Annotated in this window: 50 protein-coding genes and 3 pseudogenes (1 of these 53 running past the window's edge); 24 read left to right on the forward strand and 29 right to left on the reverse strand. The window is 72.3% G+C overall.

What is annotated here, in order from left to right; translation table 11 throughout:
- Positions 1 to 253 precede the first annotated feature (253 nt).
- Positions 254 to 604 carry a group II intron maturase-specific domain-containing protein gene (locus ACFQS1_RS23805; RefSeq protein WP_378972093.1) on the forward strand — a complete coding sequence of 117 codons (351 nt, stop codon included), beginning with the start codon at positions 254 to 256 and terminating at the stop codon, positions 602 to 604.
- A gap of 107 nt (positions 605 to 711) precedes the next feature.
- Positions 712 to 1,443: pseudogene (locus ACFQS1_RS23810) on the forward strand (AAA family ATPase); the annotation flags it as partial.
- Positions 1,444 to 1,481: 38 nt separating this feature from the next.
- On the opposite strand, the gene ACFQS1_RS23815 reads toward ACFQS1_RS23810, so the two are convergent.
- Positions 1,482 to 2,399, reverse strand: a complete 918-nt coding sequence (locus tag ACFQS1_RS23815; protein WP_378972096.1) for an SDR family NAD(P)-dependent oxidoreductase — start codon at positions 2,397 to 2,399, stop codon at positions 1,482 to 1,484.
- A 102-nt stretch (positions 2,400 to 2,501) separates the two neighbouring features.
- On the opposite strand from ACFQS1_RS23815, the gene ACFQS1_RS23820 reads away from it, so the two are divergent.
- The gene (locus ACFQS1_RS23820; protein WP_378972098.1) at positions 2,502 to 3,341 is read left to right on the forward strand and encodes a helix-turn-helix transcriptional regulator; all 840 of its coding nucleotides are present in this window, start codon (positions 2,502 to 2,504) and stop codon (positions 3,339 to 3,341) included.
- Between the two features lie 30 nt (positions 3,342 to 3,371).
- On the opposite strand, the gene ACFQS1_RS23825 is transcribed toward ACFQS1_RS23820, so the two are convergent.
- Complete coding sequence (locus tag ACFQS1_RS23825; RefSeq protein WP_378972101.1) at positions 3,372 to 4,268, reverse strand: alpha/beta hydrolase; 897 nt, start codon at positions 4,266 to 4,268, stop codon at positions 3,372 to 3,374.
- Positions 4,265 to 4,987, reverse strand: a pseudogene (locus tag ACFQS1_RS23830) (MBL fold metallo-hydrolase); the annotation flags it as partial. The gene ACFQS1_RS23825 and the pseudogene ACFQS1_RS23830, both read right to left, overlap by 4 nt.
- Positions 4,988 to 5,279: 292 nt before the next feature.
- On the opposite strand from ACFQS1_RS23830, the gene ACFQS1_RS23835 reads away from it, so the two are divergent.
- A complete protein-coding gene (locus tag ACFQS1_RS23835) occupies positions 5,280 to 5,609 on the forward strand; it encodes a winged helix-turn-helix transcriptional regulator (protein ID WP_378972103.1) in 330 nt (109 codons plus the stop codon).
- Between the two features lie 54 nt (positions 5,610 to 5,663).
- On the opposite strand, the gene ACFQS1_RS23840 is transcribed toward ACFQS1_RS23835, so the two are convergent.
- Entirely contained in the window at positions 5,664 to 6,161 is a 498-nt protein-coding gene (locus ACFQS1_RS23840) for an LURP-one-related/scramblase family protein (protein WP_378972105.1), read from the reverse strand.
- Between the two features lie 95 nt (positions 6,162 to 6,256).
- Entirely contained in the window at positions 6,257 to 6,862 is a 606-nt protein-coding gene (locus ACFQS1_RS23845) for a hypothetical protein (protein ID WP_378972107.1), read from the reverse strand.
- Between the two features lie 198 nt (positions 6,863 to 7,060).
- On the opposite strand from ACFQS1_RS23845, the gene ACFQS1_RS23850 reads away from it, so the two are divergent.
- Together ACFQS1_RS23850 and ACFQS1_RS23855 are read left to right on the forward strand one after the other, a co-directional pair.
- Positions 7,061 to 8,851: a glycoside hydrolase family 6 protein gene (locus ACFQS1_RS23850; RefSeq protein WP_378972109.1), complete on the forward strand. Its 1,791-nt coding sequence runs from the start codon at positions 7,061 to 7,063 to the stop codon at positions 8,849 to 8,851.
- A gap of 128 nt (positions 8,852 to 8,979) precedes the next feature.
- Positions 8,980 to 9,729: a PP2C family protein-serine/threonine phosphatase gene (locus ACFQS1_RS23855; RefSeq protein ID WP_378972112.1), complete on the forward strand. Its 750-nt coding sequence runs from the start codon at positions 8,980 to 8,982 to the stop codon at positions 9,727 to 9,729.
- A gap of 365 nt (positions 9,730 to 10,094) precedes the next feature.
- On the opposite strand, the pseudogene ACFQS1_RS40680 reads toward ACFQS1_RS23855, so the two are convergent.
- Together ACFQS1_RS40680 and ACFQS1_RS23860 are read right to left on the reverse strand one after the other, a co-directional pair.
- Positions 10,095 to 10,331: pseudogene (locus ACFQS1_RS40680) on the reverse strand (carboxypeptidase-like regulatory domain-containing protein); the annotation flags it as partial.
- A 159-nt stretch (positions 10,332 to 10,490) separates the two neighbouring features.
- Positions 10,491 to 11,303 carry a PaaX family transcriptional regulator gene (locus ACFQS1_RS23860; RefSeq protein WP_378972114.1) on the reverse strand — a complete coding sequence of 271 codons (813 nt, stop codon included), beginning with the start codon at positions 11,301 to 11,303 and terminating at the stop codon, positions 10,491 to 10,493.
- 57 nt (positions 11,304 to 11,360) lie between these two features.
- On the opposite strand from ACFQS1_RS23860, the gene ACFQS1_RS23865 reads away from it, so the two are divergent.
- From ACFQS1_RS23865 to ACFQS1_RS23880, 4 genes are read left to right on the forward strand one after another with little or no spacing between them, the layout of a single operon-like run.
- Positions 11,361 to 12,362 (forward strand): SDR family NAD(P)-dependent oxidoreductase, encoded by a 1,002-nt coding sequence (locus ACFQS1_RS23865; RefSeq protein WP_465263216.1) that lies wholly within the window; start codon positions 11,361 to 11,363, stop codon positions 12,360 to 12,362.
- 1 nt (position 12,363) lies between these two features.
- Positions 12,364 to 13,230, forward strand: a complete 867-nt coding sequence (locus ACFQS1_RS23870) for an amidohydrolase family protein (RefSeq protein ID WP_378972117.1) — start codon at positions 12,364 to 12,366, stop codon at positions 13,228 to 13,230.
- A gap of 11 nt (positions 13,231 to 13,241) precedes the next feature.
- Entirely contained in the window at positions 13,242 to 13,694 is a 453-nt protein-coding gene (locus ACFQS1_RS23875) for a MaoC family dehydratase (RefSeq protein WP_378972119.1), read from the forward strand.
- A 3-nt stretch (positions 13,695 to 13,697) separates the two neighbouring features.
- A complete protein-coding gene (locus ACFQS1_RS23880) occupies positions 13,698 to 15,209 on the forward strand; it encodes an acyl-CoA synthetase (RefSeq protein WP_378972122.1) in 1,512 nt (503 codons plus the stop codon).
- Positions 15,210 to 15,486: 277 nt separating this feature from the next.
- Here the strand turns inward: ACFQS1_RS23880 and ACFQS1_RS23885 are convergent, their stop codons facing one another.
- Both ACFQS1_RS23885 and ACFQS1_RS23890 read right to left on the reverse strand, forming a co-directional pair.
- Positions 15,487 to 16,407 carry an RNA polymerase sigma-70 factor gene (locus tag ACFQS1_RS23885; protein ID WP_378972124.1) on the reverse strand — a complete coding sequence of 307 codons (921 nt, stop codon included), beginning with the start codon at positions 16,405 to 16,407 and terminating at the stop codon, positions 15,487 to 15,489.
- Positions 16,404 to 17,306 (reverse strand): NAD-dependent epimerase/dehydratase family protein, encoded by a 903-nt coding sequence (locus tag ACFQS1_RS23890; protein WP_378972126.1) that lies wholly within the window; start codon positions 17,304 to 17,306, stop codon positions 16,404 to 16,406. Before ACFQS1_RS23890 ends, ACFQS1_RS23885 begins: the two co-directional genes overlap by 4 nt.
- Positions 17,307 to 17,633: 327 nt before the next feature.
- Between ACFQS1_RS23890 and ACFQS1_RS23895 the strand changes: the two genes are divergently transcribed.
- Complete coding sequence (locus tag ACFQS1_RS23895; RefSeq protein ID WP_378972128.1) at positions 17,634 to 18,257, forward strand: class I SAM-dependent methyltransferase; 624 nt, start codon at positions 17,634 to 17,636, stop codon at positions 18,255 to 18,257.
- Between the two features lie 76 nt (positions 18,258 to 18,333).
- Here the strand turns inward: ACFQS1_RS23895 and ACFQS1_RS23900 are convergent, their stop codons facing one another.
- Complete coding sequence (locus ACFQS1_RS23900; RefSeq protein ID WP_378972130.1) at positions 18,334 to 19,830, reverse strand: MFS transporter; 1,497 nt, start codon at positions 19,828 to 19,830, stop codon at positions 18,334 to 18,336.
- Between the two features lie 368 nt (positions 19,831 to 20,198).
- Between ACFQS1_RS23900 and ACFQS1_RS23905 the strand changes: the two genes are divergently transcribed.
- Complete coding sequence (locus tag ACFQS1_RS23905; protein ID WP_378972132.1) at positions 20,199 to 20,993, forward strand: class I SAM-dependent methyltransferase; 795 nt, start codon at positions 20,199 to 20,201, stop codon at positions 20,991 to 20,993.
- Here the strand turns inward: ACFQS1_RS23905 and ACFQS1_RS23910 are convergent.
- Together ACFQS1_RS23910 and ACFQS1_RS23915 are read right to left on the reverse strand one after the other, a co-directional pair.
- Positions 20,956 to 21,588 (reverse strand): zinc metalloprotease, encoded by a 633-nt coding sequence (locus ACFQS1_RS23910; RefSeq protein ID WP_378972135.1) that lies wholly within the window; start codon positions 21,586 to 21,588, stop codon positions 20,956 to 20,958. The genes ACFQS1_RS23905 and ACFQS1_RS23910 overlap by 38 nt on opposite strands.
- Positions 21,589 to 21,686: 98 nt before the next feature.
- Positions 21,687 to 22,235, reverse strand: a complete 549-nt coding sequence (locus tag ACFQS1_RS23915) for a TetR/AcrR family transcriptional regulator (protein WP_378972137.1) — start codon at positions 22,233 to 22,235, stop codon at positions 21,687 to 21,689.
- Positions 22,236 to 22,373: 138 nt separating this feature from the next.
- Here ACFQS1_RS23915 and ACFQS1_RS23920 point away from each other — a divergent pair, with 138 nt between their 5' ends.
- A complete protein-coding gene (locus ACFQS1_RS23920; RefSeq protein WP_378972139.1) occupies positions 22,374 to 23,384 on the forward strand; it encodes an aldo/keto reductase in 1,011 nt (336 codons plus the stop codon).
- Positions 23,385 to 23,485: 101 nt separating this feature from the next.
- Here ACFQS1_RS23920 and ACFQS1_RS23925 read toward each other — a convergent pair whose 3' ends face one another.
- A complete protein-coding gene (locus ACFQS1_RS23925; protein ID WP_378972142.1) occupies positions 23,486 to 24,301 on the reverse strand; it encodes an AbfB domain-containing protein in 816 nt (271 codons plus the stop codon).
- A gap of 205 nt (positions 24,302 to 24,506) precedes the next feature.
- On the opposite strand from ACFQS1_RS23925, the gene ACFQS1_RS23930 reads away from it, so the two are divergent.
- Positions 24,507 to 25,598 (forward strand): RAD23 family protein, encoded by a 1,092-nt coding sequence (locus ACFQS1_RS23930; RefSeq protein ID WP_378972144.1) that lies wholly within the window; start codon positions 24,507 to 24,509, stop codon positions 25,596 to 25,598.
- Here ACFQS1_RS23930 and erm read toward each other — a convergent pair.
- Positions 25,567 to 26,346 (reverse strand): 23S ribosomal RNA methyltransferase Erm, encoded by a 780-nt coding sequence (erm, locus tag ACFQS1_RS23935; RefSeq protein WP_378972146.1) that lies wholly within the window; start codon positions 26,344 to 26,346, stop codon positions 25,567 to 25,569. The genes ACFQS1_RS23930 and erm overlap by 32 nt on opposite strands.
- Positions 26,347 to 26,693: 347 nt before the next feature.
- Here erm and ACFQS1_RS23940 point away from each other — a divergent pair, with 347 nt between their 5' ends.
- The 5 genes from ACFQS1_RS23940 (at position 26,694) to lhgO (ending at position 31,691) form a co-directional block, all read left to right on the forward strand.
- Positions 26,694 to 27,620: a DUF5995 family protein gene (locus tag ACFQS1_RS23940; RefSeq protein ID WP_378972149.1), complete on the forward strand. Its 927-nt coding sequence runs from the start codon at positions 26,694 to 26,696 to the stop codon at positions 27,618 to 27,620.
- On the forward strand, positions 27,617 to 28,111 hold the full coding sequence (locus tag ACFQS1_RS23945) for an SRPBCC family protein (RefSeq protein ID WP_378972151.1): 495 nt from the start codon (positions 27,617 to 27,619) through the stop codon (positions 28,109 to 28,111). Before ACFQS1_RS23940 ends, ACFQS1_RS23945 begins: the two co-directional genes overlap by 4 nt.
- Positions 28,112 to 28,156: 45 nt before the next feature.
- Positions 28,157 to 28,855 carry a response regulator transcription factor gene (locus ACFQS1_RS23950; protein ID WP_378972153.1) on the forward strand — a complete coding sequence of 233 codons (699 nt, stop codon included), beginning with the start codon at positions 28,157 to 28,159 and terminating at the stop codon, positions 28,853 to 28,855.
- On the forward strand, positions 28,852 to 30,357 hold the full coding sequence (locus ACFQS1_RS23955; protein WP_378972156.1) for a sensor histidine kinase: 1,506 nt from the start codon (positions 28,852 to 28,854) through the stop codon (positions 30,355 to 30,357). Before ACFQS1_RS23950 ends, ACFQS1_RS23955 begins: the two co-directional genes overlap by 4 nt.
- A 128-nt stretch (positions 30,358 to 30,485) precedes the next feature.
- Entirely contained in the window at positions 30,486 to 31,691 is a 1,206-nt protein-coding gene (lhgO, locus tag ACFQS1_RS23960) for an L-2-hydroxyglutarate oxidase (protein WP_378972158.1), read from the forward strand.
- A gap of 12 nt (positions 31,692 to 31,703) precedes the next feature.
- Here lhgO and ACFQS1_RS23965 read toward each other — a convergent pair whose 3' ends face one another.
- The 7 genes from ACFQS1_RS23965 to ACFQS1_RS23995 form a co-directional block, all read right to left on the reverse strand.
- On the reverse strand, positions 31,704 to 32,447 hold the full coding sequence (locus tag ACFQS1_RS23965; RefSeq protein WP_378972161.1) for a sortase domain-containing protein: 744 nt from the start codon (positions 32,445 to 32,447) through the stop codon (positions 31,704 to 31,706).
- A 124-nt stretch (positions 32,448 to 32,571) separates the two neighbouring features.
- On the reverse strand, positions 32,572 to 32,772 hold the full coding sequence (locus tag ACFQS1_RS23970) for a hypothetical protein (RefSeq protein WP_378972164.1): 201 nt from the start codon (positions 32,770 to 32,772) through the stop codon (positions 32,572 to 32,574).
- Complete coding sequence (locus tag ACFQS1_RS23975; RefSeq protein WP_378972166.1) at positions 32,769 to 34,385, reverse strand: GGDEF domain-containing protein; 1,617 nt, start codon at positions 34,383 to 34,385, stop codon at positions 32,769 to 32,771. The genes ACFQS1_RS23970 and ACFQS1_RS23975 overlap by 4 nt, the downstream gene beginning before the upstream one ends.
- A 21-nt stretch (positions 34,386 to 34,406) precedes the next feature.
- Positions 34,407 to 35,942 (reverse strand): AMP-binding protein, encoded by a 1,536-nt coding sequence (locus ACFQS1_RS23980; protein WP_378972169.1) that lies wholly within the window; start codon positions 35,940 to 35,942, stop codon positions 34,407 to 34,409.
- A 29-nt stretch (positions 35,943 to 35,971) separates the two neighbouring features.
- Complete coding sequence (locus ACFQS1_RS23985; protein ID WP_378972360.1) at positions 35,972 to 37,183, reverse strand: acyl-CoA dehydrogenase family protein; 1,212 nt, start codon at positions 37,181 to 37,183, stop codon at positions 35,972 to 35,974.
- A gap of 49 nt (positions 37,184 to 37,232) precedes the next feature.
- Positions 37,233 to 38,066 carry a MaoC/PaaZ C-terminal domain-containing protein gene (locus ACFQS1_RS23990; protein ID WP_378972171.1) on the reverse strand — a complete coding sequence of 278 codons (834 nt, stop codon included), beginning with the start codon at positions 38,064 to 38,066 and terminating at the stop codon, positions 37,233 to 37,235.
- A gap of 1 nt (position 38,067) precedes the next feature.
- Positions 38,068 to 39,390 carry a 3-oxoacyl-ACP reductase gene (locus tag ACFQS1_RS23995; RefSeq protein ID WP_378972174.1) on the reverse strand — a complete coding sequence of 441 codons (1,323 nt, stop codon included), beginning with the start codon at positions 39,388 to 39,390 and terminating at the stop codon, positions 38,068 to 38,070.
- A gap of 47 nt (positions 39,391 to 39,437) precedes the next feature.
- Here ACFQS1_RS23995 and ACFQS1_RS24000 point away from each other — a divergent pair, with 47 nt between their 5' ends.
- Complete coding sequence (locus ACFQS1_RS24000; RefSeq protein WP_378972362.1) at positions 39,438 to 40,715, forward strand: acetyl-CoA C-acetyltransferase; 1,278 nt, start codon at positions 39,438 to 39,440, stop codon at positions 40,713 to 40,715.
- Here the strand turns inward: ACFQS1_RS24000 and ACFQS1_RS24005 are convergent.
- The gene (locus tag ACFQS1_RS24005) at positions 40,685 to 42,919 is read right to left on the reverse strand and encodes a putative bifunctional diguanylate cyclase/phosphodiesterase (protein ID WP_378972176.1); all 2,235 of its coding nucleotides are present in this window, start codon (positions 42,917 to 42,919) and stop codon (positions 40,685 to 40,687) included. The genes ACFQS1_RS24000 and ACFQS1_RS24005 overlap by 31 nt on opposite strands.
- Before the next feature lie 189 nt (positions 42,920 to 43,108).
- On the opposite strand from ACFQS1_RS24005, the gene ACFQS1_RS24010 reads away from it, so the two are divergent.
- Positions 43,109 to 44,695, forward strand: coding sequence for an MFS transporter (locus tag ACFQS1_RS24010; RefSeq protein ID WP_378972178.1), 1,587 nt, complete (start codon positions 43,109 to 43,111; stop codon positions 44,693 to 44,695).
- 13 nt (positions 44,696 to 44,708) lie between these two features.
- On the forward strand, positions 44,709 to 45,326 hold the full coding sequence (locus ACFQS1_RS24015; RefSeq protein ID WP_378972181.1) for a TetR/AcrR family transcriptional regulator: 618 nt from the start codon (positions 44,709 to 44,711) through the stop codon (positions 45,324 to 45,326).
- Positions 45,327 to 45,387: 61 nt separating this feature from the next.
- On the opposite strand, the gene ACFQS1_RS24020 is transcribed toward ACFQS1_RS24015, so the two are convergent.
- Positions 45,388 to 46,512, reverse strand: a complete 1,125-nt coding sequence (locus tag ACFQS1_RS24020; RefSeq protein WP_378972183.1) for an FAD-dependent monooxygenase — start codon at positions 46,510 to 46,512, stop codon at positions 45,388 to 45,390.
- A gap of 76 nt (positions 46,513 to 46,588) precedes the next feature.
- Between ACFQS1_RS24020 and ACFQS1_RS24025 the strand changes: the two genes are divergently transcribed.
- Complete coding sequence (locus ACFQS1_RS24025) at positions 46,589 to 47,215, forward strand: TetR/AcrR family transcriptional regulator (RefSeq protein WP_378972186.1); 627 nt, start codon at positions 46,589 to 46,591, stop codon at positions 47,213 to 47,215.
- A 4-nt stretch (positions 47,216 to 47,219) separates the two neighbouring features.
- Here the strand turns inward: ACFQS1_RS24025 and ACFQS1_RS24030 are convergent, their stop codons facing one another.
- Complete coding sequence (locus ACFQS1_RS24030; protein ID WP_378972188.1) at positions 47,220 to 47,870, reverse strand: GNAT family N-acetyltransferase; 651 nt, start codon at positions 47,868 to 47,870, stop codon at positions 47,220 to 47,222.
- 240 nt (positions 47,871 to 48,110) lie between these two features.
- Between ACFQS1_RS24030 and ACFQS1_RS24035 the strand changes: the two genes are divergently transcribed.
- Complete coding sequence (locus ACFQS1_RS24035) at positions 48,111 to 49,424, forward strand: cellulose binding domain-containing protein (protein ID WP_378972191.1); 1,314 nt, start codon at positions 48,111 to 48,113, stop codon at positions 49,422 to 49,424.
- Between the two features lie 48 nt (positions 49,425 to 49,472).
- On the opposite strand, the gene ACFQS1_RS24040 is transcribed toward ACFQS1_RS24035, so the two are convergent.
- From ACFQS1_RS24040 to ACFQS1_RS24060, 5 genes are all read right to left on the reverse strand, one after another.
- On the reverse strand, positions 49,473 to 51,902 hold the full coding sequence (locus ACFQS1_RS24040; protein WP_378972194.1) for a glycogen/starch/alpha-glucan phosphorylase: 2,430 nt from the start codon (positions 51,900 to 51,902) through the stop codon (positions 49,473 to 49,475).
- A gap of 41 nt (positions 51,903 to 51,943) precedes the next feature.
- Positions 51,944 to 52,780 (reverse strand): alpha/beta fold hydrolase, encoded by an 837-nt coding sequence (locus ACFQS1_RS24045; RefSeq protein WP_378972196.1) that lies wholly within the window; start codon positions 52,778 to 52,780, stop codon positions 51,944 to 51,946.
- Between the two features lie 75 nt (positions 52,781 to 52,855).
- Entirely contained in the window at positions 52,856 to 53,485 is a 630-nt protein-coding gene (locus ACFQS1_RS24050; protein WP_378972198.1) for a class I SAM-dependent methyltransferase, read from the reverse strand.
- A gap of 79 nt (positions 53,486 to 53,564) precedes the next feature.
- Positions 53,565 to 55,493 (reverse strand): helix-turn-helix domain-containing protein, encoded by a 1,929-nt coding sequence (locus ACFQS1_RS24055; protein WP_378972200.1) that lies wholly within the window; start codon positions 55,491 to 55,493, stop codon positions 53,565 to 53,567.
- 9 nt (positions 55,494 to 55,502) lie between these two features.
- A protein-coding gene (locus ACFQS1_RS24060; RefSeq protein ID WP_378972203.1) for a 3-hydroxybutyrate dehydrogenase crosses the window boundary here: on the reverse strand, positions 55,503 to 56,258 show its 3' portion. 6 nt of this gene lie beyond the right edge of the window; only the last 756 of its 762 coding nucleotides appear in the window; its start codon lies beyond the right edge, outside the window; the stop codon is at positions 55,503 to 55,505.

A 56,258-nucleotide genomic window follows, 5' to 3' on the forward strand; every position in this document is an offset into this window, starting at 1 on the left:
ACCACTGCGACCACCCCAGAAAGAACTCACGGAAGTCATCGTCCCAACCCGATACCTGCTCAGCCGTCACCACACCCGACAAACGACTCACAACCACACGAAGTGGCGACCTGCCGTAGCAGTACTAGGGCTTCGGTTGCATCCGGACAAGACCCGGATAGTTGATCTGCGAGAAGGCCGGGAAGGTTTCGACTTCCTCGGATGCCATTTCAGGGCTCGGATGTCGGGGCGATTGTGGGAGCAGAAGCGCATCGTGCGTTACTACCTGCATCGGTGGCCGGCGGTGCGGGCGATGAAGCGGCTGCGGGAGAAGGTCGGAGCCCGGACCGGTCGTAACCGCACAGGGGTGCGAGATGTCCGCACTGTGATTGAAGAGCTCAATCCGATCCTGCGTGGGTGGGGCAACTACTTCCGGACGGGTAACGCCGCCGACAAGTTCCGGCAGGCTGACGAGTACGTGGTGTGGCGGCTACGCACCTTGATGATCAGGAAGCATGGTCGCAACCTGCGAGCTGGCCAGGCCCAGCAGTGGAACGAGGACTGGTTCAACGGGATGGGTCTGTACCGGTTGCGGGGCACCATCCGATATCCGAGGACGGTGTAACCCATGCCAGGAAGATCATCGGTAAGCCGTATGCGGGAAAACCGCACGTACGGATTGAAAGGGGGAAGGGGAAACGGGCTCACCGAGCACCGCGCCCCGGACTACCAATGACCCGGCCTCGGACGGTGGTCCTCAACGGTGATCTCGGCGGCGGCAAGACCACCGTGTCGGTGATGCTGGCCGAGCGGCTCGGGGTGCGCCGGGTCAGCGTCGGCGATCTCTACCGGCAGATGGCCGCCGAGCACGGCATGACCGCGCTCGAGTTCAATCTGCACGCCGAGCTGGACGACAAGATCGACCACTACATCGACCAGCTTCAGCACGACATCGCGGCCTCCGGCGAGCGGCTCGTGGTCGACAGCCGGCTGGCCTGGTTCTTCTTCACCGACGCGCTGAAGGTCCACCTCGTCACCGACCCGGTCGTGGCGGCCCGGCGGGTGCTCGGGCGGCCGGCCGACGCGGTGGAGAGCTACGAGGACCTCGACGAGGCCTGCCGGCAACTGGCGGCCCGCAGCGAAAGCGAACGCGAGCGTTTTCTTTCCCGGTACGGCGCCGACAAGACCCAGCTGCGCAACTACGACCTGATCTGCGACACCACGCGGGCAACGCCGGCCGAGATAGTTTCGCGAATACTTTCGGCGCTCGACGCGTCCCGCGGCGGCCGGCCGGCGTGCTATCTCGACCCCGGCCGGGTGCGGGTCACCGCGGAGACGCGGGAGGACGGCGAGATCGTCGTGCGTCACCGCGCGCCGCATTTCGTGGCGGTCCAGGGAAACCGGCGGCTGGCCGCGGCGGCGTGCGGCGGCGAGACGCTGACCCCGATGCGGTTGGCTCCGGACCCCGCACCCTGACTCAGTTCCGGGCCCGGGCCGGTGACTCAGTTCCTGACCTGGGACAGCAGCTCGGCCGTGGCGTCCCAGAGGCGGCGTTCGCGGGCCCGGTCCTGGGCCATCGCGTGCACCTCGGTGACCTTTCCGCGCACCACGAAGGCGCCGTCCCGCAGCGACGCCCACTTCGGGTCGAGCGCCATCGAGGCCAGGATCGGGCCGGAGCTCGCGGGCGTGGCCACGCCGGGGATGCGGGCGATCGCCCGCATGACTGCCCGCAGGCCGGCGGGAGCGTCGCGGCCGAGGGCGGTGCCGGGCATCCAGCCGGGCTCGAAGACCGAGACGCCGACGCCGGCGGGCGCCCGGCGCTGCAGCTCGTGGGCGTAGTAGAGGATGGCCAGCTTGGCGTTGGAGTAGGCGACGCCGGAGGCGGTCATGCCGGGGTGGGCGTCGCCGGTCGCGGGCCGGGCCAGCTCGACCGGGTCGCGCCACTGCGCCTCGGGGACGTTCAGCAGGCGGCGCCAGAAGTTGGCCCGGTAGGTGTTCGAGCCGAGCAGGACGATGCGGGCGGGTGCGGTGAGCGACGTCAGGAGACCCTCGATGAGCTGGGCGTGGGCCAGGTAGTTGACCGCGAAGGTCAGCTCGTGGCCGTCGGCCGAGGCGCGGCGGGTGTCGGCGGACATGGCGCCGGCGTTGCCGATCAGGGCGGACAGCGGGCGGACGGCGCCGGTTTCCAGGAGGTTCCGGACGGTGGCGGCGGCCTCGCGCACGTCGGCGAGGCGGGACAGGTCGGCGGGGATGGTGTGGACCCGGGCGCCGCGGGCACGGGCGTCGCCGGCGACCGCGGTGAGGCCGGGGCCGCCGCGGCCCACCAGCAACAGGTCGGGCCGGGCGGGGTGGCCGGCCAGGGCCGGCGTGGCGGCGCGGCCGAGTCCGCGGGTCGGGCCGGTGATCAGCACAGATGTCATGAACCGAGCGTGGAACCGCGGCCGGGCGTCAGCCAGACGTCCGGTTTTCGTAGGACCGGCAGGGCCAGGACAACCGCGGCGGCGGCGCGGAGACTGGGAGCCGTGGAGAGCTGGGAGTTCGGGCGGACGTTGCGGCGATGGCGGGACCGGGTCGCGCCCGGGGCGGTGGGCGTGCCGGTCGGGCGCCGCCGCCGGGCCAGCGGGCTGCGGCGCGAGGAGCTGGCGGGCCTCGCGGGCATCTCGGCGGACTATCTGACCCGGCTCGAGCAGGGCCGGGCCACCGCGCCGTCGGCGCAGGTCGTGGAGGCGCTGGCCCGGGCGCTGCGGCTGCCGGACGGCGAGCGTGACCTGCTCTATCGGCTGGCCGGGCACGCGGCGCCGGGCCTGGATGTGGTGCCGTCCCGGGTCACGCCGAGCGTGCAGCGGCTGCTCGACCGGCTGGCGCACACCCCGGTCGTGGTGCACGACGCCTCGTGGACGCTGGTCACGGCGAACGCGCCCTACGACGCGCTGATGGGCGACACGACGGCCTGGCGCGGGATCGAGCGGAACGCGATCTGGCGTAACCTCGCCGGGCCGGGCGGGCGGGTCGTGCACACCGCGCGGGAGCAGGCCGAGCACGAGGCGCGGCTGGTCGCCGACCTGCGGCTGACGGCATCGCGCTATCCGGCTGACCGCGGGCTGAAGAAACTTGTCGGCGAACTTGCGGCGACTTGCCCGCGGTTCACGCGACTGTGGGAGGCCGACGCGCCGCCGCTGCCGGACCCGTCGAAGCGGAAGGTCGTTGACCACCCGGCGGCCGGCCGCATCACGCTCGACTGCGACACGCTGGTCGTGGCGGCCGACGACCTGCGCATCACGGTCTACACGGCCGAGCCGGGCACCGAGGACGCCGAGCGGCTGGCGCTCGCGATCGTCCTCGGCACCCAGACCCTCGTCTGATCGCGACGCCGTCCGGTCACGGCAGCAAGCTCATCGACGGTCCCCGCCCGGCGGTTCCGAGGTGGCGTTTCCGAGGTGGCCATGCAGGAACGTCGCGGCCGCGTCGGCGGCCTGGCCCACGTACGGCTCCACGTCGTACAGATCGATGTGCTGCCCGGCGTCCAGCCACCGCATCTCCTTCGGCCCCGTCGCGCCGGCGTAGAGCGCCTCGGCGAGCTCCGGCGCGCAGTACGCGTCGGCCCGGCCGTGCACGACCAGCAGGGGCGTTGCGGTGAGCAAGGGCGCGGCGCCGAGCGCATCGAAGGTCATGAGCGCGTGGAGCGACCCGTAGGTGACCCGGTTCTCCCAGTGCTCAGCCGCCGACCGCGGCGTTCCGTAGTAGGCGAACGGCTCGTCGCCGGGCATCGCCGCGATCGCGCCGCCCGGGGCCACCGCAGGCAACTCTTCGTCGTAACGCTCGACGAACGACTCGAGCGCCCGGCGATAGCCGTCGGGGTCGCCGGAGCTGAACCGGGCGGGGCTGTTGTAGGCGCCCGCGATGCCGACGACCGCACCGATTCTCGGGTCGGCGGCCGCCGCCCGAACCGCGTAACCGCCGCCGAGGCAGATTCCGGCGACCGCCACCCGGGCCGGGTCGACGGCCGGGTGCCCGGCGAGCAGGCTCACGGCCGCGCGCAGGTCGGCGAGTTTGCCCTGGCTGTCCTCGTGCGCCCGGCGTCCGCCGCTCTCCCCGAAGCCACGGTGGTCGAACGCGAGCGTGGTGAGGCCGCGCTCGTGCAGACGCGCCGCGTAGGTGCCGACCACCTGCTCCTTGACACCGGTGAACGGGCCGGTCAGAACCACGGCCGGAGACCCGTCGCCGGCCACCGTGAGGTTTCCGGCCAGTGTGACGCCGTCGGCCACGAAGGTCACCCGCTCGGTGCTCACGCCACTGCCGTCCCGGCCGGCGCCACGCCCGCCCCGGCCGGCGCCACGCGCGCCTCGGCCTCGGCCAGCTCCGCCGCCACCGCGTCCGCACCCAGACCGATCATCCACGTCAGCGGCGCGCCGGGCAGGAACCGGGTCATCACGGCGGTCAGCTCCCCGCGTTGCGCATCGGTCAGCGCCGGCGCTCCGCCGGCGAGCCGGCCGACCGTTTCGCGGTACATCATCAGGTATCGCCGCTGGTCGGCCAGCATGCCGACGCCACCGGGGGCGCCGTGACCCGGATGCAGAGTGAAACCGTCGAGCTGCCCGGCGACGCCGTCCAGCGCCACGAGCCAGCTCTCCCCGTGCCCGTCGGCGGTGTACGGGTGGGTGCCGTTGAAGGCCAGGTCGCCGATGAACGCGTGGTCGTCGAGGACGAGGTAGGAGTCCGCATGGCTCTCCGCCGCGCCGACGGAGTGCACGGTGAAGCGGAGCGTGCCCAGCTCCACCGCGTCTCCCGTCGACAGCCGCCGGTCCGGCACCCGGTGCTCACCGGGCCATTCGGCGCCGTACACCGGCTGCCATTGCGCGCGCTTCGCGCCGGCGATCCGGGCGATCGTGTCGGCCACCTCGGCGGTCGCATACACCGGCACGTCGTCGCCGGCGAGCATCGGCAGGCCGTTGAAATGATCCGGATGAGCGTGTGTCACGAACACGCCGAGCAGTGGCTTGTGCAGGGGCCTCGATCCTGGCCCGGAGCGCCCGGATGTCGGAGAGCAGCAGGTTGGCGTCGACGAGCACGACGCCGTCGGCCGCCTCGATCAGATAGCTGTTGACGAACAGGCCCGCTTCGGCGGCCGTGTAGGTGTGAATACGATATCGGGACGTGCGGTCGGACATGTCGGCCGTGTTCCTCTCCACGTTTACCTTCGACCGAACGCTAAGCCGCGCACTGCCCCGCGGACAGAAGGCACTTTTCGGTGCCCTTCGACGATCCCTCGCGGCATAGTGCGATTACTCGGGAGGCCGCACATGTCACTGGTGGTTCCGGAAGTGCTCGAGGAAAGTTGCGCGACGCGGCAGGCGCTCGAACGGCTCGCCTCGAAGTGGCGGGTGTTGCTTGTCTACGCGCTGCTCGCTGGCCCCCAGCGACATGCTGAGCTGCGGCGACGGGTGGAAGGAATTTCGCAGAAGGTGCTGACCGAGACGCTGCGTGACATGGAACGAGACGGATTGGTGGAGCGCCGAGTAGTGAAGGAAACGCCGCCTCAGCATGTCGAGTACGCATTGACTGATCTCGGCAAGACGTTGCAGGAACCACTGGCGGCCATCTGCGCCTGGGCGACGCGGACGGCCGTCTGATCGAGATTCAGGCACCGGCGCGCACAATCGGCACGCCCCGAGCGCGAAGGGCGTCTAGTCCGACGGTTTCGCGTCCTTCTCGCGGTCCAGCGCCAGATCAAGAGCCAGGACACTGGCGATGACGAGTAGCGGGTTCACTCCCGCCGCGACCTGGACCGCGTACGTGTCGCGCACGGTCAGCCAGCGCTTCGACACCGCGGCCACCTGCTCGCCGTCCTGCTCGATGACGTATTCGTGGTCGAGCAGATCGCCCTTCATCTCCAGGTCGTCGGGGCCGGGGACGTCGATGGTGAACTTGTCGCGGAACGGCGTGAAAAGTTTCTTGCGAACCTCGGCCGCCGTCTCGCCGCCGATGCGGATCTCGTAGGTCGGGCGCAGCGCGATCAGCTGCCGGTGCACCGACGCGACCTCCTCGCCGGCCGGGTCCTCGATCACCACCCGCCCGCGGACGCTGAACACCTTGCCGTCGACGTGGTAAAGCTTGGCGCCGTGCTCGTCCAGCACGTCGAAGTCGTCGCCGATCGCGAAGAAACGTTCCCTGATCAAGTACATGGAAAGATTCTCCACCCGCCGGCCCGGCGGCCGGGGACGGCCCGGCGGTGCACCGAGCCGGTCCGGAGCGGCGGGCGCGGCCGTCGCTGCGGTTGCTAACGGGCGAAACCTCGTACGTCATCTTCCTGGTTTTGATTGCGGGCCTGGGCCACGTCGGCGAGCAAGCGATCCCACTCGGCGTCCTCGCGCAGCGGAATCCGCTCGGTCGCCCGCGAGTTCGTGTACTCCCACCAGGCCGCGACCCGGACCGGCCACAGGCCCATGCGGATCGCGCCGCGCAGGAAACATCGGTGCGCAAGCAGCGTCGCGGCCAGCATGCCGGGGTCGAGAGTTTCGTTGTCGATCGCCTTGCCGAGGGCGCGGACGTCGCGGTGCATCTCGGAGTACGCGATCAGCGACGGCATCGCCGGCACCACCAGCTCGGCGTCCTCGGCGATCAGGTCGTCGGCGTAGGAGGGGGTGAACACCAGGTCGTCGACGGTCACGATGAGCGGGAGGATCTCGCGGCCGCGGCGCACGTCGAGCTGCACGGCGGGCGCCTGGGTGGGCACGAAGACGTCGGCCGCCTCGACCACGTCGCCGGGATCGAGCGACGCGGTGTCGCCCAGCGCCGGCACGTGGATGTGCAGAGCACCCCGCCGGATCGTCACCTCAAGGCCGGGGACCTCGGCCAACGCCTCGGTCAGTTCGTAGCTCCGCATGCGCCCGTTATACGTCACCGGCGCGAAAGGCTCGCGGCGGACGGAACAAATGTTTCTGCGGAGTATCCGGGTCATTGCGGTGGGAGCGCTCCCATGTAATGCTGTGCACACAGCCGGGAGCGATGCCCCTCGATACGCGAACGGCTGATCCCCCTGGCGCCAGGGTGCGCCACTTCGCATGTCTCGAGGAGCCACCACATGAGACCTGTCCTCATCCGCGGACTGACCGCGGCGGCTGCGGCCTCACTCGTCACCGGTCTGGGCATCTTCGCCGCGACCAGCGCGAGTGCGGCCGCCGGCTGCCGGGTCGACTACACGGCGAACTCCTGGAACAACGGCTTCACCGCGAATCTGAACGTCACCAACCTGGGCGACCCGATCTCGGGCGGCTGGAACGTCACCTGGACGTTCCCCGGCAACCAGCAGGTCACCCAGGGCTGGAGCGCGACGATTTCGCAGTCCGGGGCGAATGTCACGGCGAGAAACCCCGACTGGGCCACCGGGATCGGCACCAACGCGAGCGTGACCTTCGGCTTCAACGGCAGCTACTCCGGCACCAACACCTCGCCGGCGTCGTTCAAGCTCAACGGCGTGACCTGCACGGGCACGACCGGCCCGACCACCACGCCGCCGACGACGAGGCCGACCACCCCGCCGACGACGAGGCCGACCACGCCGCCCACCACCCCGCCGACGACGCCGCCGACCAGCGGCCCGACCGGAAACCCGGGCCAGCGGGTGGACAACCCCTACGCCAACGCCAAGGGTTACGTGAACCCGGAGTGGAAGGCGCACGCCGAGTCCGAGCCCGGCGGCAGCCGCGTCTCCAACAACCCGACCGCGGTCTGGCTCGACCGGATCGCCGCGATCGAGGGCACCGACGACTCCAGCTCCAACGGCTCGATGGGCCTGCGTGACCACCTGGACGCCGCTCTCGCCCAGGGCGCCGGCTACATCCAGCTGGTCATCTACGACCTGCCCGGCCGCGACTGCTCGGCGCTCGCCTCCAACGGTGAGCTCGGGCCGGACGAGCTGCCGCGCTACAAGTCGGAGTACATCGACCCGATCGCCGCGATCGAGGGCGACGCGAAGTACCAGAACCTGCGGATCATCAACATCGTCGAGATCGACTCGCTGCCGAACATCGTCACCAACACCGGCGGCCAGGCCGGCGCCACGGCGATGTGCGACACGATGAAGGCCAACAACGGGTACGTGCTCGGCGTCGGCTATGCGCTGAACAAGCTCGGCGCGATCGGCAACGTCTACAACTACGTGGACGCCGCGCACCACGGCTGGATCGGCTGGGACTCGAACTTCGGCCCCGTCGCGGACATCATGCTGCAGGCCGCGCAGGCCTCCGGCAGCGTCAACAACGTCACCGGCTTCATCACCAACACCGCGAACTACTCGGCGCTGCAGGAGCCGTGGATCCAGCCGAGCACCACGGTCGGCGGCCAGAACATCCGGCAGTCCAAGTGGATCGACTGGAACCAGTACACCGATGAGCTGACGTTCGCCCAAGCGTTCCGGCAGAAGCTGGTCTCGATCGGCTTCAACTCCAACATCGGCATGCTGATCGACACGTCCCGCAACGGCTGGGGCGGCTCGGCCCGCCCGACCGCGGCGAGCACGTCGACCAACGTGGACACCTACGTCAACGAGTCGCGCATCGACCGTCGGCTGCACGCCGGCAACTGGTGCAACCAGTCCGGCGCCGGCCTCGGTGAGCGCCCGAAGGCCGCCCCGGCCTCCGGCATCGACGCCTACGTCTGGGTCAAGCCCCCGGGCGAGTCGGACGGCTCCAGCACCCTCATCCCCAACGACGAGGGCAAGGGCTTCGACCAGATGTGCGACCCGAGCTACGGCGGTAACGCCCGCAACGGCAACAACCCGAGCGGCGCGCTGCCCAACGCTCCCATCTCGGGCGCGTGGTTCTCTGCCCAGTTCCAGCAGCTGATGCAGAACGCGTACCCGCCCCTTTCGTAACCCGCCCCCATAACCGCCGGGCCCCGCTCTCTTCCCACGAGGAGCGGGGCCCGGTGTTTTCTCGCGACACGCCTCCGCGATCGGTACCCCGGCGCACCCGCGCCGGGAAAGTCGGCTAGGAAAGGGACGTGGAAATTTCCAAGGTCGCCTGGTCCGCGGCGGGCCGGCGGCTCACCGCCGCGGCCGGGTCGGTGACCGGCAACCGGTACCAGGACAACTACGACGTGCTGCACCTCGATCCGGGCCGGGCGCTGGCGGTGGTGGCCGACGGCATGGGCGCGGGGCCGGGCAGCGCCGCCGCCGGCCGGACGGCCGTCGACGTCTTCGTTCGCGACGTGCCGGTGGGTTGCGTTCCGGCCGCGCTGCGGGTCGCGGTCGATCAGGCCCAGCAGGAGGTACGCCGGGCGGCCCGCACCCTGGACGAGCTGACCGGATGCACGCTCACGGCGTTCGTGGCCGACACCACCGCGGGGGCGTGGATCGTGCAGATCGGCGACTCCCGGGCGTACCGGTTGCGGGGCGGCCTGCTGGAGTTGCTGACCGCCGATCACACGGTCGCCTGGGTGGGGTTGCTCCACGGCTGGTTCGCGCACGACTCGGACGACGCCCGGATGGCGCGCTACCGCCTGACCCGTTACGTCGGTCACCCGGAAAGTCCCGAGCCCGACGTCCTCAACGTTTCGCTCCGGCCCGGCGACATTTTCCTGCTCTGTTCCGACGGGGTGAGCGACCAACTTTCGTTCGAGCGGCTGATCCAGTTGCTCGGCACCAACCCGGACCCGGCGGCCGCGGCGCACTTCATCCTGGAGGACACCCTCGAGGCCGGCGGCGCCGACAACGCCACCGCCGTGGTGATCAAGGTCGAGCCGGCGATCTGAGCCGGCGATCCGAGCCGGGCCGCGCCGTCGTTGCCGGACCGGACGGCGTCGTCCCCGGACCGGCGTGGCGCCCGGCCCGGGGACGACGGAGGCGGGTCAGAGGGGCAGGAGCTGGTCGTCCACGGTGGTGACGGCGCCGAACTCCAGCGAGAACGAAGCGGGGCAGGTTTCGCGTCGTCGCGGACGCGGACAGTGTCGGCCTCCGCGTACGACCGGGCCTGGTGCGCCCACTGAACCTGGTCCTCGGCGGTGCGGAACCAGACCTTGATCTCTCCGGGGGTCAGCTTGTCGAAGCGGTACCGGCCGCCCGAGTTGCCGACGCGGCCGGGCGCCCACTCGAACCAGCCGCCGAGGCCGATCTGGATCTGGTAGCCGCCCTCGTCGAGGCCGGTGACCCGGAACTTTCCGGCGGCGTCGGTGTGGGTGACGGCAACCGGGGCGCCGCGCCGGGTGGGCGGGTAGACGGTGATCTCCGAGTTGGCCAGGACGGCGCCCTTGGTGTCCCGGACCGAGCCGCAGAGGGTGCCGGTGCCGGTGCCGGTGCCGGTGCCGGTGCCGGTGCCGCGGCTCGTGCCGGCCCGCGCGGGCGAAGGTGATGGCATAGATCCGGGAGTGTCCTGATCGGAGTTCGCCGGTGTCTCAACCGAATCCGGCCGCGAAAGTTGCCGGAAAATCCTGTCGTTCGCCTGGCTCCGGACGCGAAAGTTGCCGGAAATCCGGCCGGCTCCGGGCGCGAAAGTTGCCGTCTCCGTGGATCCGGATCAGCCCGGCGACGACAGCGGAAGCGTTTCGAGCAGGTCGCCGGCCACCGCCCGGGCCGGCTCCCGGTACGCCTCCGCCAGCGCGCGGAAAACTTTCTGGGCGCGGGCGGCCGGCCAGCCGGTGGGCAGGTGCTCGACGGGCAGGCGGGGATCGCGGCGGATGGCGTCGAGCCACTCCGCCAGCAACCGCAGGCGCTCGGCGAGCGGGTCGCCGGTCGTCTGGGCGCCGGTCGTCTGGGCGCCGTCCCAGCGGCGGAGGAACTCCTCGTACCGGGCGCCGACCTCGGCGATGTCATAAGCGTCGCCGACCAGCTCGGCGATGTCGGTCGTTTCCTCGGCGCGCGCGAAGAAAACGCGGGCGTGCGCTTTCAGGCCGAGCGACGAAACTATCCCGGCCGCGTCCACCCGGCCGGGCGCGATCCACAGGCCGCCCTGCACCCGGCCGAAGCCCGACCAGGCCAGGCGGGAGCGCAGGTCGTGCCGCTCGCGCTGCATCGACTCGGGCAGCGAGAAGCTCAGCAGGGTCCACGTGCCGTCCCACCGGTCGTTGACCGCGCCGTCGTGCCAGATGCGGGCGCGGCCGTCCCGCAGGATCGCCGACGACCGCTCGGTGAGGCCGAAATACATCTTCCGGCCGGCCCGCCGGCGGTGCAGCAGGTCGCGCCCGACCATGCGGCTGAGCGTCGAGCGGGTGGCGTGGGCCGAGACGCCGGCTCGCCCGAGCGTGTCGATGATGCCGCCGGCGCCCAGGCAGACGCCCTCGTCGAGCGCGTAGGTGCCGAACAGCATGAGCATCAGGTCCTGCGGCTGCATGCCGCGATATTAGGCACATTGTTGACGGCCGTTAAGCAGACGCCTAACTTCGGAGGCGTGGATGACATCGAACTCTCGGGCAAGGTGGCCATCGTCACCGGCAGCGGTCGCGGCCTCGGCCTGGCGTACGCGAAAGCTCTTTCCGCCGCCGGCGCGTCGGTCGTGGTCAACGACGTGGATCGTGCCGCGGTCGACGAGGCGGTCGCCGCGCTGCCCGGCCCCGCCGTGGGGGTGACCGCGGCGGTCGGCGACAGCGAAAGCGCCGATCGTCTGGTCGCGGCCGCGGTGGAAAGTTTCGGGCGGCTCGACATCCTGGTCACCAACGCCGGCATCCTGCGCGACCGGGTGCTGTGGAAGATGACCGACGACGACTTCGACGAGGTGATCCGCGTCCATCTGCGCGGCACCTTCACCTGCGCCCGGGCCGCCGCGGTGCGGATGCGCGAGCAGGGCGAGGGCGGCCGGATCATCCTGATCTCGTCGCCGGCCGGCCAGCGCGGAAACTTCGGCCAGACCAACTACGCCGCCGCGAAGGCCGGGATCGCGGCGATGGCCCGCACGTGGGCGATGGAGCTGGCCCGCAACGAGATCACCGTGAACGCCGTCGTGCCGGTGGCCACGACCGCGATGACGCGCACGATTCCGGCTTTCGCGCCGCTCATCGAGGAGTCCGAGCGCACGGGCGAGCCGCTGCCCGCGTGGGTGCGCCGCGACGAGGGCCTCGGCAGCGTCGACGACGTCACCGGCCTGGTGGTCTTCCTCGCCTCCGGCGCGTCCCGCGGCATCACCGGGCAGGCGATCGGGGTGGGTGGCGACCGCCTGGCGCTCTGGGCGCATCCGCGGGAGAAGAGCGTCGCTTTCCGCGACGGCGGGTGGAGCGCCGCGGCCATCGCCGCCGGGTGGGCGTCGGGTTTCGGTTCCGATCTCGAGACGTACGGGATCCCCGCCCCCAAGCCGCCGGTCCCGCAGGAGCAGGGGGCCTCCGCGCCGTCCGCCGGACCGGGTGCTCAGGGCCAGGGGTCCGCCGGACCGGGCGCCGGCAGCGGCATCGGGGCCTGACGTGGATCTCGAGTCGCTGGTCGCGATCGACGTGCACGCACACGCCGAAGTGGGGCGGGACGGGCACACCTCGCTCAGCTCCACGCTGCTCGCCGCCTCGGAGGCGTACTTCAAGGCGCACGGGCACCGGCAGCCGACGGTCGACGAGATGGCCGGATACTACCGCGAGAGGCGGATGGCGGCCGTGGTGTTCACGGTCGACGCGGCCGCCGCGACCGGGCATCCGCCGATCGCGAACGAAGAAGTCGCGGAAAGTTGCGCGGCGCACCCCGACGTGCTGATCCCGTTCGCCAGCATCGACCCGCACCGCGGCCGGGCCGGCGCCCGCGAGGCCCGCCGGCTGGTCGAGGAGCACGGTGTGCGCGGATTCAAGTTCCATCCGAGCCTGCAAGGTTTCGCGCCGGACGACCGGATGGCGTACCCGCTGTACGAGACGATCGAGGAGCTCGGCGTGCCCGCGCTGTTCCACACCGGGCAGACCGGGATCGGGGCCGGCGTGCCGGGCGGCGGCGGGATCCGGCTGCGGTACTCGAACCCGATGCTCGTCGACGACGTGGCCGTGGACTTCCCGGAACTGCGGATCATCCTGGCCCACCCGTCGTTCCCCTGGCAGGACGAGGCACTTGCGGTCGCGACCCACAAGCCGTACGTGTATATCGACCTCTCCGGATGGTCGCCCAAGTACTTCCCGCCCCAGCTGGTGCGTTACGCCAACACGTTGTTGCAGGACAAGGTCCTGTTCGGATCCGACTACCCGGTGCTGACCCCCGACCGCTGGCTCGCCGACTTCGACCGGCTCGACATCAAGCCCGCGGTCCGCCCCAAGATCCTCAAGTCCAACGCCGCCCGGCTTCTGAACCTCGCCTGAAGGAGATCCCCATGGTCACAGTGAACGGACTCGACGAGCTGAAAGGCCTGAGCGGCAAGGACCTCGGCTACAGCTCCTGGCTCGAGGTCACCCAGGAGCGGGTGAACACGTTCGCCGACGCCACCGGCGACCACCAGTGGATCCACGTCGACGTGGAACGGGCGAAGGCCGGGCCGTTCGGCGGCCCGATCGCGCACGGATACCTCACGCTGTCGCTGGTCATCCCGCTCTTCGGCGAGATCCTCAAGATCGAGGGTATCAAGATGGGCGTCAACTACGGCCTCGAGAAGGTGCGCTTCCCGCACCCGGTGCCGGTCGGCTCCAAGATCCGCCTGAACGCGAAGGTCGTGTCGGTCGAGGACGTCGCCGGCGGCACGCAGAGCACCTTCGACTTCACCGTCGAGATCGACGGCGTGGCCAAGCCGGCCTGCGTGGCCCGCACGGTCTACCGGCAATACGTCTGAGCCATGCGCAACCTAGGGCTCGGCTCCTGGCCCGCGCGGCGGGCCGCGATCTCGCCGGACCGGGTGGCGCTGATCTTCGGCGACCGGTCGACGACGTACGCCACCCTGCACGACCGGGTCTCCCGCCTCGCCGGCCGGCTGCTCGCGGCCGGGATCGGCGCGGGCGACCGGGTTGCCTATCTCGGTCCCAACCATCCGGCCTTCGTGGAGACGATGTTCGCCACGTACGTGGTCGGCGGGATCTTCGTGCCGTTGAATTTCCGGCTGACCGCGCCGGAGGTCGACTACCAGCTGGGGGACAGCGGCGCCCGCGCTCTCGTCTACGGGCCGGAATGCGCGGCGACAGTTTCCGCCTCGGAGCGGGTAAGTTTCCTCGATCTTGTCGTGCCGCTGGCGGCGTTCGAGAAAATGATCTCCGACGGGGAGCCGGCGGCGCCCGACGTCCCCGTGACCCTCGACCAGCCCGCGTGCATTCTCTACACCTCGGGCACCACCGGGCGGCCGAAGGGCGCCGTGCTCACCCACGGGAACGTCGTCTGGAACACCTACAACGTGCTCGTCTGCGTCGACGTCACGGGCGATACGGTGACGCTGACCAGCGCGCCACTGTTCCACGTGGCGGCGCTCAACCAGTGCCTGCTGCCGACCTTCCTCAAGGGCGCCTGCTCGGTGCTCATGCCGGCGTGGGACGTGGACGCCTGCTTCGACCTCATCGAGCGGCACCGCGTCACCTGGATGTTCGGCGTGACGACGATGTTCGCCGGGCTCGCCCAGTCGCCACGATTCCGCGACGCCGACCTCAGCTCGGTGCGGAACATGATGGTCGGCGGGTCGGCGGTGCCGAGCGCGCTGATCCGGTCGTATCAGGATCGCGGGCTCACGTTCTGCCAGGGCTACGGGATGACCGAGACCGCGCCGGGCGCAACTTTCCTGGAGGCTCCGGAAAGTTCCGCGCACGTCGGCTCGGCCGGCGTGCCGGTGATGTTCACGGACGTGCGGTGCGTGCGGCCGGATCTCACCGGGACCGCGGTGGGCGAGCCGGGCGAGGTGCAGGTGCGCGGGCCGAACGTCTCACCGGGATATTGGCGCGACCCCCGGGCGACGGCGCAGGCGTTCACCGAGGACGGATGGCTGCGGACCGGGGACATCGCGGTGGTCGACGAGGCCGGGCACTACCGGATCGTCGACCGGCTCAAGGACATGTTCGTGTCCGGCGGCGAGAACGTCTACCCGGCCGAGGTGGAGGCGGCGATCTTCGAGCATCCGGCGGTGCTTGAGGCGGCGGTTGTCGGCGTTCCCGACGAGAAATGGGGCGAGGTCGGGCGGGCGTTCGTCGTGCTGGCGCCCTCGGCCTCGCTGTCGCTCGCCGAGCTGTCGGACTTTCTTGGCACGCGGCTCGCGCGCTACAAGATCCCGAAGTATCTCGATGTGGTGGAGTCGCTGCCGCGGACCGGGTCGAACAAAGTCCGCAAGGCGCCGTTGCGGGAGATGCCGTTGCCCCGCGTCGTTCCCTGACGCCGGGAACAGCTCGGAGGGCGGAACGCCAGCTTCGTTCCCTGAAGCGGGAACAGCTCGGAGGGCGGAACGCCGGCGGAAAGTTGCCGCGGCAGCGTGCCGGCGTTCCATTCGAAATTTCCGCGTTTTGATTTCCTCTTTCGCGCGTTTGTTTCCTGTTCCGCGCCCTTTGCGCCCAGGTTCGCCCGCTTTCCTCTGCGTCCGGCGCGCCGCGGGCGACGACCGGCCGCGATACCTGGGTAGTGCGCGGGCGGGCGGCCCGGATCGGCCCGGACGTTCACCGCCGGCGCCGGGCGCGGTTCGTATCCCGGACGACCGACCAGGCGTCGGCGACCGGGCCCAGGTGGCGGAGCTTGTCGGGGTTGAGCACGGCGCGGATCGTCTGGACCCGGCCGTCGAGGATGTCGAGGGTCAGCGTGTTCACGATGCGGCCCTCGCGGTCGCGGAAGAGCGCGCCCGGCTGGCCGTTCAGGTCGTGCGGCTCCATCACGCCGCCGACCTGGGCGAACGGCAAGCTCAGACCGGCCAGCACGCGGGCCACGTTGGCGGCGCCGAAGATGCCGTCGCCCCACAGCGGCGCCTTGCCGCCGCTGTCGCCGACCAGGCTGACGTCGGCGGCCAGCAACTCCTTGAGGCCGTCGACGTCACCGCCGCGGAAAGCGGCGAAGAAACGGTCGGCCAATTGCGCGCGCGAGCGGCGGTCCGCGGCGAACCGGGCCCGCCCCTCGTCCATGTGGCGCCGGGCGCGCACGACCAGCTGGCGGCACGCCGCCTCGGAACGGCCCACCGACTCGGCGACCTCGTCGAAGCCGAAACCGAAGACCTCGCGGAGCACGAAAACCGCGCGCTCGAGCGGGCTGAGCCGCTCCAGGAGCAACAGCGCCGCGGTCGACACCGAGTCGGCCAGCTCGGCCGCGCGCTCCGGATCCTCGTAGGGATCCTGGAGCAGCGGCTCGGGGAACCACCGGCCGACGTACTCCTCACGCCGGACCCGCGCCGAGCGCAGCACGTCTATCGCGATCCGGGACACCGTAGTGGAGAGAAAGTTTCGCGGCGAATCGGGCTGCGTGTGGCTGCGCGCGTAGCGCAGCCAGGTCTCCTGGACGGCGTCCTCGGCCTCGCTGACGCTGCCGAGAATGCGGTAGGCGATGGAGAACAGCAACGGCCGCAGCTGCTCGAACTCTTCGGTCCTCGTCACATCAGCTCCTCCTTGAAGCCCTGCCGCCAGGAGGAGTAGTGCGGCTGCCAGCCCAGCTCCCGCTTGGCCTTGGCGTTCGAGAACGCGCGTCCCTGCGTCATCATCGCCACCGCCGTCGGGCCGGCGAGGGGCCGGGCCAGCCAGAGCGGGATCCGCATCGGCGGCTTGGCGCCCGCGCACTTGGCCAGGTAGGGCAGCCATTCCCGGGCCGGCGCCGGCTCGTCGTCGACGATGTTGAACACGCCGGCGGCCTTCTGCTCCACGGCCAGCACGGTGGCGCTCGCCGCGTCGTCGAGGTGTACCCACGAGCAGTACCCGCCGCCGTCGCCGATGACCGGGTACTGCCGCTTGCGGATCAGCGCGACCTGGTCGTCGGTGGCGCCGGGGCCGTAGAACGAGCCGTACCGCAGCACCGCGCCGCCGGCCCGCGTGACCACCTCCTCGAGGTGGCGGATCGCCACGGCGCCCGCACCGATGCTGGTCGGGTCCAGCGGGTCGTCCTCGGTCTTCACCCAGCCGCCCGACCGCAGGCCGTTCCACGCGCCGTAGCTCTGCGCCACCACGTGGGCGTCACCGGACGCGGCCAGCAGGTGGTCGGTGCCCTCGGTGCGCAGCCGGTTGGTGGTGGCGAACCAGCGGTCGAAGTGCCGGATGTCCGGTTTGCCGGCGATCGCGGTCATCTGATGGACGATCACCTCCGGTTCGGCCTTCTCGACGGCGGCCCGCACCGACTCGGCGTCCAGGCCGTCCATCACCACCGCCGCGGCGCCCATCTGCTCCAGCATGCCGAGCTTGGCCGCGGTGGTCGTCGTGGCCGTCACCTCGTGCCCGCGCGCCACCAGCTGCGGCACCAGCCGCCGGCCCAGCACCCCGGCTCCACCCGCCACGAATACCCGCATGTCGCACTTCCTTTCCTCTCCCGCGCGTGGGGTTCGTCTCCCGCGCTCGGGCTCGTCCCCACGCACGGGACTCGTTCCCACGCTCGCTCGTCTCCGACCCTCGGAGCTCGTCTTCACCAGTCAGGACGCTTCAGGGTCTCCGGTTGTGACATGCCGCTGGGGTCTGGGGTCAACCCCACTTGATTTCCGGGGGCTCGCCGGATGTCGTGCGCATCGAAGGTCTTCCGTTGGTCGAGATCTCCGGCCAGAAAGGGATCTGCGCACCACCGTCGTCTCGGACAGTCGAAGGCGGCATCCGCCGCGGTGAATGTCCTTTAGGATCGGGTGATGGCCGGACATCCTGCGATCACTGGCGAGTACGACGACGCCTACCGCGCGGGGCGGCAGCCCTGGGAGATCGGCGGGCCGCAGCCCGCGCTGGCCGTGGTGGTCGAGCGCGAGGTGAAGGGCCCCAAGGTGCTCGACGCCGGGTGCGGGACCGGGGACCTCGCGATCGCTCTGGCGCTCCGGGGCCACGACGTGACGGGGTTCGACGTCTCCGGTGTGGCGATCGAGACGGCACGGCGCAAGGCGGCCGCGGCCGGGCTGGCGATCCATTTCGAGGTGCAGGACGCCACGCGGGTGTCGCTGGCGGCGGCGCCGTTCGACTCGGTTGTCGACTCGGGCCTGCTGCACAGCCTGCCCCGGCTCGCCGACGTCGCGGTCGAGGACTACGTCGCCCTGCTGCCGGGGCTGGTCGCGCCGGGTGGGCAACTGTTCGTGCTGGCGGTGTCGGCCGAGGCCGGGCAAGGTTTCGGCGTCACCGAGGAATTCCTGCGCGAAAGTTTCCCGAAACCGGTCTGGGCGGCGACCCGGATCGAGCGGACGACCGTCACGGCCGAGCCCGGAGGCGAGAAACTTTCGTTCCCGGCCCTGCTGCTGCGTGCGGTCCGGGCCGGCCGGCCCTTCTGATCGCGCAACTTTCTGAACGCGCATCGCCCCGGTCGCGCGGACGCAGGACCGGGGCGATGCGGTGGAAACCGACTACTCAGTGCGCCATGGCGCGCGGCGCGTCCGGGTCCACGACGAGCGGGCCGCCGCGGTACAGCAGGGCCGCGACGGCGGCGGCCACCACGAAGAAGCCGCACGACCACCAGAACACGGTGTGGTACGACGCCAGCTGGGCCTGCGCCTGCAGGATCGCCGACGGCGCGTGGGTCTCCGCGTAGTTCGTGGCCGCCGAGGCGGCGAACGAGCTGAGCAGCGCGGTGCCGATCGAGCCGCCGATCTGCTGCACGGTGTTGATCATCGCCGAGGCCACGCCGGCGTCGCGGTGCTCGACGCCGCTGGTGGCGGCGTTCTGCGTGGGCGCGAAGATGAGGCCGAGGCCGAGGCCGATGATCAGCAGGCCGGGCAGGACCCCGGACGCGTAATGCGAGTCGAGGTCGAGGCGGGTCAGGAAGGCCATGCCGCCCGCGGCGATCAGCGCGCCGGCCGGCACGAGCGGGCGGGGGCCGACGCGCGGCGTGAGGATCGAGCCCGCGGTGGTCGCGGAAGTCATGATGGCGGCGAGCATCGGCAGGAACGCGAGGCCCGTCTGGATCGGCGTGAACTTCAGGAAGATCGTGAGGTAGTACGTCAGAAAGAGAAAGATGCCGAACATGCCCGCGCCGGCGATGCCGATCGAGGCGTAGGAGCCGCCCCGGTTGCGGTCGAGGACGACGCGCAGCGGCAGCAGCGGGTGCGCGACCCGGGTCTCGATCACGACGAAGGCGATCAGGATGACGACGCCCGCGATCATCGGGACCAGCGCGGTGGCGGAGTGCCAGCCGTCGGTCTCGACCTTGCCCAGCCCGAAGACCAGGCCGACCAGACCGAGAACGGCCGTGACCACGCCCGGGATGTCCAGCCGGTTGCGGGCGCCCACCCGCTCGTCGGCCAGCTTGAGCAGCGCGCCGGCCACGGCGACCGCGGCGATGACCAGGTTGACGTACAGGCACCAGCGCCACGACGCGTACTCGGCGAGCACGCCGCCCAGCAGCAGGCCGACGGCGCCGCCCGCGCCGGAGATGGCGCCGAAGATGCCGAACGCCTTGCCGCGGTCGGCCGGGTCGGTGAACGTCGTGGAAAGAAGCGACAGCGCCGCCGGGGCGAGCACCGCGCCGAACGCGCCCTGCAGGCAGCGCGCGACGATCAGCAGCTCGAGGCCGTTCGCGGCGCCGCCGAGCGCGGAGGCGAGCGCGAAACCGATCAGGCCGATGATGAACATTCGCTTGCGGCCGAAAAAGTCCGACAGCCGCCCGCCGAGCAGCAGCAGGCTGCCGAAGGCGAGGGCGTACCCGGTGATGACCCATTGCCGCGAGGCGTCGGAGAAACCGAGGTCGTGCTGCGCGGTGGGCAGCGCGATATTCACGATCGTGGCGTCCAGGACCACCATGAGCTGGGCCATGGCCAGAACGACCAGGGCCCACCACCGACCGGAGCCGTCGGCGCCGGTCGAGGACGGCGGCGCGGCCGAGATGGGCAGTTCGGTAACGGTACTCATCTAGCGCCTTTCGCGGGCAAGCGGACGGAACAGGTCCCCGTTGCCTTCGGCGGCGCGGCAGGCGAGCTGAGGGGGCGCCGGAGCGCCCCCGCCGATGCAACCAAAATCAAATGGAAATGCTCAAACCTTCGGCGTACGCATGCAGCGGCGTGGGCCGGCGTCTCCGGTGAGGTCGCCCGCCGGTGACCGATGCCGTCGCGACCGCCGAAATTGCGCGGAAACTTGCGCTCCGCGGCGGCGAAACCGAACCGCGCTACGGCGGCGAAACCGAACCGCGCTACGGCGGCGAAACCGAACCGCGCAACGGCGAACTGAACCGCGCAACGGCGGCGAAACCGGACCGCGCCGCGGGTCGTTACGCTGACCCGGTGGAACGACCTGCTCCCGGGCTCGTGTTCAACGAGGTGCCCGAGCTCTACGACCGCGCCCGGCCCGGATATCCCGACGAATTGTTCGCCGATCTGGCCGCGCTCACCGGGATCGGCGCCGGGTCGCCGGTGCTCGAGGTCGGCGCCGGCACCGGCCAGGCGACCCGCTCGCTCGCGGCTCTCGGATGCGAGGTCACCGCGCTGGAGCCCGGCCCGGATCTGGCCGCGCTCGCCCGCCGCCGGCTCGCCGCTTCCGGCGCTGTCCACGTTGAACAGTCACCGTTCGAGACCTGGGACGACCGCGGCGCACGGTTCGAGGCCGTCGTTGCCGCCTCGGCGTGGCACTGGGTCGACCCGGCGATCGGGTGGCGGCGCGCGCACGAGATCCTGCGCCCTGGCGGCTGGCTGGCGGTGGTGGGCAACGTCGTGTTCCGCCGGCCGGGCGAGCCGGAGATGTACGCCGAGACCGCCGACCTGCACGAGCGGTTCGCGCCCGGCAATCCCGCCTGGAGTCACCCGCCGCTCGAGGAGGACGCCCGCGCGATCGACCAGGCCTGGGACGCCGGGGAATGGTTCGAGCCGCCGATCGTGCGCTGGTATCCGGCGGTCCAGTGGTTCAGCGGTCCGGAATTCGCCGACCATCTGCGCACCAATTCCCCGTACCGCAGGCTCGATCCCGAGGTGCGCGAGCCGTTGCTCGACGCGATCGCCGAGCGGATCCGCACCCGCATGGGCGACCGTGCCGCCCGCCGCTATCTCACGGTGCTGAGGGCGGGCCGGCGCCGGGAGAAGTAGCGGTGACTGCCGCGTGGCTCGTTGCCGCCTCCCTGCGCCGCGGGTGGGCCGTCATCGGACGCGGCGCGGCCCGGCGCAGGGCCTCGCGCTCGCGGGCCGGGTGGACGATCCAGCTCCAGATCCGGGCGCCGTCGCTGTGCATGCCGGAGCTGTCGCGGTGCGGCAGCAGGTTGGCGACGCCTATCACGACGCTGAGCAGAAACACCGTCAGCACGCAGCTTCGCGCCAGGTCGGAGACCTCGTCGCCGGTGGCGAACCGGACGAGGCCGTACGCCAGGCCGAGGTTGACGAGCGGGCCGGCGAGATGCAGCACCACGAACCGGAGCGGCAGGGCCGGCGCCGACGGCGAGGGCCGGACCCGGACGAACGATGTCTCCGTGAGCCGGATCCGCATGCCCGCCACCGGCAGCCGCAGGACCAGCGCCGCCAGCAGGTGCCCGCACTCGTGCGCCACGATCAGCGGCAGCACGCAGCCGACCGCGGTCAGGATCGGCAGGATCCAGCCGAGCGGGCCGCCGTCGATGTCGGCCAGTCCGAGCGGGGCCAGCAGGCCGTAGAAGGCGATCGCGATGAGCCAGGGGGCGATTCGGCGCACCGCGAGAGCTTAGACCGGATCGGGCCGGGAATGGCGATGGCGGCCCGCGGTGAGGTCCATCAGGAGCCGGGCGGCTGCCCCACCCGTACGTGTGGGAATCATCCCCGGAGAATGCGCCGTGCCGCGGCCAGCAGGTGGTCGCGGAAGTCCTCGTCGTCGAGGCCGGCCACGGCCGGGTCGGCGCCCGCCATCATCAGCCCACCGCTCAGCGCCGCTATCCGCACCCGGCTGCCGGGGTCGGGCGCCGTCCCGCCGAGCATGCGCCGGATCCGCTGCAGCGACCGCAGCGCGTGATGCGTGCGCACCAGCCGCACGACCACCGGGTCGAAGCTCAGCGTGGACGAGAGCCGGCGGAACTCCACCACCAGATCGACCACGCCGGCCAGCACCGCGTCCTGGCGGGCGGTGTGGCCCCGCTGTGCCTCGGCCCGCTCGGCGATCGGGCCGAGCCGCTGCAGCGCGGGGTCGATGACGGCGAGCACGATCTCGTCCTTGGTGGGGAACTGATGGTAGACGGCAGCCTTGGTCACGCCGAGCCGGTCGGCGATCATCTGCAGCGAGGTGCCGCTCACCCCGTGCTCGGCGAACAGGTCGAGCGCCGCCGCGAGGAGCCGCTCGCGCGCCGTGCCGGGCCGGGTCTCGTGCATTCCGGGATGTTACCGGCCCTTTTGGGTGCCTAGCCGCTCGGCTACTTTCCGCGCCGGGATCGGCGGGTGCCCGGGGCGTGGCGGTCGGAGTGGGTGAATGCTTGACCTGGAGCGCGCTCCAGGAAATAGCGTCGAAGCATGCAGACGATCGAACTCGGCCGCACCGGCCAGCAGGTCAGCCGGCTCGCGCTCGGCGCGATGCAGATGGGAAACGCCACCGACGAAGCCGACTCCGTCCGGATCCTCGACCGGTACCTCGAGGTGGGCGGCTCGTTCATCGACACCGCCGACTGCTACGAGTGGTGGGCCCGCCCGGGCAGCCGCGGCGGGGAGAGCGAGGAGCTCCTCGGGCGCTGGATGCGCGACGGCGGCCGGCGTGACCGGGTCTTCCTGGCCACCAAGGCGAGCGCGGTGCCGGCGTACTCGCCCGACCTGTGGGCCGCCGACGGCACGGCGAACTGGGACCTCGCCCGGCGCACGTTCGCCGGGGCCGGCGCCAGAACGCTGCGCGACGCGCTGGACGGCAGCCTGCGGCGGCTCGGCACCGACCACGTCGACCTCTACTACATCCACGTGGACGACCGCGCCACGCCGCTCGAGGAGACCCTCGAGACGCTGGCCGGGATGGTCGAGGCGGGCAAGGTCCGCTACCTGGGGTGGTCCAATGTGCGCACGTGGCGGCTGGAGCGGATCCGCGGGCTGTGCGAGCGCAACGGGTGGCCGCTGCCGGTGGCGGTGCAGCAGCAGCACACCTACCTGCGGCCGAAGGCCGGCGTGGACACGGCGTCCATCGTGGACCCGGAGCAGCTGGACTACCTGCGCGCGAACGACGACCAGACGCTGGTGGCGTACTCGCCGATCCTGAAGGGCGTCTACGACAGCGCGGACAAGCGCGGCAGCCACTGGATGATGGCCGACTACGCCGGGCCGGACACCGATGCCCGGATCGCCGCGGTGACCGAGGTGGCCGCCGAGGCGGGGGTGACGCCGAACCAGCTGGTGCTCGCGTGGCTGCTGCACCAGACGGCGCCGCGGGTGGTGCCGCTGGCCGGGCCCCGCACGCCGCAGCAGTTCGAGGATGCGCTGCCCGCCCTCGACGTGAAGCTGAGCGACGACCAGCTCACCCGCCTCGACGAGGCCGGCGCCTGAGCCGACGGGGTCCGGTCCGGCCCGGCCCCGTCCAGAGCGGCGGGCGCGCGCGTTCAGAGCGGCGGCCGTGGGGAGCGGCGGCCGTGCGGAGCGGCGCGCGTTCAGAGCGGTGGGCGCACCACGAAGGCGGTCGGGTCGTCCCGGTCGAGGCCGACCACGCCGTCCGCGTGGACCGAGAGCGCGCGGTCCGGATAATTGATCGATTCCAGGATGAAGGCGGCGCCGTCGCGGGTGGGGGACGTGCAGAAGGTGGCGTCGCGCTCGAACAATTCCGGGCCGCCGCGACGCTCCCAGCGGCGGGGGTGCTCGAGGCGCAGGACGAAGTTCCGGTGACGCAGGAAATAGCCCGGAAAGTTGACCGACTCGAGCGAGACGCAACCGCCGCGGCCGAGCCCTTTCCGGACGACGAATCGGGAATCCGCGCGTTCCCCGGCGGCGCTGCGCGACCCGATCCGGTCGACCCGGCCGACGAAGTCGTGATGCCGCAGCCGGAGGTCGGAACGGCCGGCCGGGGACAGGCCGACGGTCCGGCCGATGGTGAGGTCGACGACCGGCGCGGGCCGCACCGGGCGGGTCACGCCGGTCGGCGCGGGGCGGTGGCTCCGCGCCGGCGGTGTGGCCGGCGACGTCGCCGGCGCCGAGGTGAAGCTGCTGGCGGGGGCGGGCAGCATCGAAACCGCCGGGGACGGATCCCAGTCGAACGGTGGCGGCTCGACGACCGCCTGCGCCACCGGTGCGGGAATGTCGCCGCCGGACGGATAGATCAGCACCAGGATGCCGGCGACCCCGGCGGTGATGATCACCGCGGAGGCCACCAATATCCGGCGCGCCCGCGCGGCCTGTGCGGCGGCCGGCCCGGGCGGCAGAGCCCGATACGGGTACGGCGGCCGACCTTTCCGATCATCGTCGTGGCGCATGTATGATCCGCTCCTGCGGCCGGCGACCTAAGACGCTCTTAAACTCTCGAAAAGGCATTCTTGCGGCGAAGGGCGCGAATCGCAAGAGTGAGATTTAAGCCCATCTTTGGCCGTCTTCGCGATCGCCGCCGCGGAAATCGAACCCTTGGGCGGGTGCGCTGCGTATTGCCAGTCGACGCCATAGCCGCACCGAGGGGACATTCGCGTGGACGGCTCGCACGAGACCAACCCGGCCGCCTCCCCACCGGCCACCACGACGGGCGGCCCGACGGGGGAGTGGCCCCGCATCGCCGACTTCTGGCCCGACGCTCCACATCGGATGAGCCCGGAAGCGGACTACTACCCGGGCGACGACCCGGCCGAGGCGACCGCGCCGCCCCCGTACCCGAATCAGGCGCCACCCTCGCGCTTGATCGGCCCGCCGCCCGCGCCGGCCGGCAAAGCCCTGCGGTTCCTGCTCGGCCTGCTGGCCGTCACCGTCTTCCTCGGCGGCAGCGTGATCGTGCTGGCCCGGATGGTGCTGGGCGGCGACGGGACGTCCGTCGCGGTGACCACGCCGCCGGCCGCCGACCCGCAGCCGTCCGCCTCGGCCGCGCCGAACCCGCCCGTCTCGATCGCGCCGCAGGCGCCGCCGTCGGCCGGTGCCCCGGCAATCCCTTCCGCGACGACGAGACCCACCACCGCGCCGGCCGATCCGCCGTTCAGTTCCGGGACGTTCGAGCTGGGCAGCGACCTCGCCGTGCTGATCGTGAGCGTCGCCGCGATCGGCGCCGATCCGGTGCGGGTCTCGGTTCCCGCCGGCAGCGGGATCAAGCCGAGGCTCGACCGGGACGGCAGCACCGTGCGGCTGACCGCGAAGGTGGCCGAGGACGCCGCCGGGACCGACCCGGTCACCGTGCGGTTGAACAGCCGGATCACCTGGTCGGTGAAGATGACCGGCGGCGTGCGGGACGCGAGATTCTCGCTGGCCGACGGCTGGGTGCGGCGCATCGACCTGACCGGCGGCGCGGCCCGGATCGACATGTCGCTGCCCACGCCGGGCGAGACGCTGCCGATCCGGATGACCGGCGGGGTCAACACGTGGAACATCACCACGGCGAAGGAGGTGCCGGTCCGGGTGCTGCTGCGCGACGGCGGCGGCCGGGTGACCCTCAACGGCGACCGGACCCGGGGGATCGATCGGTACACGCGGTTGCGTGCGGACGGCCGCGACGACGTCGAGTCGGGCGGGCTCGACATCGAGGCGGTGGCCGGGATAGGCGCGCTCACCGTGGCCCCAGCAGGCGGAACAGGGTGAGCCACTGCTCCGGCCAGACCTCGCCGACCGGGGTGTCGAAGCCGATCCGGGCCGCCCGCGCCGCGCCGTTCGCGCGCCGGTTTCCGTAGCGCCGCGCGACAGTTGCGTGCAGCGAGCCGCCCGCGCCGGAGAAACCTTCCTCGACCAGCCGCGCCCAGGCCGCCCGGTGGCGCGGGGCGACCAGCGGGACCGGGCGGCGCTCGAGCCGGAGGATCCCGCCGTCCACCCGCGGCACCGGGCGGAATGCGTGCCGCGGCACCCGGCCGGCCAGGTGCCACGAAAACTCCGGCCAGGTCAGCACGGTCAGCTTGCTCCACCGGCCGAAGTCGCCGGTGCGCTTGCGGGCGTATTCCCACTGGGTCAGCAAGGTGGCGCGGCGCAGGGCCGGCGCGTCGAGGCACCAGCGCACGACCGCCGCGGTCAGCGCGTACGGAATGTTCCCGACGACGGCGAAACTTTCCGCCGGCGGCGTCGCCGCCAGGAAATCCTCGGTCCGCACCCGGAGGCGCCGATGTCTCGGCAGGTGGGCGGCCATGTCCGGGTCGATCTCGTACGCGACGACGCGCGCCGACAACGAAAGGAGCTCCCGGGTGAGGCGGCCGCGGCCGGCGCCCACCTCGTACACGGCCAGGTCTTGATCCTCGACGGCGAGCGACGCCAGGCGCCGGACCCAGGCCGGGTCGGCGAGAAAGTTCTGTCCCAGGGTGCGGCGGGCGCGGGAATGCTCGCGCCGGGTGGGTGTTGCCATGGCCTTCGAAAGTCCCGTCTGCCGCCTCGCTGGGCGGCGCACGTGGACAAGCCTCGACGAGGGCCCGTCCGATCTCACATGGACTCGTCCGGCCCTGGCGGGAAGAAGCGGCTTACGCCAGGGCGAGGCCTGGCGCGCGCATGCGAATCGCGTGCTGCGGTCCCCGCGAGGGCGCGAAGACCAGGTGAGTCACCGACATGGGCGCCACCGTATCCGTAGCTTTCCGGCCCGTCAGCCGAATTTTCGCGCGTAGTTTCGCGGTCACGCTCCGGAATGTGGCGGATCTCGCCCGACAGGTACACGACAGGGTGCTGGTGGCGGGGGTCCGCGGTGCGCAGGCTGTTGGCATGACGACAACGTTCGACCGGGAACGCGTGCGCGGCAGCGCCGAGACGCTCAAGGAGAAGCGGCTCGAGATCTCGGAGCTCGAGATACCGCCCGGGCGCGGGTGGGATCCGATGCGCGACCGGATGGCCGAGGTGCTGTCCACCCATCCCGGCGGCATCGGCGAGGTGATCACCAAGCTGGACGCCCTGCAGGTCATCATGGACCAGTTGCCGCCGAGCCCGGCGAAGAACCGGGTCTCCGCGTTCAACTCGCTCTACAACCGGATCACCCGCCGGGTCGACGGCGCGCTGGTCACCGGCGTCAACCAGCCGGAATTCCTCGAGTTGCTCGACGTGGAGTTCGCGAAGCGATATTTCGCGGCGCTGAGCCTGTGGAACGACGACAACGAGGACACCCCGGACGTCTGGGAGGTGCTCTTCAAGCGCGGCCACGACCTGCGGATGAGCCGCCTCACGGCCGCGATGCTCGGCGTCAACGCGCACATCAACCACGACCTCGCGCTGGCGCTCATCGGCACCTGGAACGAGACCGGCGCGCCGGTGGGCGACGAGATCCACCCCGACTACCTGCTGGTCAACCAGATCTTCTACGAGGAGATCCCGCCGCTGCGGCGCGGCTTCTCGACCCGCTGGCAGATGGAGATCGACGAGTTCGTCGGCCCGCTCGACGACTGGAGCCAGCGCATGCTGGTCACCGTCACCCGCGCGCACGCCTGGGACCAGGGCTGCCGCCTGTGGGACCTGCGGAACGACGCCGAGGACTTCGAGGAGGCCCGCCGCGCGATGGACCGGGCCGCGTCGCTGGTGGCCGAGTTCGCCATCGTCGGCGACCGGCTGGTCACCCGGGCCGGCTGGGGCATCACCGGCACGTGGCACGCCCTGCGCCGGGTCTTCGGGCGTCGGAAACGGCCTACGATCAACGTGTGATCGGCGACCGGTGGGGCGTGAGCGACGCGGAAACCGCGCGCCCCTACGCGTGCGACAGTTTCGTGGCGTCCCCGTCGCTGGTGGCGTGGCGCGGCGTCCGGGTGGATACCCCGCCGGAGAAGGTCTGGCCGTGGGTGGCGCAGGTCCGGCTGGCGCCGTACTCGTACGACTGGATCGACAACCTCGGCCGCAAGTCGCCGCGTGCGCTGGCCGGCCTGCCGGAGCCGGTGGTGGGCGAGCCCTTCACCACGGCGGGCGGGCGCCGGCTCGGCCGGATCGTCGCCGTCGACCCCGGCGTGCAGCTGACCGCCACCATCATGGGCGCGTTCCTGTCGTACGCGCTGACGCCGGAGGGCCCCGACGCGACGCGGCTGGTGCTCAAGGTCGTGATGCGGACGAACAATTTGCTGGCGTTCTGGCTCAACCTCGGCGACCTGGTGATGGCCCGGCGGCAACTGCTCACCTTCAAGCGCCTCGCCGAGGCTTCTTAGCCAACTCTTAGCCGGGACCGCGGCGGCGCGACCGATCCTGGGAGGATGACCACACCAGTGCGGATCTTGGTGGTGGAGGACGACATCGCGGTCCGCGACTCCCTGGCGCGCAGCCTCCGCTTCGAGGGACACCAGGTCGACACCGCCGCCGACGGCGTCGCGGCGCTCGACGCCGTGCGCGCCACCGAGCCGGACGCCATGATCCTCGATGTCATGATGCCCCGCCTCGACGGCCTGCAGACCTGCCGCCACCTGCGCGCCGAGGGTGTCGCCCTGCCCGTGCTGATGCTCACCGCCCGCGACGGCGTCGGCGACCGGGTCGCGGGCCTCGACGCCGGCGCCGACGACTACCTGGTCAAGCCGTTCGCGTTGCAGGAGCTCCTGGCCCGGCTGCGGGCGCTGCTGCGGCGCTCGGCCCGCGCCCCGGTCCCGGCGGGCGATTGGCTGACCTTCGCCGACGTACGCCTCAACCCGGCCACCCGCGAGGTGCGGCGCGGCGAGCGCCCGCTGCGCCTGACCCGCACCGAGTTCGCGATCCTCGAGTCGTTCCTGCGCCGGCCCCGGCAGGTGCTGAGCCGGGCGGCGCTGTTCGAGCAGGTTTGGGGCTACGACTTCGGCGAGCAGTCCAACAGCATCCACGTGTACCTGGGATATCTGCGGCGCAAGCTGGAGGCCGAGGGGGAGCCGCGGTTGCTGCACACGATCCGCGGGGTGGGTTTCGTGCTGCGCGAGGATCCGCTGTGACGGGCGCGGGGTCGCCGCCCGGAAGCCGTGGGCGGGACACGGCCCGGCGTCCCGAATCGGGGTGGTGGCGTCGCCGTTCGCTGCATGCCCGGCTCTCGCTGCTGGTCGCCGGCGCGGTGGCGGTGGCGCTGGTGGCCTTCGCGGCGGTCGCGTTCGTCGCCGCCCGCGCGATCCAGGAGCACCGCCTCGCCGAGCAGCTCACCGCCGACGCCCGCACGATCGCCCGGGCGCCCGGCCAATGGGCGGCCGGCCGCGACGGGCCGCCCGGCCGGGGCTACCCGGGACATCCGGACGGCCGTCCCGGGCGCGGCGACCCCCGTCGCGAGCTCGGCCCGCGCTGGCAGATCATCAACGCGTCGGGCCAGGTGGTCAGCGCCCCGGACACGCCGCTGCCGGTGACCGGCGCCGCCCGCCAGGTCGCCGCTGGCGTGGGCCGGCGTCCCGCGAAGCAGGCCGTCGAGCAGGTGACGATCGGCGCCGACAGCTACCGGATGCTGACCACGCCGCTCGCCGGCGGCGGCGCCGTCCAGGTCGCGATCAACGAGGCGGAGTCCCGGCACACGCTGACGGTCCTCGCCGTCTTCCTGGCCGCCGGCTGCGTGATCGGCATCGCCGGCGCGGCCTTCGCCGGCCGGGCGGTCGCGCGGGCCGGCCTGGTCCCGGTCGAGCGGCTCACCCGGGCCGTCGAGGACGTCGCGGCCACCACCGACCTGACCCGGCCCATCGAGGTGACCGGCGACGACGAGATCGCCCGCCTGGGCCGCTCGGTCAACACCATGCTCGCCGCCCTGGACACCTCCCGCCGCGCCCAGCGCACCCTGGTCGAGGACGCCGGGCATGAGCTGCGCACGCCGCTGACCAGCATCCGCACCAACGTGGAGCTGCTGCTCACGGTCGAGCGCCGGCCGGATCTGGCGCACCGGCTGCCGCCGGAGGAGCGGGCCCGGCTGCTGGCCGACCTCGACGCCCAGGTGCGCGAGCTGGCGGCCCTGACCACCGAGCTGGTCGAGCTGGCCCGCGAGGAGACCACCCGCGAGGCCGCGGAACAGGTCGCGCTGGGCGACGTGGTCACGGCCGCGATCGATCGCGTACGGATCAGAGCACCCGGCCTCGTCTTCACCTCGTCGCTGTCCCCGGTGACGGTCACCGGCCGCCCCGGCGAGCTGGAGCGGATGGTGGTCAACGTCCTCGACAACGCCGCGAAATGGAGCCCGCCCGGCGGCGAGGTGACCACGACGCTGACGCCGGACGGCACGCTCACGGTGTCCGACGCCGGCCCCGGCATCGCCCCCGAGGACCTGCCGCACGTCTTCGACCGGTTCTATCGCGCGGCGTCCGCCCGCTCGATGCCCGGCTCGGGCCTCGGCCTGGCGATCGTCGCGCAGACGGCCGCCCAGCACGGCGGCACGGTGACCGCGGGCCCGAACACCCCGCATGGCACCACCGTGACGATCACCCTGCCGCCGGCGGGGCCACCGCCCGGCGGCACGCCGCCGGACTGAGCGCCGTGACCCGGGCCCGCGGAAATCCTGGTCCGCCGCCGTCTAGGGTTCCTGGTGTCCGGTCCTGATCGTGCGACCCGAGGAGTGCCGATGTCCGTCGTTTATCCCGCGTGCGGGCGGTGACCGGGATGGCGGACGAGACCATCGGCATCGTCGGCGCCGGCATCGTGGGGCTGGCCATCGGCCGGGAGCTCACCCGGCGCCGGCCGGGCGCGCGGGTCGTGGTGGTCGAGAAGGAGGACCGGGTCGCGGTCCACCAGACCGGCCACAACTCGGGCGTCGTGCACGCCGGCATCTACTACCAGCCGGGCAGCCTCAAGGCGCGGCTCTGCACCCGCGGCGCGGCCATGCTCCGCGAGTACTGCGCGGACCGGGATCTTCCGTACGACGAATGCGGCAAGCTGGTCGTGGCGGTGACGCCGGACGACGTGACCCGGCTCGACGCGCTCGCCGCCCGGGCCGGCGTCAACCTCGTGCCCGGGCTGCGCCGGGTCGGCCCCGAGGAGATCCGCGAGATCGAGCCGCACGGCGCCGGTCTCGCGGCGCTGTACTCCCCGCGGACCGCGATCACCGACTACGCGCGGATCGCGGAGTCGTTCGCCGAGGACATCGTGGCGGCCGGGGGAGAGGTGCGCTTCACCTTCCCGGTCACCGGGGTGCGGCCGGCCGGCGGCGGCCTGCTGGTGTCGTCGCCGGCCGGGGAGCTCGCGGTGGACCGGCTGATCGTCTGCGCGGGCATCCAGAGTGACCAGGTGGCCGGGCTGGCGGGCGACACCGCGGCGCCGCGGATCATCCCGTTCCGCGGCGAGTACATGCGGGTGAAGCCGGAAAAATCCGGCATGGTGCGCGGGCTCATCTACCCGGTGCCCGACCCGCGGTATCCGTTCCTCGGCGTGCACTACACCCGCCGGGTGGACGGGAGTCTCGAGGTCGGCCCCAACGCGGTGCTGGCGACCGCCCGGGAGGGCTACCGGCGCGCCGACGTCTCGGCCCGCGACCTCTGGGGGATCGCGACGTGGCCGGGCGCGTGGCGGATGGCCGGCCGGCACTGGCGGACGGGCGTCAAGGAGATGTACGGCTCGTTCTCCAGGCGCGCGTACATGCGGGCGGCACGGCGCTACGTGCCCGAGATCGGCGTGCACGACGTGGTCCGCGCGGGCGCCGGCGTCCGCGCCCAGGCCGTCGACCGGGACGGCAGCCTGGTCGACGACTTCCGGATCCACCGGCTGGGCGCGGTCACCGCCGTACGCAATGCGCCCTCGCCCGCCGCGACCTCCAGCATGGCCATCGCCGAGCACGTCATGGACGTCATCGAGGGCCGGAGCGCGAGCTGACCCGCGCCCTCGTCACGCCGTCCGGGCGAAGACCACCAGGTTGGCGCCGTGCGGGCCGCCCACGGTGACCAGGGTCAGCACCGGGTAGTCGCGCGCGCCGTAGACCCGTTCGTTGGGGAAGGCCTTCTTCGGGTACATGCCGACGCCGATGACCACGAAACGCGCCTCGCTCGCGTCGGCGCGCCGCACCACGATCTCGTCGCCCGGCCGCAGCAGCCGCAGCCGGTGGAAGACGGCCGGGTCGCCCTCGGCCGTGGCGGCGTGCCCGGCGAGGACCGACGAGCCGGTGCCGCCCGGCGCGGGGGAGTTCCGGTACCACCCGGCCGGCCCGTGCGGGACCGGCGGCGGGACGTCGAGGGTGCGGTCCGACCGCAGGCCGATCGGCACGACATCGGCCACGAGCTCGACGGCCGGTATCTCGACGGCGATCGGCGCCGCCGGCCCGGCGACCCCGGCCGGCGCGGCCGTGCCCGATGTCGCCCGGTCCGATGTCGCCCGGCCTGATTTCGCCCGGTCCGATTTCGCCCGGTCCGAGGTCGCCCGGCCTGATTTCGCCCGGTCCGAGGTCGCCCGGCCCGGCGCCGATCTCATCTGGCCGGCATTGATCCGGCCGGCATTGACCTGATTCGGATTGGCCGGGCCGGCATTGGCCGAGCCGGCGTTGGTTGGGCTGGCGTTGGCCGGGCTGGCGTTGGCCGGGCCGGCGTCGGCGGGGCCCGATCCGGTCTGCTCCGGCTTTCCGGCGTCAGCGAGCACGCTGTCCTCCCGCAGGTCACGTGGGATCGCGCCGGTGGGCGGATGGGGCGCAACGGGCGGGAATGCCCGCAGGCGCACCTTAGACCCGCCCGGCCCGGCGCGGAACCGTGGTGTCGGAGATCGGTCACTCGCGGGCGTAGGTGACCGTCCGGCCCGCGTCGCGGAAGCCCAGCCGGTGGTGGAGCCGCCGGATCCGCGCCCGGCGATCGTCGGAGGACGGGCTCGGCCGGGCGAGGTCGCCGATGCGCCAGGGACAGTCCGGGGTCCAATCCCGCTGCACGGCGCGCTGCATGGCCCGCAGCTCGGCCGGGGTCACGCCGGTCATCGGTGCCCGGGCTCGGGCACGAGCGCCTCGTGCCCGACGAAGAGCCGGGTGCCCAGGCGGGCCCGGCGGATCGCGTCGCCGCCGGCCCGTTTGGCCTCGTACATGGCCTGGTCGGCGCGGTACAGGGCGTCGCCGAGGGCGATCGCGGGCGCGGCCGCGATGCCGATGCTCACCGTCGCCGGGCAGTCGGGCAAGGCGCGCACGGCGGCCAGCATGCGGGCGGCGGTGGTGGCGGCGGTGGCGGTCGAGGCGTCGGGCAGCAGGGCGCCGAACTCGTCGCCGCCCAGGCGGGCGATCAGGTCCTGGTCGCGCAGCTGGGCGGAGAGCGCCTGGGCGATCGCGCGCAGCACCGCGTCGCCGGCCGGGTGGCCGTAGGTGTCGTTGATCTGTTTGAACTTGTCGGTGTCGATGATCAGGACGGTGACCGTGGCGTTGGGCGCGGTGGGCAGGGTCTGGGCGCGGCGGACGGCGCGGTCGAAGGCGCGGCGGTTGGCTATCCCGGTCAGCGGGTCGAGGTCGGCGGCGCGGGTGGCCTGCTCGTGCTGGGCGCGCAGGGCCTCGAGGGACTTCAGCGTGGCCGCGGTGTGCAGGGTGTGCTGGCGCTGGCGCCAGAGCGCCGCGGCCAGGGTGTCGCCGTAGGACAGGCCCATCGTGGCGCCGGCCGAGCCCTGGGCGGCGAGCAGCACGGCGTGGGTGCGGTGGGTCGCGGCGGTGATCAGCCAGCCGGAGTCGGCGGGCAGGCTGGTGACGGCCTCCTCGATGACCCGGACGGCCTCGTCGAGTTTGCCCGAGCGCTTGAGCGCCACTGCCCGGAAGGACCAGCTGAACGCCAGCATCGACGGCGCGACGTGGCGGCCGGTCAGCGCGGCCACGTAGTGCTCGATGTCGGCCGACGCGCCGGCCGGATCCTCGCGGTCGGCCCGGGCGCAGGCTGCCATCAGCAGCGCCAGCTCGCGCCACGTGTCGGCCGAGGCGCCGGACGCCTCGGCCGCGGCCTGCAGCGCGAACTGCTCGGCGATGGCGGTGTGCTCCTCGGCCTCGGCGATCTGATCGACCTGGTACAGCTCGAGGGCCCAGTGCAGGTGCATCTCGGCGAGGTCGAACAGCCACATCGCCCGGTTGCCGTTCTGTTCCGGGTCGGCCGCGCTGATCGCGTACGCCGCCTCGTACTGCGGGCCGGCCAGCTCGTACAGCCGCAGCTGGAGGTAGCCGACGGCGATCGCGACCCGGGCGTTCACGGCCGCGACCGGGTCGAACCCGCCGCGCAGGGCCGCCTCGGCCGCGGACAGGTCGCGCAGCGCGGCGTCGACGTCGTACTCGGCGATGTCCTCCTCGCCCAGGCGCAGCCGCTCGGAGGCCCGGGTCGCCAGCGCGCACGCCACCCAGCCGTCGCTGCGCTCGCGTTCCGCCGCGCGCAGCATGACCTCGACCGCGTCGAGCGCGCCGCGCAGCTCACCCCGGACGATCAGCGCCACCACGCGCACGAAGTGCAGGCAGGCGAGGTCGCCGCCCGGCGTGCCCAGCTCCGCGGTGACCTCGGCCAGCACCGCGTCGGCCTCGCCGGCCTGCGCCCGTTCCAGCAGCCGTGCGGCGCGCCGCGAGGGGTCCTGCATGGGCGACCGTCCAATGGCGATTCAGTGGGGAAGCTCGCGTTTCAGGACCTTACCCGTGGCGTTGCGGGGGAGCGAGGCCAGGAAGACGATGTCGCGCGGCACGCAGAACCGCGCGCGATGTCGCCGTACGTATGTGCGAATGGCGTCCGGATCGAGCGACGCCGATTCCCGCAGCACCACGTAGGCGGCCAGCCGCTGCCCGTACTCGTCGTCCGGGACCCCGATCACCGCGCATTCCCGCACCTCCGGCAGGTCGGCCAGCAGCCCCTCCACCTCGGACGGGAAGACGTTCTCGCCGCCCGAGACGATCATGTCGTCCTCGCGGCCGTCGACGTGGACGCGACCCGAGGCGTCGACGTGCCCGAGATCCCCGGTGGCGAGCAGGCCGTCGCGGATCTCGCGGGCGCTGCCGTTGGTGTAGCCCTCGAACAGCATCTCGTTGCCGACGAACAACCGTCCGGTCTGCCCGGGCGGGACCGGCGCGCCGGCGGCATCGAGCACCGCCACCGTGGTCCCGCGCGGGGGCCGTCCCGCGGTGCCGGGCGCGGCCCGCAGGTCGGCCGGGGTGGCGATCGAGGCCCAGGAGGCCTCGGTGGAGCCGTACAGGTTGTAGAGAATGTCGCCGTACCGGTCCATGAATCGCGTGGCCAGCCCGCCGGGCAGGGCCGAGCCGCTGACCGCGGCGATGTCCAGCGCCGGGCGCGGATGCTGCGCCGGCAGCTCCATCAGGCCCTGCAGCATCACGGGTACGGCGATGAGCGCGGTGCAATCGTTCTCGCGCATGAAGGTCAGCGCCGCCGCGGGCTCGAACCGTCGGCGCAGCACGACCGTGGCCCGCAGCGCGAGCGCGATCTGCAATCCGGCGTAGCCCCAGGTGTGGAACAGTGGCGCCGCGATCATCAGGCGCACCCCGGCCCGCAGCGGGATCCGGTCGATGATCGAGCAGAGCGGGCCGAACCCGGCCGGCGTGGGCCGCCGCGCCCCCTTCGGCGTGCCGGTGGTGCCCGAGGTCAGCACGATGGTCCGCCCCGGCCGGGCCGGCGGCGCGAGGGTCACGGGCGGCACCGAGTCGATCATCTCGGCGGTCCGGCCGAGCGGGAGCGCCCCGGCGAACCCGGTCAGCGCCGCGGCGAACTCGGCGTCGTGCACCACGACCTTCAGGCCCTGGGCGTCGATGACCGACGACAGCTGGGCCGCCGACAACCCGGTGTTGACCAGCACCGGGTCGGCGCCGATGGAGGTGGCCGCGATCAGCACGGTGACCATCGCGGCCGAGTTGCGGCACAGCACCCCGACCCGGTCGCCCGCCGCGACCGGCAACGCCCCGGCCAGCCGGGACGACCGGTCGAGCAGGCCGGCGTAGGTGAGGCGGGCGCCGGAGTCGTCGACGACCGCGAGCCGCTCCGGCGACCGGGCGGCGGCCTGCCGCAACTCGCCGGCCAGCCCGTATCCCCATCTGCCGAGCGCCGCGAACTGCCGGACGATCCGGTGCGGCGGCCCGGGGTGGAGCAGCCCGCGCCTGCCCATGGTGGCCAGAACGAACGGCGTGACCTGCATCAGCGGCTGTTTTCCTGCACCGGGTCCGGTCACCGGATGGGCATCCCCGAGATGGCCCGGGAGATGACCAGGCGCTGGATCTCGCTGGTTCCCTCGAAGATCGTGTAGATCTTGGCGTCCCGGTACATCCGCTCGACCGGGTGCTCGCGCAGGTACCCGGCCCCGCCGAGGATCTGCACCGCCTTCTCGGTGACCGCCACGGCCACCTCACCGGCCTTGAGCTTGGACATCGACCCCTCGCCCGCCTCGAACGGCCGGTCGTTGCGTCCCATCCAGGCGGCCCGCCAGACCAGCAGCCGGGCCGCGTCGATCTCCGTCCGCATGTCGGCCAGGGCGAAGGCGATCGCCTGGTTCTCGATGATCGGCCGGCCGAACTGCACCCGGTTCTTCGCGTATTCCAGCGCGTACTCGTAGGCGCCGCGGGCGATGCCGATGGCCTGGGCGCCCACGGCCGGCCGGGACAGCTCGAACGTCCGCATCGCCGCCTGCCGCGAGGCCCGCTGCCCCGAGCGCGCCCGGGCCAGCCGCTCGTCCAGAGCGTCCTTGCCGCCGAGCAGGCAACTGCCCGGCACCCGCGCGTCGTCGAGGAACACGTCGGCCGTGTGCGAGGCGCGCAATCCGAGCTTCTTGAGCTTGCGCGTGCCGGCCAGGCCCGGCGTTCCCGGCGGCACGATGAAGGCCGCCTGCCCGCGCGAGCCGAGCGAAGGATCGACCGACGCGGTCACCACGTGCACATTGGCGATGCCGCCGTTGGTCGCATACGCCTTCTGCCCGCGGAGAACCCATTCGTCCTTGGCCTCGTCGTAGACCGCCCGGGTGCGCATGGAACCGACATCGGATCCGGCCTCGGGCTCGGTCGAGCAGAACGCGCCGACCTTGGGCTCGGCCGCGTCGCCGAAACATTGCGGCACCCATTCCACGAGCTGATCCGGCGTCCCGGACCCATAGATGGCCGCCACCGCCAACGACGTACCGGAAATCGCCATCGCGATGCCGGCGTCGCCCCAGAACAGCTCCTCGTTGGCCACGGGCAGGCTCAGCCCGGTCGCATCGGACCAGGTGTTGACGAGGAACTCGAAGCCGTAGAGCCCGATCTTCGCCGCTTCCTGCAGGATCGGCCAGGGTGTCTCCTCGCGCTCGTCCCATTCGGAGGCCGCGGGCCGGAGCACGCCCTCGGCGAATCCGTGCACCCACTCCCGCAGGTCGTTTTGTTCCTCGTTGAGGTCGAGCCAGAACTCCATGCGCGCGGACACCCCTCGGGACGGGACCGGACTGTACTCGCCGGTAACGTTACGGTGGCGTAACCTGGCCCGCAAGATGCGGCCGCTTCGAGTCGAGCCGGAAATTCCAGCCGTCGCCGGTGGCGGAAGCGGTGAATCCGACCCGCGCCGGCAGCAGAATGGGCTGCTTGAAGGCCACGTCCACGGTGTATTCCGCGGGCAGCCGGCCCTCCAGCGCGGCCAGCGCGCGCGCCTTGCTCCACATCCCGTGCGCGATCGGCCGGGGAAATCCGAACAGACGCGCGCCGATGCGTGAGGTGTGAATGGGATTGTGGTCGCCGGACACTTCGGCGTAGTCGCGGCCGGCCGTGGCCGGCACTTTCCACACCGCGGTCGGGGCCGGCGCCGGCGGGTGGTCGCGCTTCTCGCGCCCCTCCCGCTTGCCGGCATTTTTCGAGAGGTACGTCGAGACGCCGGTCCACACGTTCTCGCCGCTCGCGAAGGCGGTCGCCACGACGTCGAACACCCGCCCGCGGTCATGGGCGCGCAGGTTCTCGGCCCGGACCAGAAAGTCGATCCTCTCGGCCGCGCCGAGCGGCCGCCGGACCGTGATCCGGTTGGCCACGTGCACGAGCCCGACCACCGGGAACGGGAAGTCCGGCGCCGCCATCAGCGTCATCGCCAGCGGGAACGCGAGGACGTGCGGATAGGTCGCGGGCAGCGTGTCGGTGAGCCGGAACCCGCACACCCGGTCGTAACGGGCCAGGTGGCCGCGGTCGACCGGCACGCCGCGGCGGGCGATCTCGCGGTCGGGCAGCGCGTCCGGGCGCCGCGACGGCAGCAGGCCGAGGGCCGCCTTCACGAACAGGCCGCGGGGGTCCGAGGTGAGCTCGACGACCGCCATCTCACGCCCCCAGCAGGCTCTGCCCGCAGACCCGCACGACGTTCCCGGTGACCGTGGCCGAACCGGGCGAGGCGAACCAGGAGATCGTCTCGGCCACGTCGACCGGCAGGCCGCCCTGGGACATGCTGTTCATCCGCCGCCCGGCCTCGCGCAGGAACATCGGCATCCTGGCCGTCATCGCGGTCTCGATGAAGCCCGGCGCGACCGCGTTGATCGTGATGCCCTGCCCGGCGAGCACCGGCGCCATCGACCGGACCAGCCCGATCACGCCGGCCTTGCTGGTGGCGTAGTTGGTCTGGCCGCGGTTGCCGGCGATGCCCGCGATCGAGGCGACCCCGATCAGCCGCCCGCCGGCTTTGATGATGCCGCGCTCGAGGAGCAGGTCGTTGATGCGCTCCTGGCTGGACAGGTTGACGTCGAGCACCGAGTCCCAGCGGCTCTCGTCCATCCGCGCGATCGTCTTGTCGCGGGTGATCCCGGCGTTGTGCACCAGGATGTCCAGGCCGCTCAGGTGGCCGGCGAGCCGGGTGGGCGCGTCGGGGGCGGTGAGGTCGAGCTGGACGGCCCGGCCGCGCACGTCGTTGGCGACCCCGGCCAGGGCGTCGCCGGCGGCCGGCACGTCGAGGGCGATCACGTCGGCGCCGTCGCGGGCCAGCACCCGGGCGATGGCCGCGCCGATGCCGCGGGCCGCGCCGGTGACCAGCGCGGTCTTGCCGGCCAGCGGCCGGTCCCAGTCGGCCGGGGCCGGCGCGCGGCCGGCGCCGATCTCGACGACCTGGCCCGACACGTACGCGGAGCGGCCGCTGAGCAGGAAGCGCAGGGTCGACTCGACCGCCTCCTCGCCACCCGGCGCCACGTACACGAGCTGGCTGGTGATGCCGCGCCCGAACTCCTTGCCGATGCTGCGGGTCAGCCCCTCCAGGGCGCGCTGCGCGGTGGCCTCGCGCGGGTTCGCCGCCGCGGCCGGCGGCGTGCCCAGCACGATCACCCGGCCGGACGGCACGAGCGACCGGGCGACTGGATGGAAGTAGTCGTAGAGGGCGCGCAGCCCGGCCGAGCCGGTGATGCCGGTGGCGTCGAAGACGAGCGCGCCGAGGCGGGCGCCCTCCTCGGCGGTCTCCACGACCGGGACGCCGGCCGCCTCGAGCAGCTTGCCGACCGGGCCGGCCAGCCGCCCGGCTGTGCCCCCGAGCAGCACCGGGCCGGGGGTCAGCGGATCGCCCGGCCGGTAGCGGCGCAGGCGCGGCGGGTCGGGCAGTCCGAGCCGCTTGACAACGCCGCGGCCCACTCCGGAGTTCGCGAAGTTCGCGTACCTGTCTCCCATGCGCGTAGCCTACTCGTGAGTAGGGTCCTGGCATGAAGGAGATTGCCGTGCAAAGCGTCCGACGCGTCGCCGTCCTGGGTGGGAACCGGATTCCGTTCGCCCGGTCCAACCGCAAGTACGCCGAGGCCTCGAACCAGGACATGCTGACCGCCGCGCTCGACGGCCTGGTCGCCCGGTTCGGCCTCGCGGGGGAGCGGCTCGGCGAGGTGGTCGCCGGCGCGGTGCTCAAGCACTCCCGCGACTTCAACCTGACCCGCGAGACGGTGCTCGGTTCCCGGCTCGACCCGCGCACCCCGGCCTACGACATCCAGCAGGCCTGCGGCACCGGCCTGGAGGCGGCGATCCTGGTCGCCAACAAGATCGCGCTGGGCCAGATCGACGCCGGGGTGGCCGGCGGCGCCGACACCACCTCGGACGCGCCGCTGCAGGTCAACGAGGAGATGCGGCGCGCGCTGCTGGCGCTGAACCGGGCGCGGACGCTGCCCGACCGGCTCAAGGCCGTGGCCCGGCTGCGGCCGCAGCACGCGTTCATGCCGGCGATCCCGCGCAACGCCGAGCCCCGCACCGGCCTGTCGATGGGCGAGCACGCCGCGATCACCGCGCTGAAATGGGGCATCACCCGCGAGGCCCAGGACGAGCTGACGCTGGCGTCGCATCAGCGCCTGGCCGAGGCGTACGCGAACGGCTTTTTCGATGATCTGGTGACGCCCTATCTGGGACTCACCAAGGATCAGAACCTGCGGCCCGACACCACCCTGGAGAAGCTCGCCAAGCTCAAGCCGGTCTTCGGCACGGAGGACGCGACGATGACCGCGGGCAACTCCTCGCCGCTGACCGACGGCGCGTCCACCGTGCTGCTGGCCTCCGAACAGTGGGCGAGCGAGCGCGGGCTGCCGGTGCAGGCCTGGTTCGTCGACGCCGAGGACGCCGCCGTCGACTTCGTGCACGGCGCGGAGGGGCTGCTGATGGCGCCGGCGTACGCGGTGCCGCGGCTGCTCGCCCGCAACGGCCTGACCCTGCAGGACTTCGACTTCTACGAGATCCACGAGGCGTTCGCGTCGCAGGTGCTGGCGACCCTCGCGGCTTGGGAGTCGCCGTCGTTCTGCAAGGAGCGGCTCGGCCTGGACGCGCCGCTCGGCTCGATCGACCGCGCCAAGCTCAACGTCCACGGCTCGTCGCTGGCCGCCGGGCACCCGTTCGCGGCCACCGGCGGCCGGATCGTCGCCACGCTCGCCAAGCTGCTCGCCCAGAGGGGCTCCGGGCGCGGCCTGATCTCGATCTGTGCGGCCGGCGGTCAGGGCGTGGTGGCCATCCTGGAGCGCTGAAGGCCGGCCGCGAACTGCTCCGGCGGCATCGGCTTGCCGAAGAAGTAGCCCTGCAACAGCGGGCAGCCGACCTCGCGCAGCGCCTGGACGTCGGAGGCCTCCTCGACCCCCTCGGCCACCGCCGACATGCCCATCGACTGGGCCAGCCACAGCACGGCCCGGATGATCGACGACTTCTTGGCGTCGGTGGCCAGGCCGGCCACGAACGAGCGGTCCAGCTTGACGATGTCGGCCGGCACCGACTGCAGCCAGGTGAGCGAGCTGTAGCCGGTGCCGAAGTCGTCGAGCGCGATCCGCACGCCCAGGCTCTTGATCGTCTCGAGCCGCTCGGTGATGTCGACCGTCGAGGCCAGCAGGGCGGTCTCGGTGATCTCCAGGACGAGGCGGCCCGGCTCCAGCTCGGGCGCCGCGGCGAGCAGGCCGGCCAGCAGCGGCACGAAGTCGGGCTCGGCCAGCTGGCGCGGGCTCACGTTGACCGAGATGTAGCGCAGCTCGTCGCGCCAGGCCACCAGGTGCCGCAGCGCCTCGATCAGCACGTGCTCGCCGAGCGGCACGATCAGGCCGGTCTCCTCGGCGGCCGGCACGAACAGGCCGGGACCGAGGATGCGGCCGTCGCCGGTGCGCATCCGCACCAGCGTCTCGGCGCCCAGGATCTCGCCGGTCCGCGCCGACACGATCGGCTGGAACCACACCGGCAGCGTCTGCCGCCGGTCGCCGTCGAGGGCTTCGCGCAGCAGCTTCTCGGCCGCGATCCGGTCCTGCACGGCGACCCGCATCCGGTCGTTGAAGACCTTCATCCGGTTGCCGCCGCTGGTCTTCGCGGCGTACATCGCGGTGTCCGCGGAGAGCACGGCGTCCTCGGCGGCGTGCAGGTCGGCGGCCACGGCCAGGCCGACGCTGGCGGACAGGGCGAGCACGTTGCCGCCGACCGGCAGCGGCTCGGCGAACTCGCGTACCACCGCGTGCCCGAGCGCCGCGCCGGCCTCCAGGCCGCCGGGCAGCGCCACCACGAACTCGTCGCCGCCGAAGCGGGCCAGCAGCGCGCCGGGCGGCGCGACCGCGGTCAGCCGGGCCGCGAGCGAGCGCAGCACCAGGTCGCCGGCCGAGTGGCCGGAGCCGTCGTTGATCGACTTGAACCGGTCGACGTCGAGGTAGAGGACCGACGCCGGGCCGGGCCGCGCGGTCATCATCGCGGCCAGGTCCTGGTCGAAGCCCTCCCGGGAGAGCAGCCCGGTCAGCGAGTCGTGCCGCACCTGGTGGCGCAGCTCCTCCTCGTGCCGGCGGTTCCGGGTGACGTCCATGCAGTGCACGAAGATCAGCCGTAGCCGGCCCGACTTGTCGTGCAGGGCGGTGCTGTGCACCTCGACCCACAGGATCGAGCCGTCGTCGCGCCGGCGGTAGGCGCGGGTGTCGGTGGCCGAGCCCTGGGTGACCAGGTGGCCGAACAGCGGCGGACCGTCGTCGACCTGGGCGATCGGCAGGTGCGCGATGCCGAAGCCGGGCGGCAGCGTCTCGGGCAGGCGCAGCCAGGACCGGTACGCCGCGTTCGTGCGCAGCAGGCGGCCGTCCGGCGCGATCATGGCCATCGGCACCGGCGTCTGGTCGAAGGAGATGCTCAGCTGGGCCTGGCTCTCGTCCAGGTTCGCCTGCGCGCGGCGCTCCTCGGCGGCGGTCAGGTGCCAGCCGACCACCTGGAACGCGGCGGTCAGCAGCACCGCGACGCCGTGCAGCAGGGCCCAGAGCAGCGGGTGCAGCTCGGCGTCGTGGTGGTCGAACGTGCGGTGGTTGGCGATCGAGCCGAAGACGCCGTGGTGCAGCGTGGTGGCGACCAGGAACATGCCGAACGGCGCCCAGTCCCGGTAGAGGGCGAGGGCGGCGACGACGATGAAGAAGCTGAAATGCGCCTCGGTGAGGCCATGGCACATCGCGACGAAGCCGCCGCAGAACGCGGTGAAGCCGAGCGCCACCGCGACCGACGGCAGCCGGCGCCCGGGCAGCCGGGCCGCGGCCACCGCGCAGGGCAGCACGATCAGCACCGTGACCAGCCAGGCCCCGGTGAGGCCCTCGTCGGTCCAGACGCCGAAGGCGGTGAGGGCGATCACCGTCGCGGCGAGCAGTGTGGTGAGCAGCCGGTGGCGGCGCTGCCAGTCCTCGTCGCGTAGCCGCCCCGCGTCGGGGATCCGGCCCAGTCTCCGGCTCGTCACGCCTCTGTGATCGGCATTTCCCGGTGCCGGAGCAGGATCGTTCGGTAACGGATCAGTTGCCGGGCCCGGCCGGCGCCTGGCCCGTGATCGCCAGCACATTCCGATACGGAGACGTTCCGTTTCACCGGACACGGGTCTAGGGTTCTCGTCGAATACGGAACCGTCTCGTTTCGAAAAGCGGGGAAACGCATGGACACTCCAGCCGCTACCCAAGCGGGTCACCCTCGGCGATGGGCCATCCTCGGCGTGCTGGTGATCAGCCTGCTCGTCGTCGTGCTCGACAACACGGTGCTCAACGTGGCACTGCGCACGATCGCCGACCCGGTGCACGGCCTCGGCGCCACCCAGAGCCAGCTCGAGTGGGCCATCAACTCGTACACCCTGGTCTTCGCCGGCCTGCTGTTCACCGCCGGCATCCTGGCCGACCGGCTCGGCCGCCGGATCACCCTGATCACCGGCCTCGCCCTGTTCGGCATCGCGTCGCTGACCTCGGCGTACGCGGACTCGGCCGGTCAGCTGATCGCCGCCCGCGCCCTGATGGGCCTGGGCGCCGCGGCCGTCATGCCGGCCACCCTCTCGATCATCGCCAACGTCTTCGACCCGCGCGAGCGCGGCCGGGCCATCGGCGTCTGGGCCGGCGCGGTCGGCCTCGGCGTGGCGATCGGCCCGATCGTCGGCGGCCTGCTCCTCGAGCACTTCTGGTGGGGCTCGGTCTTCCTGATCAACGTCCCGATCGTGGTCGCCGGCATCGTCCTCGGCCTGGTCATCGTCCCGGAGTCGAAGGACCCCAGGCCCGGGCGCATCGACCTGCCCGGCGTCGTCCTGTCGATCGTCGGCCTGTCCCTGCTCACCTACGGCGTGATCAAGGGCGGCGAGGACGGCTTCGGCGACACCCTGTCCTGGAGCACGCTGGCCGCCTCGGTCCTCGTGCTCGGCGCCTTCATCGCCTGGGAGCGGCGGGTCGCCTTCCCGTCGCTGGACGTGCGGCTGTTCAAGAACAAGGAGTTCTCGGCCTCGACCGGCATGATCGGCCTGGTCTTCTTCGCCGCCATGGGCGCCATGTTCTTCGGCGCCTTCTACCTGCAGCTGGTCCGCGGCTACGGCCCGCTCGCCTCCGGCACGCTGTTCGTCCCGTTCGCGATCGGCCAGCTGGTCTTCGCCCCGCGTAGCGCGGCGATGGTCAAGCGGTACGGCCCCAAGGCGGTCAGCTTCGCCGGCCTGATGCTGGTCGCGACCGGCCTGGCGGCGTGGCTGTTCATCGGCGAGACCACCCCGATCTGGATCGTCGGCGCGGCGTTCTTCGTGATGGGCGTCGGCATGGCCAACGTGATGCCGTCGGCCACCGAGACGATCATGGCGGCGCTCCCGCGGGAGAAGGCCGGCGTCGGCTCGGCGGTCAGCAACACGATCCGCCAGCTGGGCGGCGCGCTCGGCGTGGCCGCGCTCGGCGCGGTGCTCTCCGCCGTTTACCGCAACCAGCTCGGAAGCGTCACCGACGGCCTGCCGGCCGCGGCGGCCGATGCCGCCCGCGAGTCGATCTCGGGCGCCTACGGCGTCGCCTCGCAGGCCGGAGCGGCGGCTCCGGCCCTGCTCGCGGACGCGAACGACGCGTTCCTGACGGCCATGCACTATGCCTCGATCGGCAGCGTCTTCGTCGCGCTGCTGGGCGCGGCCGTCGCGCTGATCTGGCTGCCCGGCAAGCGCCCGGCCGCTCCCGCTCCCACCACGGCCGAGAGCCTGGCCGAGGAACAGGGTGTGGAGCTGGTCGAGGCGTAACGCGTAAGTAACAATGAACGCCATGACCACCGCTGCAAACGTGACCGGCCAGGACCGCAAGACTCCTGGCCGGCCCCGCAGTGCGCAGGCCGACGAGGCCATCCTCGACGCCGTGCTCGAACTGCTCGGCGCCGGCCACAGCGTGGCCGCCATCTCCATCGAGGCGGTGGCGGCCAAGGCCGGCGTCGGCAAGGCGACCATCTATCGCCGCTGGCCCAACAAGGAAGCCCTGCTCGTCGACGCGGTCGCGTCGATGAAGGGCCCGCTGCCCGAGCCGACCGGCCAGTCGGTCCGCGACGACCTGGTGTTGCTGGTCAAGGCCAACCGGACGGGCCGGGCGCGGCGCTACGGCAAGGTGACGGTGTGCCTGATGCCGGAGTTCGTGAGGGACGAGAACCTGCACAGCATGTACCAGGCGGTCATCGAGCCGCGCCGGGATCTGATGCGCCAGGTGCTCCGCCGCGGCGTCGCCAACGGGGAGCTGCGGGCCGACCTCGACGTCGAGCTCACGCTGCTGATGATCGCGGGTCCGTCGATGATGCAGAGCCTGCTGCACTGGAACCCGGCGGTGCAGGAGGAGGGCTTCGCCGAGGCGCTGGTGGACTCCGTGCTGCGCGGCGCCGCCGCCTGAGCGTCGGCCGCCGTCCCGCGCTGGTGGATGCCGCTTTGCCCGGCGCGGTGCGGCTCGAGCGTCAGGCGGCCGTCCGGCCGTGCAGCGCCACCCGGGCCGCGGCGTTGCGCAGCGCGATGCCGGGCCGCGTGCCCGGCACGATCAGCGCCGCGGCGAAACGGGCGGCGCGGCCCTTCGCGTCGGTGCGGCGGCGGTGCTCCGCCTCGTACCGCCGGAGGGCGACGGCCGGGTCGTCGCTCTCCCGCAGCGCCCCGGCGAGGGTGTGCGCGCCGGCGATCGCCATGCTCGAGCCGTCGCCGAACAGCGACACCGAGGCGGCCGCGTCGCCGAGCAGCGTGCTCCGGCCGCGTGACCAGCCCGGCAGGACGACCCGGCTGACGCCGTCGAAATAGAGATCGTCGGACGCGCGCACGCGATCCAGGAACGCCGGGACTCGCCAGGACCGGTCTTTCCCGTACGCGCTGAGCAGCACCCGCTTGTGCGCGGCGGTGTCGCGGTGGTCGAGATCGGGGCGGAACGCGCCGCGGAAGATGAACGCCAGCAGGGCGTCGCCGCGGGACGGGTGCACCGAGATCAGCCGGCCGGGCGTGTTGTACATCAGCGCCTCGCCGGGGTGGTCGACCGGCTCGCCGAGCGGGGTGGTCGCGACGTAGACGCCCAGGTGGCGGACGAAATCCCGCTCCGGGCCGAAGGCCAGGCGGCGCACCGTGGAGTGCAGGCCGTCCGCTCCGACGACCAGGTCGAAACGCCGCGGCCGGCCGCGCTCGAAGGTGACGTCGACGCCGCCCGGATCCGGGCTCATCGCGGTGATCGTGTCGTCGAAGACGAACTCGGCGTGATCGCGGGCGGCGGCGTACAGGATCGTGGCGAGATCGGCGCGCGGCACCTCGATCTCGGCGGTCCCGGCCGCGCTGCGGCCGGACGGCATCGGCAGCCGCACGCCGCGGCGGCCGCGGGAGTCGATCAGTCGCATGGCCCGCACGGTGGTGGCCGCCTCGCGCAGCGCCGGGACGACACCCATCTGCTCGGCGACGGGAAGGGCGGGGCCGCGCACGTCGACGGGGTTGCCGCTCGAGCGCTGCCCCCGGGCGCGCTCGACGACCGTGGGCTGGAAGCCGGCGCGGGCCAGCCAGTACGCCAGGGTGGGGCCGCCGACGCCGGCGCCCGAGATCAGAACGGTTCGCATGCCGTTCACGTTAGCTGCACTCAGTGCAGAACTGCAATGAGTGCCGATTCGCGTCGGATGTATTATCGTGTTGCTCGTGTCACTGCGTGAACGGAAACGGGAGCGGACCCGGCAGGCCATCGTGGCGGCCGCCGCCGACCTGATCGAGCGGAACGGGTACGAGCGGACGACGGTCGCCGACATCGCGGCCGCGGCCGAGATCGGCACGCGGACCTTCTTCAGCTACTTCCCGACCAAGGAGGACGTGCTGTTCCCGGAGGCCGACGGCCGGGTGCGGGCCACGCTGGCGGCGATCGCCGGCCGATCGCCGTCCGAGGGGCCGGCGGAGGTGCTGGTGCGGGCGTTGCGCGAGGCGGCGGCGTCCAGCGAGGACCTGACCGGGCGGATGGCCCGGCTGCGCCTGCGGCTGATGCACGAGGTGCCGGCCGTGCGCGGCCGGGGACTGCAGATCCAGATGGACGGCCAGCGCGAGATCGCCCGGCACCTGGCCGCGGCGTATCCGTCGGATCTGGACCCGGTGGCGGCCGGGGCGCTGGCCGGGGCGCTGACCGGGGCGGTGACCGGGGCGTTGCAGGCGCTGTTCGACGATCCGCCGCGGTGGGAGGATCCGGACGCGCTGCGCGCCGCGATCGAGCGGGCCACCGCGGTCGCGCTCGCTCCGTGGGCATCGAGCGCCGGGAGCACGCCCCCGCCGCCGCCATAGGCCGCTACGGCTCGGCGATGCCCAGGACAGGCCGGCATTCCTCGACGCCGGCCAGCTCGATGTCGTCGCGGCGGCGGCATTCCCACGCCTCGCGGGTGAGCCGCCACTGCTGGATCCGGGCGGCCTCGCCGCGCCGGGTGTCCCAGTCCGTGCCGTTCGGCTCGTAGCCCAGGCCGCGGGAGATGCGGTTGGACGCCTCGTTGTCGACGAAGGCGTCGCTGCCGGCCTCGCGCGCGCCCAGCCCGGCGAAGGCCAGGTGCAGGATCGCGGCCCGCATCTCGGTGCCCAGCCCCTGCCCGCGGCGTGCCGGGGCGAGCCACGAGAAGCTGGACACCGTGCCGAACCGGGTGAAGTCCCGGCCGATGAGGTCCTGCATGCCGATCGGCTCGCCGTCCACCAGCACGGCGAAGTACAGCCGCCACGCGTCCGGGCTGACCCGGCCGCGGCCCGCCCAGATGCCGCGCAGCCAGCGCCATTCCCGCTCCGGGCTGTCGGCGTAGAACGAGATCGGGTCGTCGAACGGCAGCGGCTCGGCGTCGGCGATGCCGGCCCGCACGACTGGCACGAGCCTCTCCAGCAGCTCGTCGGAGGCGCCGGCCAGGGCCAGGCGCGGGGTGCGGACTTCGACGTTCAGCGGGGGATAGGTGTGTGCCACGCCCGGACGGTAACCACGCCGGCCCGGGCGTCGCATCCGGTTTCTCTGGCGTTGCCCATCGAGGTGGGTCTATCATCAGGCGCAAGCGGTTGTGGGAGCGCTCCCATCAGCGCTCCCGCCCGCGCCCCCATCCGTGTTCCCCACGCGCGTCCCCCGCTCGCCCGTCCCCGCTGCGATCCGCGTGCCCGTCCCCCGCCCCCATCCGCGCGGCCGGTTCGCGTCGCCGAAGGAGTTTCCGCCATGGCTCGTCGTGGTTTCCGCTGGCTCGCGGCGGCGGCCGCGGCCGCCCTCGCGCTCGTCGTGCTGAGCTTCCAGGCGCCGGCCGGCGCCGACCCGGTCACCGGCAACGCCACGTACTTCGACGCGCTCGGCGCTCCGTACGGCGGCTGCGGCCTGCCCCAGTCCGAGCTGGACTCGCCGGACTTCGTGGCGTTGAACGTCTACAACACGCCGGGCGACTACAACTTCTATCCGCGCCCGCTGACCGGCGCCGACGCCGCGAAGATCGGGCTGTGGGACAACGGCCTGAACTGCGGCCGCTTCGTCCAGGTCAGCATCGGCGACTACTGCACCGGCGTGAACGACGGCGCGCCCGGCCAGGCGTTCTGCCGCAACGGCTCCTGGGTCGCCGACGCGTACAACGACGCCACCCTCACGATGATCGTCGCCGACAGCTGCGGCGATTCCAACGGCTGGTGCCGCGACGATCCCTACCACCTGGACCTGGCCAAAGGCTCGCTGAACCGGTTCGCGCACGGCGGCACACCGGTCGGCGACATGTACCCGGACCATTGGAACAACCGCCACGTCAGCTGGAGTTTCGTCCCCGCGCCCCAGTACAGCGGCGACATCCGGATCGGCTTCCTGCAGGGCGCCCAGGCGTACTGGCCCGCGATCGCCGTCTCCCACCTGGCCAACGGCATCCACGGCGTCGAGTACTACCAGAACGGCGCCTGGCAGCCGGCCAAGATGAACAGCGACATGGGCCAGTCCTACATCATCGGCGGCCTCACCAGCGGCGCGACGAACTTCCAGATCCGCGTGCGCGACGCCGCCGACCAGCTGATCAACGGCGGCCGCGCCTACAGCTTCGCCCTGCCCGCGGCCTGCGGTTCGACCTGCTCCCAGCCGTACACCGCCACGACCTACACCACCAGCGGCGGCGGCACCTCTTCACCCACCTCGCCCACCTCCCCGCCCACCTCGCCCCCGACCTCGCCCACGTCGGTTCCGCCCACCTCGCCGACGACCGTGCCGGCGGGCGCCTGCACCGCGGCCGCGGCGGTGGTCAGCTCCTGGAACGGCGGCTTCCAGGCGACCGTCACCGTGACGGCGGGCAACGCTCCGATCTCCGGCTGGGCGGCGACCTGGAGCTTCACCAACGGCGAGCAGATGACCCAGCTCTGGAACGGCTCCTACACGGTGGCCGGCACCACGGTGACCGCCCGCAACGCCTCCTACAACGGCTCGCTGGTGGCGCACGGCTCCACCACGTTCGGCTACACCGCCACCGGCACCCCCGGAGCCCTCACCGTGAGCTGCACCGGCGCGTAGTCGTCCGGCCCGGCGGCGTCCACCCGCCGTCGGGCCGGCCGGTCCCGGTCAGTCGCGGGTGACTCGCACCGGCTCCACGTGCCAGATGGTCGACGCGTAGTCGCTGACCGTGCGGTCGGCGGAGAAGTAGCCGGCCCGGGCCGTGTTGAGCAGCGACGCCTTCGTCCAGGCGGTCTGGTCCTGCCAGGCGCGGTCGACTGCCTCCTGGCACTCGGCGTAGGCGCGGAAGTCGGCGAGCGTCAGGTACTCGTCCCAGTTCAGCAGGGACTCGGCGACCTCCTTGCCGACGCCGCCGAAGGCGCCGGACATGATCGCGTCGAGAGCCGCGCGCAGTTCGGGGTCGCGCTCGTAGTAGGAGCGCGGGTGGTAGCCGGATGCCTTGAGCTCGGTGGCCGCGGGGGTGTCCAGGCCGAACAGGAAGAAGTTCTCGGCGCCGACCCGCTCGCGGATCTCGATGTTGGCGCCGTCGAGCGTGCCGATGGTAAGGGCGCCGTTGAGGGCGAGCTTCATGTTGCCGGTGCCGGAGGCCTCCTTGCCGGCCAGCGAGATCTGCTCGCTCAGGTCGGCCGCCGGGATGATCAGCTCGCCGAGGGTGACGTTGTAGTTCGGCGGGAAGACCACCTTCAGGTACGGTGTGACCGCCGGGTCCGCCTCGATGGTGGCCGCCACCGCGTTGATGAGCCTGATGATCGATTTCGCGGCGTGGTAGGCGGGGGCCGCCTTGCCGGCGAACAGCACGGTGCGCGGCACGTGGTCGCCGCCGGGGTTGTCCTTGATCCGGTGGTACTGCGTGATCACGTGCAGCAGCTTGAGCTGTTGCCGCTTGTACTCGTGGAACCGCTTGACCATCACGTCCATCAGGGCGTCCGGGTCGCCGAGGCCGAGGCGTGCCTTGTTGGCCCGCTTGATGTCGCGCCAGCTCCGCAGGAACGCCGGGTCGTCGGCGAACCGTTCCAGGCCGCGGAGCCGATCGAGGTCGCCGGCCCAGCGGGAATCGCCGAGCGCCGACGTGATCAGCTCGGAGAGGGCGGGATTGGCGATCCGCAGGAACCGCCGCGGCGAGACACCGTTGGTGACGTTGCGGAACTTGCCGGGCCACATGGTGGCGAAGTCGTGCAGGGTGGTCTCGGCGAGCAGTTGGGAGTGCAACTCGGCGACGCCGTTGACCGCGCTCGTGCCGGCGACGGCCAGATGGGCCATGCGCACGCGGCGCTCCGGCGCCTCCTGGATCAGCGACATGCGCCGTACGCGATCGATGTCTCCCGGATAGCGCGAGCGAACCTCGTCGAGAAGCCGCTGGTTGATCTCGTAGATGATTTCCAGGTGCCGGGGGAGAAGGCGCTCGAACAGCGCGACCGGCCACGTCTCCAAGGCCTCCGGCAGCAGCGTGTGGCACGTGTACGCGAACGTCCGCTGGGTGAGCAGCCAGGCCTCGTCCCAGCCCAGGCCCTCCTCGTCGACCAGCAGCCGCATCAGCTCGGGAATCGCGAGCGAGGGGTGCGTGTCGTTGAGCTGGATGACGGACTTGGCCGGGAAGTCGGTCAGCGGGCCGCCCCACAGCCGGAAGCGGCGGAGGATGTCGCGCAGCGAGCACGACACCAGGAAGTACTGCTGCTTGAGCCGCAACTCGCGGCCGAGCTCGGTGCTGTCGTCCGGGTAGAGCACCTTGCTGATGTTCTCGGCGCGCACCGCCTCCTGCACGGCCTCGGCGTACTGGCCGGCCGAGAAGCGCTCCAGGTCGAAGGACGACTCGCTGCCGCGGGCCCGCCACAACCGGACGATGTTGACGGTCTCGGTGCCGTATCCGGGCACCAGCATGTGGCTCGGCTCGCCGAGCACGATCTCGCCCGGAATCCATTTCGTGCGGCCCGCCTCGTCGCGGGTGGTGTGGCCGTAGAAGAAGACCGTCTGCCGGTCGTCGGGCGCCGGGAACTCCCACGGGTTTCCCTGGAACGTCCAGTCGTCGGGCTTCTCCACCTGGGCGCCGTCGACGAAGGTCTGCTTGAAGATGCCGAAGTCGTAGCGGATGCCGTACCCGATCGCCGGGATGTCGAGGGTGGCCATCGCGTCGACCAGGCAGGCCGCGAGCCGGCCGAGACCGCCGTTGCCCAGGCCCGGCTCGATGTCCAGCTCGTCCATCTCCTCGGGCGACACCCCGAGCGCCTTCATCGCGGCCGTCGCGATCTCGCCGGTGCCCGAGTACAGGATGTTCTGCTCGAGCTGGCGTCCCAGCAGGTACTCGGCCGAGAGGTAGTAGACCCAGCGCGGATTCGCCGCGTAATGCGCGGCGGTGGTCCGGGCGCGGCGCTCCGCGAGCCGGTCGCGCACGGTGAGGACCAGCGACTCGTACGCGTCCTGCGCGCTGGCCGACTCCACGGTCGTGCCGCGCCGGTAGTAGAGGTTGCTGAGCAGGTCCTGCTCGAACTCGGCCGCGGAACTGCCCAGCGGCCGCAGCCCGATCCCGTTCCTGAAGTCCATCCGGGCCAGCATAAATCACGCTGGGAGCCGAGGTGAGCGCATCAGCCCGGCCGGGCCCCGGGCGAAGCTCGGGGAGTCGCCATCGTGGCGATGCGGTCGGCGACGTGGGTGGCGCCGTCGCCCAGCAGGATCGTGTAGTGGTTCACTCCCGGGACCATCTCGGCGCCCGCTGCCGCCAGGGTCGCGGCCGGGTACATGCCCGTCTCCTCGTCCTGGAGGCCGCGCGGCGCACCCAGGATCGGATACCCGGCCGGCGCCGGCGCGGTCAGCATGTCGCGGGCGTCGGCGCGGACCGCGTCGATGTTGCACGACGACCCGGTCCCGGTGTAGTCCCGCAGCACATAATTCGAAATATCCTGATTCCACGAGCGCGCCAGCGCGGGGTTGCTCCGGAAGAACGCCAGATAGTCGCCGGCGGTCGGGAAGGTCATCGACAGCCTGCGCATCGCGGGCCCGATGGTCGCGGTCAGCGCGGTGTCCACGTCGATTCCCGGCGGCGTGGGCAGCGGCAGGCCGCCGTCGATCAGCAGCACCGGGCCGGCGCGGTCCGGGTAGCGGGCGGCGGTCTCGGTCACCACGAACCCGCCCATCGAGTGCCCGGCCAGCGCCGGGCGGGCCACGCCGAAGTGATCGGCCACCGCGATCAGGTCGGCCGCGTGCGCGGCCATCCCGAAGGGCCCGGGAAGACTTGCGCTGAGCGCACGGCCGCGCAGATCAGGAGCAATCAGCCGTACGCGTCCCGCAAGCGCCCGGGCGACGGCCGCCCACGACAGCGCGTTCGCCGTGATCCCGTGCGCCGCGATCACCACGGGCCCGTCGCCGGGCCAGTCCAGCACGCGCAGCCGCCCGCCGCGGACCGGAACGTCGATCTCCTCCACGCGAGCAGCGTAGGCGGGTTTCCCGGCCGCACCCATGTCCGCCGGCCACATCCCAGCCGGCTCGCCCATGTGGGATCAGGCCGGTTTCGTGGCGTGGATCCGCTCGATCGTGCCGGCCTTGAGGCGCTCGGTCTCGGCCACCCGGAAGCCGGCCGCCTCGACCAGGGGGAGCTGACGGCGGGTGAAGTGCTCGCCGGCCGTGCGGATGGTGACGCGCTCGACCAGCCACTGGCCGGCCCGGATCGGTGGCCAGGTGCTGCCGATGTGGTCCACCAGCAGCAGGCGGCCGCCGGGGACGAGGACGCGGTACATCTCGGCGATCGCGGCGGCCGGCGACGGGATGGCGCAGAGCGACAGCGAGCAGGTGACCGTGTCGAAGGAGCCGGCGGGGTACGGCAGGTGCTCGGCGTCGCCCTCCCGCAGGTCGGCGGCCCGGCCGGCCTCGGCGGCGCGCCGGCGCGCGATGGCGAGCATCGACGGGCTCAGCTCGATCCCGCTGAGCTGCACATCCTCGCGGTAGAAGGGCAGGTTGCGGCCGGTGCCGACGGCGACCTCGAGGACGCGTCCGCGGGCGCGGGCGGCGATCCATTCGCGGGTGCCGGTGAACCAGACGCGTTCCAGGAAGCGGATCTGCCGGTCGTAGGTGGGCGCCGCCTTGTCCCAGACGCGCCGGGCTTTGGCCTCAGGCGTCTCGGAACTGGTCACGAGATCGATGATGAACGGTACGCCCGGCGGAGACCAGCCCGGGCATCAGCTCGGCCGGTTCGTCGGCGAGCGGGGACCGTCACGCGGAGAGCGGGCCGCGCAGGCGGTGCAGGCGCAGCGCGAGCTGGAGGTCGAGGGCCCGGTTCGGGGTCTGCCAGTCGGGGCCGAGCAGGTGGCCGATGCGGTCCAGGCGCTGGGTGACCGTGTTGACGTGGACGTGCAGGGTCTCGGCGGCACGGGCGAGGCTGCCGCCGGCGGCGAAGTAGGCCTCCAGGGTCTTGAGCAGGGCGGTGCCGCGGCGAGCGTCGTAGTCGATGACCGGGCCGGCGGCGGCGTGGACGAAGGCGGGCACGTCGCGGCGGTCGCCGAGCAACAGGCCCACGTAGCCGAGCTCGGTGTGGCTGGCGCCGTCGCCGGCGCGGCCCAGAGCCAGCAGCGCGGTGGCACAGGAGTCGGCCTCGTGGAAGGCGCCGGCGACGGCGGCGGGCGAACAGGCGGGGCCGGCGCCGCCGGCGGTGACCGGGCGGGCGAGGGCGCGGCCGAGCTCCCTGGCGACGGTGCGGGCGGCGGACGCGGGGTCGGAGCCGGGCAGGAGCAGCGCGATCCGGCCGTCGCGGGCGGCGGCCAGGCCGCCCCGCGTCGCGGCGAAGGTGCGGGCCCAGGACAGGGCCCGCTGGCGCAGGGCGCCGGAGGCCTGGTCGGTGGCGGCGACCACGACGTGCGGCTGGTCGAGGGTGACGCCGAGGCGGGCGGCGCGGGAGCGCAGCGCCTCCTCGTCGCGCAGCGGGCCGGCGATCAGGTCGTCCAGCAGCTCGCCGCGGACCTGGCCCTCGGCCTCGGCGACCGTGCGGCGGAAGAGCAGCAGAAGGGCGGTGATCTGCGCGGCGCGTTCGAGAATGCGCTGGTCGGCGCCCTCCAGGGGCGTGGTGGGGCGGAAGACCAGCGCGCCCAGGTTGTCGGCGCCGGCGGCGACCGCCGCCACGTACGCGTCGCCGCGCTGAACGCTGCGCCCCTCGGCCCGCGACGCGGCGACGGCGCCGGCGAGATCGACCTCGGCCGCGAGGTCGCCGGCGGCGGGACCGTCCTCCCCGGCGCCGGCGGACGCCGGAGCGCCCGGCGACGCGGCGGTGGCCAGCGTGCGGCCCTGCGCGTCGAGCACCAGGAGCAGCCCGTCGAGGATGTCGACCAGGTCGGCGGCCACGTCCTCGACGCCGCCGCCCCGCAGGACCAGGGCGGTCATCCGGTCGTGCGCGGCCGCGGCCCGCTCGACCGAGGCGCTGTGCGCCTGGATCACCTCGTTGGCGGCCGACAGCTCGGCGAGGGCCGCCTGGGTCTCGGTGAGCAGGCGCGCGGTGTCGATGGCGATCGCCGCGTGGGCGGCCAGCGAGGCGAGCAGCGCGACCTCTTCGCGGGCGAACGGGCGCTCGGTGCGGTTCGCGGCGAACAGCACGCCGATCACGGTCGAGCCGAGCAGCAGGGGCACGCCGAGGATGGCGACCAGCCCCTCGTCCCGTACGCCGGAATCGATCTCCTTGGTGTGGTGGAAACGCGGATCCTTGCCGTAGGCGGCGGTCGAGTACGGCGTCCCGGAGACGGCGACCAGGCCGCCCAGCCCGGCCCCGGCCGGCAGCCGCAGCGACTGGAAGCTCGCCGCGACCGAGCCGTCGGTGATCCGCATGTACGTGTCGCCGCGCTCGGGGTCGTCGAGCGTCATGTACGACACGTCGGCCCCGAGCAGCGTGCGCGCCCGGTGCACGATCGCGCGCAGCACCGCGTCGAGATCGCGCAGCCCGGCGAGGTCGCTCGCGGTGTCGTACAGGGCGGACAGCTCCTCCTCGCGGCGCCGGCGCCGCTCCAGCAGCTCGCGCACCCGCAGGGCCGCGATTTTGATCTCCTCGAGCGCGGCCAGCTCGGACGCGGGCGCGCCGGACTGCCGGGCGGCCAGCAGCGGCCGCTCGAACTCGACGGGCGCGGCCTCCCGGGCCAGGAGGGTGAGGAACTCGAGCATGAGCAAAAACTAGTGTGCGGTCCAGCCACCGTCGATCGTGATCGACGAGCCGGTGATCAGGCGGGCGGCGGGGGTGCAGAGGTAGGCGAGCAGCTCGGCCACCTCGTCCGGCTCGACGAGCTGCTTGATGGCCGCGCGGTCCAGCATGATCCGCTCGATGACCTCGGACTCCCCGATGCCGTTGAGCGCGGCCTGGTCGGCGATCTGCTTGTCGACCAGCGGGGTGCGCACGAAGGCCGGGCAGATGCAGTTGGCGGTGACCCCATGCGGGGCGCCTTCGAGCGCCGTCACCTTGGACAAGCCCTCCAGCCCGTGTTTGGCGGACACATAAGCCGACTTGTACGGCGAGGCCAGCAGACCGTGCACCGAGGAGATGTTGACGATCCGTCCCCAGCCCTGCTCGAACATGTGCGGCAGCACCCGCTTGGTCAGCAGGAACGGCGCGGTGAGCATCACCTGCTGGATCAGCGCGAACTTGTCGTCGGGGAAGTCGGTCAGCGGCGCGACGACCTGCAGGCCGGCGTTGTTGACCAGCACGTCCGCCGCGGCCGGGATCGACGCGATCGCGCCCGGGTCGCTCAGGTCGGCCACCACGGCCTGCCCCCCGACCTCCTCGGCGACCGCCTCCGCCGCGGCGGCGTCCACGTCCACCACGATCACCGTGGCCTTCGCCGCGGCGAGCCGCACGGCGCACGCCCGCCCGATCCCGCTGCCGCCGCCGGTCACCAGCGCGGTCCGGCCCGACAGATCCAGTTCGACCACAGT

This window comes from Paractinoplanes rhizophilus (genome assembly GCF_042664765.1).
Lineage (GTDB): Bacteria > Actinomycetota > Actinomycetes > Mycobacteriales > Micromonosporaceae > Actinoplanes > Actinoplanes rhizophilus.

Bases quoted from the DNA above. Each gene is read 5' to 3' on its own strand.
- ACFQS1_RS24015 (WP_378972181.1), top strand. From the start codon at position 44,709: ATGAACGCCATGACCACCGCTGCAAACGTGACCGGCCAGGACCGCAAG.
- ACFQS1_RS23815 (WP_378972096.1), bottom strand. From the start codon at position 2,399: ATGACATCTGTGCTGATCACCGGCCCGACCCGCGGACTCGGCCGCGCC.
- ACFQS1_RS23895 (WP_378972128.1), top strand. From the start codon at position 17,634: ATGGCCGGACATCCTGCGATCACTGGCGAGTACGACGACGCCTACCGC.
- ACFQS1_RS24035 (WP_378972191.1), top strand. From the start codon at position 48,111: ATGGCTCGTCGTGGTTTCCGCTGGCTCGCGGCGGCGGCCGCGGCCGCC.
- ACFQS1_RS23850 (WP_378972109.1), top strand. From the start codon at position 7,061: ATGAGACCTGTCCTCATCCGCGGACTGACCGCGGCGGCTGCGGCCTCA.
- erm (WP_378972146.1), bottom strand. From the start codon at position 26,346: ATGGCAACACCCACCCGGCGCGAGCATTCCCGCGCCCGCCGCACCCTG.
- ACFQS1_RS24010 (WP_378972178.1), top strand. From the start codon at position 43,109: ATGGACACTCCAGCCGCTACCCAAGCGGGTCACCCTCGGCGATGGGCC.
- ACFQS1_RS23920 (WP_378972139.1), top strand. From the start codon at position 22,374: ATGCAGACGATCGAACTCGGCCGCACCGGCCAGCAGGTCAGCCGGCTC.
- lhgO (WP_378972158.1), top strand. From the start codon at position 30,486: ATGGCGGACGAGACCATCGGCATCGTCGGCGCCGGCATCGTGGGGCTG.
- ACFQS1_RS23990 (WP_378972171.1), bottom strand. From the start codon at position 38,066: ATGGCGGTCGTCGAGCTCACCTCGGACCCCCGCGGCCTGTTCGTGAAG.
- ACFQS1_RS23980 (WP_378972169.1), bottom strand. From the start codon at position 35,942: ATGCAGGTCACGCCGTTCGTTCTGGCCACCATGGGCAGGCGCGGGCTG.
- ACFQS1_RS23860 (WP_378972114.1), bottom strand. From the start codon at position 11,303: ATGCAGCCGCAGGACCTGATGCTCATGCTGTTCGGCACCTACGCGCTC.
- ACFQS1_RS24040 (WP_378972194.1), bottom strand. From the start codon at position 51,902: ATGGACTTCAGGAACGGGATCGGGCTGCGGCCGCTGGGCAGTTCCGCG.
- ACFQS1_RS23890 (WP_378972126.1), bottom strand. From the start codon at position 17,306: ATGCGGGTATTCGTGGCGGGTGGAGCCGGGGTGCTGGGCCGGCGGCTG.
- ACFQS1_RS23915 (WP_378972137.1), bottom strand. From the start codon at position 22,235: ATGCACGAGACCCGGCCCGGCACGGCGCGCGAGCGGCTCCTCGCGGCG.
- ACFQS1_RS23875 (WP_378972119.1), top strand. From the start codon at position 13,242: ATGGTCACAGTGAACGGACTCGACGAGCTGAAAGGCCTGAGCGGCAAG.
- ACFQS1_RS23880 (WP_378972122.1), top strand. From the start codon at position 13,698: ATGCGCAACCTAGGGCTCGGCTCCTGGCCCGCGCGGCGGGCCGCGATC.
- ACFQS1_RS24055 (WP_378972200.1), bottom strand. From the start codon at position 55,493: ATGCTCGAGTTCCTCACCCTCCTGGCCCGGGAGGCCGCGCCCGTCGAG.
- ACFQS1_RS23835 (WP_378972103.1), top strand. From the start codon at position 5,280: ATGTCACTGGTGGTTCCGGAAGTGCTCGAGGAAAGTTGCGCGACGCGG.
- ACFQS1_RS23970 (WP_378972164.1), bottom strand. From the start codon at position 32,772: ATGACCGGCGTGACCCCGGCCGAGCTGCGGGCCATGCAGCGCGCCGTG.
- ACFQS1_RS23900 (WP_378972130.1), bottom strand. From the start codon at position 19,830: ATGAGTACCGTTACCGAACTGCCCATCTCGGCCGCGCCGCCGTCCTCG.
- ACFQS1_RS23940 (WP_378972149.1), top strand. From the start codon at position 26,694: ATGACGACAACGTTCGACCGGGAACGCGTGCGCGGCAGCGCCGAGACG.
- ACFQS1_RS23995 (WP_378972174.1), bottom strand. From the start codon at position 39,390: ATGGGAGACAGGTACGCGAACTTCGCGAACTCCGGAGTGGGCCGCGGC.
- ACFQS1_RS23840 (WP_378972105.1), bottom strand. From the start codon at position 6,161: ATGTACTTGATCAGGGAACGTTTCTTCGCGATCGGCGACGACTTCGAC.
- ACFQS1_RS23975 (WP_378972166.1), bottom strand. From the start codon at position 34,385: ATGCAGGACCCCTCGCGGCGCGCCGCACGGCTGCTGGAACGGGCGCAG.
- ACFQS1_RS23925 (WP_378972142.1), bottom strand. From the start codon at position 24,301: ATGCGCCACGACGATGATCGGAAAGGTCGGCCGCCGTACCCGTATCGG.
- ACFQS1_RS23845 (WP_378972107.1), bottom strand. From the start codon at position 6,862: ATGCGGAGCTACGAACTGACCGAGGCGTTGGCCGAGGTCCCCGGCCTT.
- ACFQS1_RS23950 (WP_378972153.1), top strand. From the start codon at position 28,157: ATGACCACACCAGTGCGGATCTTGGTGGTGGAGGACGACATCGCGGTC.
- ACFQS1_RS24020 (WP_378972183.1), bottom strand. From the start codon at position 46,512: ATGCGAACCGTTCTGATCTCGGGCGCCGGCGTCGGCGGCCCCACCCTG.
- ACFQS1_RS23985 (WP_378972360.1), bottom strand. From the start codon at position 37,183: ATGGAGTTCTGGCTCGACCTCAACGAGGAACAAAACGACCTGCGGGAG.